The sequence below is a fragment of the Kitasatospora sp. NPDC059648 genome (assembly GCF_042734825.1).
In the GTDB taxonomy this organism is placed as follows: domain Bacteria; phylum Actinomycetota; class Actinomycetes; order Streptomycetales; family Streptomycetaceae; genus Kitasatospora.
Genome location: NZ_JBHWDU010000024.1, coordinates 1 through 57,671, shown reverse-complemented (window position 1 = coordinate 57,671; position 57,671 = coordinate 1). Strand labels below are relative to the sequence as shown.

Below are 57,671 nucleotides of genomic sequence, written 5' to 3'. Positions count from 1 at the left end.
GTGCGACGGGGCGGTACGCAGCACCTCAGGCACGGCACGTCTGGCAAGAGCCCGCAACCGTCGGGCGGTCACGATCGGGGGCCCCGCAGGGGCCGGGCGGGATGGGGACGTTCCCATGGCAGAGAAGCAACCCAACGAGAAGCTGACCACGTGGTTCGCCCGTAGCGGCTGGTCCAAGGGCGAGCTGGCCCGCCAGGTCAACCGCAGGGCCCGGCAGATCGGCGCCCACCACGTGTCCACCGACACCTCCCGGGTGCGCCGCTGGCTCGACGGCGAGCAGCCCCGGGAGCCGATCCCCAAGATCATGTCGGAGCTGTTCTCGGAGCGCTTCGGCTCGGTGGTCTCGATCGAGGACCTCGGCCTGCGCGCCGCGATCCCCGTCTCCACCGTCGGCGGCGGCGTGGACCTGCCGTGGAGCGGACCGCAGACCGTCCAGCTGATCAGCGACTACTCCCGCAGCGACCTGATGCTCAACCGCCGGGGCTTCCTCGGCACCTCGCTCGCGCTGACCGCCGGCGCCGCGCTGATCGAGCCGATGCAGCGCTGGCTCGCCCCCGGCCCGACCGGCGTGCCCACCCCGATCCTCACCGCGGCCAACGGAGGCGAGGCGTTCACCGGCCGGCTCTCCGAGCCCGAGCTGGAACTGCTGGAGCAGACCACGGTCATGTTCCGCCAGTGGGACGCCCAGAACGGCGGCGGGCTGCGCCGCAAGGCCGTGGTCGGCCAGCTCCACGAGGTCACCGACCTGCTCCAGGAGACGTACAGCGAGGACACCACCAAGCGGCTGTTCCGGCTCACCGCCGAACTCGCCCACCTGGCCGGCTGGATGTCCTACGACGTCGGGATGCACCCGAGCGCGCAGAAGTACTACGTGCTGGCGCTGCACGCGGCCAAGGAGGCCGGCGACCGCCCGTTCGGCGCGCTGATCCTCACCGACATGAGCCGCCAGATGATCCACCTCAACCGGGGCGAGGACGCCCTGGAGCTCATCCACCTGGCCCAGTACGGCAGCCGCGACACCGCCACCCCGCGCCAGCAGTCCCTGCTGTACGCGATGGAGGCGCGCGCCTACGCCACCATCGGTGAGGTCAACCGCTGCGCCCGGGCGATCCGGCTGGCCGAGGACACCTTCACCGACATCCGCGAGGGGGACGGCGAGCCGGACTGGCTGAAGTTCTTCTCGCCGGCCGAGCTGAACGCCGAGAACGCCCACTCGTACCGCGACCTGGCGTACCACTCGGACAACGCCCAGCTGTACGCCTCGCTGTCGGCGCCGGTGATGGAGCGCGCGGTCGACCTGTTCCGCCAGGACGAGGACCACGTCCGCTCGTATGCCTTCAACCTGATCGGCATGGCCAGCGTGCACCTGCTGCAGAAGGAGGCCGAGGAGGCCGTCCGGTACGCCGAGAAGGCGGTGGACATCGCGACCAAGGTGCGGTCGGAGCGACTGAACTCCCGGGTCCGCAAGACCACGGAGGCGGCTTCCGCCCGGTTCCGGGGCGTGGACGCGGTGAGCCGGCTCAAGGAGCGGGTGGTCCAGGACATTCCGGAGTTCGTCTCGGTGGTCTGAGCGATCCCCGGGCGGTGACGCCACCGACCGTGACGGCCGCCGCCGTCACGGTCGGTGGCGCTTTCGGCGACGGACCGTGCGGTGCGGCGGCACGGTAGCCCATCCGGCCCAGCGGCGGGGCCGTGGTTCACGCGCCCGTAACCCGCGCGTCGCACGCGTCACGGCCGTGAAACAACCGGTCGCACTGGCCGAAACCAGCCTTCGGCACTCTCCTGTTCATCGCCGACGCCCCGGGTGGCACGGGACAGGTACCCGGGGGTGGAGCGGCTTTCACGCAGAGGAGACGCCGATGCCGGACGGCTTCAGCGCGGGCGACACCGCCTTCGTGCTCATCAGTGCGGCCCTGGTCATGGTGATGACCCCGGGCCTGGCCTTCTTCTACGGGGGCATGGTCAGGGCCAAGAGCACCCTGAACATGCTGGCGATGAGCTTCCTCTCGCTCGGCATCGTCAGCGTGCTCTGGGTCCTGTACGGCTACTCGCTCAGCTTCGGGCCCGACGCGTTCGCCGGGCTCATCGGCAACCTGGACTTCCTCGGGATGCGCGGCATCGGGCTGAACGAGCTGACCGGTTCGATCCCGGTGACGGCGTTCGCGGTCTTCCAGCTGATGTTCGCGATCATCACCCCGGCGCTGATCAGCGGTGCCGTCGCGGACCGGGCCAAGTTCGCCGCCTGGGGCCTGTTCATCGCGCTCTGGGTGACGGTCGTCTACTTCCCGGTCGCGCACTGGGTCTTCTTCGTCGACAACGGCAACGGTGGCTGGCTGGGCGACAGAAACGGCGTGATCGACTTCGCCGGCGGCACGGCCGTGCACATCAACGCCGGTGTGGCGGGCCTCGCGCTCTGCCTGGTGCTGGGCAAGCGGGTCGGCTTCAAGAAGGACCCGATGCGCCCGCACAGCCTGCCGCTGGTGATGCTCGGCTCCGGACTGCTCTGGTTCGGCTGGTTCGGCTTCAACGCGGGCTCGGCGCTGGCCGCCAACGGCGTCGCCGCGATGGCGATGGTGAACACCCAGGTCGCCACCGGCGCGGCGCTGGTCGGCTGGCTGGTCTTCGAGAAGCTCAAGCACGGCGCGTTCACGACGCTGGGCGCTGCCTCCGGCGCGGTGGCCGGGCTGGTCGCGATCACCCCGGCCTGCGGTTCGGTCAGCCCGCTCGGCGCGGTGGCGATCGGCCTGATCGCGGGCGCGGTCTGCGCCGCCGCCGTCTCGCTCAAGTACCGCTGGGGCTTCGACGACTCGCTCGACGTGGTGGGCGTGCACGCGGTGGGCGGGGCGGTCGGCTCCCTGCTGATCGGCCTGTTCGCCACCGGTGGGGTCGGCCAGACCGCCAAGGGCCTGTTCTACGGCGGTGGGCCGGCCCAGCTCGGCAAGCAGGCGCTGGGCGTGGCGGTGGTCGCGGCGTACTCCTTCGTGCTGTCCTGGCTGCTGGCCAAGGCGGTCGACAAGCTGGTCGGCTTCCGGGTCCCCGAGGAGGTCGAGGTGGCCGGCATCGACCAGGCCGAACACGCCGAGTCCGCCTACGATTTCAGCGCTGTCGGCGCCGGCCTGGCCCGGGCGCTCCCGTCCTCGGGCCCCGGCACCGCGCCCGGCGGGAAGCCTGCGGCGAAGGCCGCGGGCAAGGCCGCCGGGAAGTCCGTTGAGAAGTCCGCCGAGAAGACTGCCGAGAAGACCGAGGTCGACGCCCGATGAAGCTCATCACCGCCGTGATCAAGCCGTACCGCCTGGACGAGGTGAAGGCCGCCCTGCAGGCCTTCGGGGTCCACGGCCTGACCGTCACCGAGGCCAGCGGCTACGGCCGCCAGCGCGGCCACACCGAGGTCTACCGGGGCGCCGAGTACACCGTGGACCTGGTGCCGAAGATCAGGATCGAGGTCCTGACCGAGGACGAGGACGCCGACGACCTGATCGACGTCCTGGTGAAGGCCGCGAGGACCGGGAAGATCGGCGACGGCAAGGTGTGGAGCATCCCGGTCGACACCGCCGTCCGGGTCCGCACCGGCGAACGCGGGCCCGACGCCCTGTGAGGCACTGAGCGGTCCGGCGGGCCCGCCCCTCCACGGGGCGCGGGTCCGCCGGTCGGCGTACCGGCGCCCGGGCCGCCGCCGCGGCCGTACGGGCGTCCAGGACCAACCGGCACCACGGACGGGACCCGCGCATGACCATCGAGACCAGCCCTTCCTCCGGCCCCCCGGACCCATCGGCCTACGCCTCGGCCCGGGCCGAGCTGCTGGAGCGGCCCGGGCTGACCGGCCGCCCGCGCCGCGCCGCGCTCGCCCGGCTCACCGACGACTGGCTGGCCGGACTGCTCGCCGAGGCCGGCGCCCCGTCGTCCGGCGTCGCGCTGGTCGCCGTCGGCGGCTACGGCCGGGGCGAGCTGTCCCCGCGCAGCGACCTCGACGTGCTGCTGCTGCACGACGGCCCGGTCGCCGCCGAACTGCCCGAGCGGATCTGGTACCCGGTCTGGGACACGGGCGCCAAGCTCGACCACTCGGTGCGTACCCCCGCCGAGGCCCGGGCGGTGGCCGCCGCCGACCTCAAGGCCCAGCTCGGCCTGCTGGACGCCCGCCACCTCGCCGGGGACGAGGCGCTCACCGCCGCGCTGCGCTCCGCGGTGCTCACCGACTGGCGCGCGAGCGCCCCCGCGCGCCTGCCCGAGCTGCGCGAGCTGGTCCGGGAGCGGGCCGAGCGGCACGGCGAGCTGTCCTTCCTGCTGGAGCCCGACCTGAAGGAGGCCCGCGGCGGCCTGCGCGACCTGGTCGCGCTCGACGCCGTCGCCGCGACCTGGCTCGCCGACGCGCCCCGGGACGGCCTGGAGGCCGCCGCACTGCGGCTCGCCGACGTCCGCGACGCGCTGCACCTGGCCACCGGCCGGGCCACCGAACGGCTCAGCCTCCAGGACCAGGACCAGGTCGCCGAGCGGCTCGGCGTGCTGGACGCCGACACCCTGCTGCGCCAGGTCTACGAGGCCGCCCGGACCATCGCCTACGCGAGCGACGTCACCTGGCGGGCGGTGGACCGGGTGCTCGCCGCCCGGTCCGGCCGGGGTCGCCGGGCGGGCCGGCCGGCCTTCCGGTTCGCCGGCGCCGGGCGCGGCACGGGCGCGGTGGCCCGGGGCGCCGTCGCCCGCCGTCCGCTCGCCGAGGGCGTGGTCGAGCAGGACGGCGAGGCGGTGCTCGCCCAGGGGGCCCGCCCGGCCGCCGACCCGGTACTGCCGCTGCGCGCCGCGGCCGCCGCCGCGCAGAACGGGCTGACCGTCTCGTACGCGACGGTGCGCCGGCTGGCCGCGGAGTGCCGGCCGCTGCCGGTGCCCTGGCCGGACGAGGCGCGCGATCTGCTGGTCACCCTGCTGGGGGCGGGGGAGGCGGCCGTCCCGGTGTGGGAAGCGCTGGAGGCGGAGGGGCTGGTCACCGGGCTGCTGCCGGACTGGGAGCGGGTGCGGTGCCGTCCGCAGCGCAACGCGGTGCACCGCTGGACGGTGGACCGGCACCTGGTGGAGACGGCCGTCCGGGCCGCCGCGATGACCCGCCGGGTGGCCCGGCCGGACCTGCTGCTGGTCGCCGCGCTGCTGCACGACATCGGCAAGGGCTGGCCCGGTGACCACAGCGAGGCCGGCGAGGTGATCGTCCGCGACCTGGCCACCCGGATGGGCTTCCCCGTCGAGGACACCGAGACCCTGGCGGTGCTGGTCCGCCACCACCTGACCCTGGTCGACACCGCGACCCGGCGCGACCCGGACGACCCGGCCACCGTGGAGGCGATCACCAAGGCGGTCGGCACCCTGCCGGAGCTGGAGCTGCTGCACGCGCTCACCGAGGCGGACGCGCTGGCCACCGGCCCGGCGGCGTGGAGCGGCTGGCGCGCCTCGCTGGTGGACGGCCTGGTGGCCCGGGCCGCCGCGCAGCTGGCCGGGGGCGGGGCCGCGCCGGGGGAGGCCGCGCCCTCGGCCCATCCGAACGCCGAGCAGGAACGGATCGCGGTCGAGGCCGCCCGCACCGGCGGCCCCGCGCTGTCCCTGCTGGCCCGGGCGGAGGGGGCGGAGCCGGGCAACGGGCCGATGGGCGTCGAACTGACCCTCGCCGTCCCGGACCGGCCCGGACTGCTCGGGACGGTGGCCGGCGTACTGGCGCTGCACCGGCTGACCGTCCGCTCGGCGGGCTTGCGCGAGCTGGACCCGGTCGGCTCCGGACCGGTGCTGCTGCTGACCTGGCGGGTGGCCGCGGAGTTCGGCGAGCTGCCGGAGGCGGCCCGGCTGCGCGCCGACCTGCGCCGGGCGCTGGACGGCTCGCTGGACGTCTCCCGCCGCCTCGCCGAGCGGGACGCCGCCGCCCCGCGCCGCAAGGGCATTCCCACCCCGCCGCCGCTGGTCGCGGTGGCGCCCGCGGTGGTCTCGGCGACCGCGACGGTGCTGGAGGTCCGCGCCCACGACGCCCCCGGGCTGCTGCACCGGATCGGCCGGGCGCTGGACGGGGCGGGCGTCCGGGTGCGTACCGCGCACGTCTCCACGCTGGGCGCGGAGGCCGTCGACTCCTTCTACCTGACCGATCCGGCGGGGTGTCCGCTCAGCCCCGGGCGGGCCGGGGAGGTCGCGGCGGCGGTCCGGGCGGCGCTGGCCTGAGGGGTGGGCCGGGGCTGCTCCCGGGCCGGTCCGGGGCGCTCCGGGGCCCGTCCGGAGCTGCTCCCCGGGCCGGCTCCCCGGTCCGGCCCTGAGGCTTCCGTCACGGGGGTGGAGACCGTACCCGGGGTGGCCGGATACCCTGGGGGACGACGACCGTACCGATACCGATGCCGCAGAGGACCCGCGCCGACGTGTTCGACACCCTTTCCGATCGCCTCGCAGCGACGTTCAAGAACCTCCGGGGCAAGGGCCGCCTGAGCGAGGCGGACATCGACGCCACCGCCCGCGAGATCCGCATCGCGCTGCTGGAGGCGGACGTCGCGCTGCCGGTCGTCCGGGCCTTCATCAAGCAGGTCAAGGAGCGGGCGCTCGGCGCCGAGGTCTCCGGCGCGCTGAACCCGGCGCAGCAGATCATCAAGATCGTCAACGAGGAGCTCATCGCGATCCTCGGCGGCGAGACCCGCCGGGTGCGGTTCGCCAAGAGCGGCCCGACGGTCATCATGCTCGCCGGTCTGCAGGGTGCCGGTAAGACCACCCTCGCGGGCAAGCTCGGCCACTGGCTGCAGAAGCAGAAGCACACCCCGCTGCTGGTCGCCTGCGACCTCCAGCGCCCCAACGCCGTCAACCAGCTCCAGGTGATGGCCGAGCGGGCGGGCGTGGCCTTCTACGGCCCGCAGCCGGGCAACGGCGTCGGCGACCCGGTGCAGGTGGCCAAGGACTCGATCGAGTACGCCAAGCAGAAGCAGTACGACGTCGTCATCGTCGACACCGCCGGCCGCCTGGGCATCGACGCCGAGCTGATGCAGCAGGCCGCGGACATCCGCGCCGCGGTGAACCCGGACGAGGTCCTGTTCGTCGTCGACGCGATGATCGGCCAGGACGCGGTGACCACCGCGCAGGCCTTCCTCGACGGCGTCGACTTCACCGGCGTGGTGCTCTCCAAGCTCGACGGCGACGCCCGCGGCGGTGCCGCCCTGTCGGTCGCGCACGTCACCGGCCGGCAGATCATGTTCGCCTCCAACGGCGAGAAGGTCGACGACTTCGACGCCTTCCACCCGGACCGGATGGCCTCGCGCATCCTGGGCATGGGTGACGTCCTCTCGCTGATCGAGAAGGCCGAGCAGACCTTCTCGCAGGCCGAGGCCGAGAAGATCGCCGCCAAGCTGCGCGGCGGCCCCAAGGCGTTCACCCTGGACGACTTCCTGTCGCAGCTGGAGCAGGTCCAGAAGATGGGCTCGATCTCCAAGCTGCTCGGCATGCTGCCCGGCATGGGCCAGATCCGCGAGCAGATCAACAACATCGACGACAAGGACGTCAACCGGGTCGGCGCGATCATCAAGTCGATGACCCCGGCCGAGCGCGCCGAGCCGGAGCTGATCAACGGCTCCCGCCGGGCCCGCATCGCCAAGGGTTCGGGCGTCCAGGTCGGCGAGGTCAAGAACCTGGTCGAGCGGTTCTTCGACGCCCGCAAGATGATGTCCGCGATGGCCTCCGGCAAGGGCATGCCCGGCATGCCGGGGATCCCGGGCATGGGCGGCGGCGCGAAGAAGTCCGCCAAGAAGGCCCCGCAGGCCAAGGGCAAGCGCAAGAGCGGCAACCCGCTGAAGCGCGCGCAGGAGGAGGCCGCGGCCGCCGAGCGCCGTGCGCTCGGCGCGGGCGGCGGCCAGGGCCCGGCCGACGGCGGCGCGTTCGGCCTCGGGGCGGGCAAGGGTCCGGCAGACTTCGAGCTGCCCAAGGAGTTCAAGGACATGCTGTAGCCCTCGGCGGTGCTCGGCAGCCGTCGGCCCGAGCGCCGGTGAGCGGCGCCGTCCGGTCCTGATCGGCCCGTCGTCCGGTGTTTCCGGGCGGCGGGCCGGTCGTGTGTCCGAGGCGGGTGCCGTGTCCGGGAACGCCGCAGTGTCCGATGATGTCGGCATGCGAGTGATGATCAGGGCCCCGAGGGCCGAGGACGAGGTTCTGTACGCGGAGGCGGTCCGTCGGTCCGCCGAGCACATCGGGCGGTGGAACCCGGTCGAGCCGGACGGGCTGCCGGAGCTCCTGAGCCGCCAGGGCGCGGGCCTGCGCACCTTCCTGATCTTCGACCGGGACACCGGCGGGCTGGTCGGCAAGGTGAACGTCGCCAACATCGTGATGGGCCGGTTCTGCAACGCCACGCTGGGCTACGACTCCTACCTGCCGTACGCCGGCACCGGGCGGATGTCCGAGGGACTGCGGCTGATCCTGGACCGCTGCTTCGCCCCGCAGTCGGCCGACGGGCTGGGCCTGCACCGGCTGGAGATCAACGTGCAGCCGGAGAACGAGCGCTCCATCGCGATGGCCAAGCGGCTGGGCTTCCGGCACGAGGGCTTCACGCCGCGGATGCTGTTCCTGCAGGGGGACTGGCGGGACCACGAGCGGTTCGCGCTGACGGCCGAGGAGTGGCCGGGCGCGGAGGGCTGACGGCCGAGGGGCGGCCGGGCGCGGAGGGCCTCCGGCCGAGGGGTGGCCGGGCGGCGCGGGCTGACGGCCGAGGGGTGGCCGGGCGGCGCGGGCTGACGGCCGAGGGGTGGCCGGGCGGCGCGGCCCGGCTGTTGTCGATGCGGCATATCCGCTGGTCGGAGGCCTCGGTGCGGCCGTACGGCCGGTCCGGCGCGGCGTTGCGGTTGGCCCGCCCGAGTGCCTGTCCGTATCGTCCGGTGGGTGACCGAACCCGTACCGCCGCGCCAGACCCCCGACCAGCCCTGGCGGTCCGAGGGCGCCCCGCCCCCGCCACCACCCCGCGGCCGGATGCCCGGCGGCTGGGCGGGCCTCGTCCTCACCGCACTCGTGGTGTTCGTGATCTCCGACCTGCTGCTGTCGTTCTTCGGCAACCAGGGTGCCACCACGATCTCCTACACCGAGTTCAACAACCAGCTGAACAAGGGCAACATCACCAAGATCTACGCCAAGGGCGACGCGATCGAGGGCACCCTCAAGAGCGCCCAGCCCAAACCCGACGGCGGCAAGGGCGACTACACGGAGTTCGACACCCAGCGCCCCTCCTTCGCGGGCGACAACCTGTGGACCACCCTGCAACAGCAGGGCGTCGAGGTCACCGCCACCTCGCCGGTCCAGCAGCGCAGCTTCCTCACCAACCTGCTGCTCTCGCTCGCTCCGATGCTGCTGCTGGTCTTCGTCTGGGTGCTGCTCGCCCGCCGGATGTCCGGCGGCCTCGGCGCCGGACCGCTCGGCCGCAAGGCCCCGCCCAAGCCGGTCACCGCCGAGCAGGGCAAGCGCACCACCTTCGCCGACGTGGCAGGCATCGACGAGGTCGAGGCCGAACTCACGGAGGTGGTCGACTACTTGAAGAACCCCGAGCGGTACCGCAGGCTCGGAGCCAAGATGCCGCGCGGGGTCCTGCTCAGCGGCCCGCCCGGGACGGGCAAGACCCTGCTGGCCCGGGCCGTGGCAGGCGAGGCGGACGTGCCGTTCTTCTCCGCCTCTGCCTCCGAGTTCATCGAGATGATCGTCGGCGTCGGCGCCAGCCGGGTCCGCGAACTGTTCGCCGAGGCCCGCAAGGTCGCCCCGGCGATCATCTTCATCGACGAGATCGACACCATCGGCCGCCAGCGCGGCGCCGGCGGCGGCATGGGCGGGCACGACGAGCGCGAGCAGACGCTCAACCAGATCCTCACCGAGATGGACGGCTTCACCGGCTCCGAGGGCGTCATCGTGATCGCCGCCACCAACCGGGCCGACGTGCTCGACCCGGCGCTGCTGCGCCCCGGCCGCTTCGACCGCCGGATCACCGTCAGCCCGCCCGACCGGGAGGGCCGCGCGGCCATCCTGCGCATCCACACCCGGGCCGTTCCGCTGGCCGGCGACACCGACCTCCACCAGCTGGCCAAGGTCACCCCCGGGATGACCGGCGCCGAACTCGCCAACCTGGTCAACGAGGCCGCCCTGCTGGCCGTCAAGCGGGATCAGGACGCGGTCAACGAGCGGGACCTCTCGGACGCCCTGGAGAAGGTCCAACTCGGTGCCGTTCGGCCGCTGGTGATGCCGCAGGAGGAGCGCGAGCGGACGGCGTACCACGAGAGCGGGCACGCGCTGCTGGGCATGCTCCAGTCGGGTGCGGACCCGGTCCGCAAGATCACCATCGTGCCGCGCGGCCGCGCCCTCGGCGTCACCCTCTCCACCCCGGAGAACGACCGCTACTCGTACACCGAGCCCTACCTGCGCGGCCGGATCATCGGCGCGCTGGGCGGGATGGCGGCCGAGCAGGTGGTCTACGGGGTGATCACCACCGGCGCGGAGAGCGACCTGGAGCAGGTCACCAACATCGCCCGCGGGATGGCCGGGCGCTGGGGGATGAGCGAGCGGGTCGGCCGGCTCACCGCGGTGCCCTCGGACGCGCAGGGCGCGTACGGGCTCTCGGCGGCGCCGACCACGCTCGACGCGGTGGACGAGGAGGCCCGGCGGATCGTCGCCGAGTGCTACGAGGACGCGGTGCGGATCCTGGCCGAGCAGCGGCACCGGCTGGACGCGCTGGCGGCGGCGCTGCTGGAGGCGGAGACGCTGGACGAGGAGGCGGCCTACCGGGCGGCGGGGGTGCCGCGCGGGGCGTCCGAGGAGGAGGTGTGACGCGCGGGGCGTGAAAGATGGGCCGGGGGCGCTCGCCTTGGTAGCGGGCGCCCCCGGTTTCGGGCGTCCGGCTCGTGTGCTCGGTTCGGTGTCTCCAGCTCGGTGTGTTCGGTCGGGTGTCCTCGGTTCGGTGTGCTCCGTCGGGTGTCCTCGGCTCCGTGCGTCGCCCTTCGTCGCTGCCTTCGTACGTCGCCGTCCTCAGCGCGGTCGCTCGGCGACCAGGTAGCGGAAGACGTTCTCCATCCGGACCGAGCCGTCCGGGCGCAGGTAGGGCTGCAGCGACTCCTCCAGCTCCTTGGCCACCAGCGCGGCGCCGGAGAACTCCTCGGCCGCCTCGAACAGCCCGGTGGAGAGCAGACCCCGCACCGCGCTGTCGAGGTCCGGGTAGGCGAACGGGCAGCTGACCCGCCCGCTCCCGGCCGGACGCAGGCCGACCGGGGCGAGCAGGTCCTCCAGCGCGCCCGGTGTGCTCAGCTCGAACGGGTCGCGCGCGGTGGTCCGTCCCGCCATCCGACGGGCCGCGTCCAGCACCGGCGCGCTCTCGCAGCGCTCCTGCGGGCCCCAGGCGGCGAGCACCACGTGGCCCCCCGGAAGGGTGAGTCGGGCGGCCTCGGCGACCACCCGGCCCGGATCGGCGGCGCCGGGCAGCTGGTCGAAAACCGTCACCAGCGAATGGGCCGAGCGGGGGACGGCGGCGGCCGGCCGGCCCCCCGCGCACACCCGCAGCCGACGGCCCCGGGCCAGCTCGCGCAGCTCCTCCCGCGGCTCCTGTCCGGATACCTGGGCGCCCCGCCCGGCGGCGAGCAGCAGGGCCAGTCCGGACCGGCAGCCCAGGCCCAGCACGCTGCTCGCCGGGCCGACCTCCAGGCGGTCGTACACCGCCTCGTAGAGCGGCACCAGCATGCGTTCCTGGATCTCCGCCCAGTCGCGCGCCCGCGCGGGCCCGGCGGCCCCCTGCTGCGGGTGGTGCGGTCGTGCGCCCGTCGGTCGTGCGTCCGCTGGTCGTGCGTCCGCCGGTCGTGCGTCCGCTGGTCGTGCGGTCGTGCCGGTCGTCCGAGCTGAAGCCATCGCGGCCTCCCATCCGGTCCTTCGGTGTGCTGCTACGGCTCCCCCAAAGTCCCGCCCCACTCCAGCGAACAGCGGGTCGGGCCCGGCGTCCAGAGGGGTGCAGGGTGGTGCGGGCGTGTCGCGGTCGTGCGCCCCCTGCGGGCGGCGTTCCGCGGCCGCGGACGTGTCTCCCTTCGTGCGGGTGTGATGGCGATTCGAAGTGAGGGCGTCGCTCCCCGTACCATTCCGCCCATGGCTAAGGCACCCGTTCTCACCCCTCAGGCGGAAGACTTCCCGCGCTGGTACCAGGACCTCATCAACAAGGCCGAGCTTGCCGACAACGGTCCGGTGCGCGGCACCATGGTCATCCGACCGTACGGCTACGGCCTGTGGGAGCGGATGCAGCAGGAGATGGACGCGCGCATCAAGAAGGCGGGCGCCCAGAACGCCTACTTCCCGATGTTCATCCCGCAGTCCTACCTGACCAAGGAGGCCGAGCACGTCGAGGGCTTCGCCCCCGAGCTCGCGGTGGTCACGCACGGTGGCGGCAAGCAGCTGGAGGAGCCGGTCGTCGTCCGGCCCACCTCCGAGACGATCATCAACGAGTACTTCTCGAAGTGGGTGCAGAGCCACCGCGACCTGCCCCTCCTGATCAACCAGTGGGCCAACGTGGTCCGTTGGGAGCTGCGCCCGCGCGTCTTCCTGCGCACCACCGAGTTCCTCTGGCAGGAGGGCCACACGGCCCACGCCACCTACGAGGACGCCCGCGACTACGCGTCGATGATCCACACCCAGGTCTACGGCGACTTCATGACCAACGTGCTCGGCATCGACGTCGTGCTCGGCCGCAAGACCGCCAAGGAGCGCTTCGCCGGCGCCATCAACACCCTCACCCTTGAGGGCATGATGGGCGACGGCAAGGCGCTGCAGATGGGCACCAGCCACGAGCTGGGCCAGAACTTCGCCAAGGCGTTCAACACCACCTACCAGCTGCAGGGCGCCGAGCGCGAGCACGTCTGGCAGACCTCCTGGGGCGTCTCGACCCGCATGGTCGGCGGCCTGATCATGTCCCACGGCGACGACAACGGCCTGCGGGTGCCCCCGCGCCTGGCCGCGGTCCAGGCCGTGGTGCTGGCCATCAAGGGCGACGACGCGGTCATCGCCAAGGTCCGCGAGATCGGTGCCCGGCTGGAGGCCGCCGGTGTCCGCGTGGTGGTCGACGACCGCACCGACACCCCCTTCGGCCGCCGCGCCGTCGACTGGGAGCTCAAGGGCGTTCCGCTGCGCATCGAGGTCGGCCCGCGCGACCTGGAGAACGGCACCGCGATGCTGGCCCGCCGCATCCCGGGCGGCAAGGAGCCGGTCTCCATCGACGCCCTGGCCGCGCTGCTGCCGGGCATCCTGGAGGAGGACCAGGCGCTGCTGCTGCGCCAGTCCCGCGAGCGCCGCGAGGCCCGCACCGTCGATGTCAAGACCCTGGACGAGGCCGTCGAGGCCGCCGCGACCGGCTGGGGCCGGATCTCCTGGGCCGACCTCGGCGCGGAGGGCGAGGCCAAGCTGGCCGAGCAGGGCGTCACGGTGCGCTGCATCGTGGCGGCCGACGGTTCGGTGCCGCAGGCGGACGACCAGGACGGCAATATCGCGATCGTCGCGCGTGCGTACTGATGTCGGCAGCCTTGTCGATCGTCGGCGGGTAATGACCGTTACCGGCGACATTTGCCCGGAATGCGGGTGGGTAAGAATCCGGTAACTCTGCCGGAGGAGTCCGGGAAGCGGACATCCCTACTGGCCGGTCAACTGCCGGTATTAACGGAATAGCGGTACGGTGTACGGCCCGTGGCCCTGTCAACTTCGGCAGGTCCACGGGCCGTGCGTCCAGGGGCGACAGCCCGCTCCCGGACGGAATTCCACGAGGCCCGCCGACGCTGCGACGGGCCGAAACCGGCAGGGGGTTGGTCTTGCGTCAGATCCGGAACGCGCAATTCGCGCACAGTCGGGCATTCCTGGGAGTTCCCTGGGAATTCCCGGAGAACGGGAACATGCGGAACATCGGCTCGCCCTGCATCGTTGGTCTAGCGTGAGCACGACACAGCCCCTCGTCCTCGCGGCCGAACTGGCCGCCGCCTGGAGTGACATCCAGGCCCACCACCAGGACCTCCCCGACCTCGCCTCACCCGAGGCGCTGATCGGCGAGTCCTCCTCGGCCTGTGGCACGCGGCTCGGTTTCGAGCGGCTCCTCCACGAGGCTGCCCATGGTCTGGCCGCGGCCCGGGACATCCGGGACACCTCGCGGGCCGGCCGCTACCACAACCGGCGCTTCCTGATGCTCGCCTCCGAGCTGGGTCTGGCGCACCCGGTCGAGCCGCACGCCAGCAGCGGCTTCTCCCAGGTGACCATGCTCAAGGAGACGCAGGAGCGCTACGCCGAGACCATCGAGCGCCTGGAGCGCGCCCTGGGTGCGCACCAGGAAGCGGTGACCGGCGACGGCACGAACCGTGCCTTCCGCGGGCCGGCCGCCAGGCACGGCTCCTCCGGAGGCGGCGTCCGGGTCAAGGCGGTTTGCGGCTGCGGACGCAACGTCCGGGTCGTGCCGTCGGTGCTCGCCCAGGCGTCCATCGTCTGCGGCGCGTGCCAGCAGCCGTTCAAGATCGCGTAATCCGGCGCCGGGACCGGTCGGCGACTGTGCGGGCAGTCGGTACGGCCGGGGTGATCGGCACCGGTGGCGTCGACGCCGGTGACCTGGACGGTGACATCGGTGACACGGTGGATCTGTGGGCTGACCGGGAGCGGGGGCTCCCGGTCGTGCCCTGAGCGGTCCGGGATCCGTTGGGGCCCGCCTCTCGGCTTCTCCGTGCCCTGTGCCGGGGCTTTCGTGCCCTGCGCCGGGGCTTTCCCCGTGACGGCCGGGTGAAGAGCGTCCACGCCGGTATGGCAGAATGGACAGCTGAGTACTCGGCAGCCGGGCAGGACCCCTCTCTCCTACGGCTGGCGTGTCCCTTGAACGGCCTGCCCCGCAACCCCACGCGGACGGCGAGGCCGCTCACCCACGTCAACACCAGGAGAATCCACTCCCGTGGCAGTCAAGATCAAGCTGAAGCGTCTCGGCAAGATTCGCTCCCCGCACTACCGCATCGTCGTCGCCGACGCCCGCACCAAGCGTGACGGTCGCGCGATCGAGGAGATCGGCATCTACCAGCCGACCTACAACCCCTCGAAGATCGAGGTCGACAGCGACCGCGCCCAGTACTGGCTGTCCGTCGGCGCCCAGCCGACCGAGCCGGTGCTCGCCATCCTCAAGCTGACCGGCGACTGGCAGAAGTTCAAGGGCCTGCCGGCTCCGGAGCCGCTGAAGGTCGCCGAGCCCAAGGTCGAGGACTTCTCGCACCTGTTCGCGAAGGCCGTCGCCGGCTTCGAGGACGCCACCACCGGTGTCGCCATCACCCCGAAGGCCAAGAAGTCGGACAAGGCCGAGGCTGAGGCCGACGCCGCCGCCGAGGCCTGATCGTGATCGAGGACGCCCTCGACCATCTGGTGAAGGGCATCGTCGAGCACCCCGACGAGGTGCAGGTGCGCTCGCGCAACCTGCGTCGGGGCAACACCATCGAGGTGCGGGTGCACCCCGATGACCTCGGCAAGGTGATCGGCCGGGGCGGCCGCACGGCGCGCGCACTGCGCACCGTGGTCGGCGCCCTCGGCGGTCGCAACGTCCGGGTCGACCTGGTCGACGTGGACAACATTCGCTGACGCAGCTGCTCGTTCAGCCGTCGGGCTTGAGGCCGACCGGGACGCATGTCGTCCCGGTCGGCCTTTTTTGCTGGCTGTCCCTGCTCGCCCGTGTCAGCGCACACCTGTCTCAGCCTTCTCGCTCAGCAACTCCAGGAGAACGATCACCGTGCAGCTCGTCGTCGGCAGGATCGGCCGCGCCCACGGCATCAGGGGGGACGTCAGTGTCGAGGTCCGCACCGACGAGCCGGAACTCCGGCTCGGCCCCGGTGCCGTCCTGCTCACCGATCCCGCCTCGGCCGGACCGCTGACCGTCGAGTCCGGCCGGGTCCACAGCGGCCGACTGCTGCTGCGCTTCGCCGGCGTCAAGGACCGCAACGCGGCGGAGGCGCTGCGGGGCACCCTGCTCATCTCAGAGGTCGACCCGGAGGAGCGTCCGGAGGACCCGGAGGAGTACTACGACCACCAGCTGATCGGCCTCGACGTGGTGCTGCTCGACGGCACCCCGGTCGGCGAGCTGACCGAGGTCGTCCACCTGCCGTACCAGGACCTGCTCACGGTGAGGAAGGCCGACGGGACGGAGGTGCTGGTGCCCTTCGTGACCCAGATCGTGCCGACCATCGACCTGGAGAACCAGCGGGCCGTGATCACCCCGCCGGCCGGGCTGATCGATCCCGACCAGGCCGAGGTCGTCGGCACCGCGTCGGAGGAGCCGGAGGAGTCGGAGTGACCGTCGAGCAGACCCCCGGGAGCACCGGTCGGGACGCGGACGCGGGGCAGGGCGCGGACGCCGGGCAGGGCGCCGGTGCTGGTGCTGGTGCTGGTGCTGGTGCCGATGCGGGTGTCGGCGCTGCCCCTGGCGTCCGGTCCGGGATGCGGATCGACGTCGTCTCGATCTTCCCCGAGTACCTGGAGCCGCTGAACATCTCGCTGGTCGGCAAGGCCCGGGCCCGCGGCCAGCTGGACGTGCACCTCCACGACCTGCGCCAATGGACCCACGACGTGCACCGCACGGTGGACGACAGCCCGTACGGCGGCGGCCCCGGCATGGTGATGAAGCCCGAGCCGTGGGGCGAGGCGCTGGACGCGGTCGTGGCCGGCGGCCCGGCGGGCGAGGTGCCCACCCTGGTCGTGCCCACCCCGAGCGGGCGCCCGTTCACCCAGGAGCTCGCCCAGGAGCTGGCCGGCCGACCCTGGCTGGCGTTCACCCCCGCGCGGTACGAGGGCATCGACCGCCGGGTGATCGAGGAGGCGGCCACCCGCATGCCGGTGGTCGAGGCCTCGATCGGCGACTACGTGCTGGCCGGCGGCGAGGTCGCGGTGCTGGTGATGGTCGAGGCGATCGCCCGGCTGCTTCCCGGCGTGCTCGGCAACGCCGAGTCCCACCGGGACGACTCCTTCGCTCCCGGCGCGATGGCCGACCTGCTGGAGGGCCCGGTCTACACCAAGCCCGCCGAATGGCGCGGCCGGACCGTGCCGGACGTGCTGCTCAGCGGCAACCACGGCAAGATCGCCCGCTGGCGGCGCGAGCAGGCCTTCGCTCGCACCCTGGCCAACCGGCCCGACCTGGTCGGGCGCTGGCAGTACGGCGCCTTCGACAAGAAGGACCGGGCGGCGCTCAGCGTCCTGGGCCTGGCCTGGGACGAGGAGCTCGGGCGATTTCGGTCCACGGCCGGTGGTGTGGAAGAATAGGCGGCTGCTGTCTGTCGCTGGTTCCCTTCCGTAGGGATCACGTGGACCGGCGCCCCCGCCACGGGGGGATCGCCGTCAGCCGATGCGGCCCGCAGCAGACCCCATTGTGACGAACTTCCGTGGGCGGCCCGTGGCGCCTGCGATGGAGAGCAACATGAGCAACAAGCTCGCTGCTGTCGACGCGGCCTCGCTGCGCACCGACATCCCGGCCTTCCGCGCCGGTGACACCCTGAAGGTCCACGTCCGGGTCATCGAGGGCAACCGCTCCCGTGTCCAGGTCTTCCAGGGCGTCGTCATCCGCCGCCACGGCGCCGGCGTCGGTGAGACCTTCACCGTTCGCAAGGTCAGCTTCAACGTCGGCGTGGAGCGCACCTTCCCGGTGCACACCCCGGTCGTCGAGAAGATCGAGGTCGTGACCCGCGGTGCGGTTCGCCGCGCCAAGCTGTACTACCTGCGTGACCTCCGCGGCAAGGCCGCGAAGATCAAGGAGAAGCGCGACCGCTGATCCACCGGCCCTCGGCCACGCCGGGGGATCGGAGCGCTCAGAAGGGCCGGGCCACCGCAAGGTAAGCTCAGCGCCCGATGAGCACGCAAGAACCACCCGCGGACCGCGACGGCAGTCCCGCACCCACCGGTGCGGACTCGCTGTCGCGGTCCGCGGTCGTTTCCGGGCTGGAGCCGCCCCCGGAACGGGAAGCGACGCCGGACGGCGGCGCGGTGCCGGGCGGCGGAGTGCCGGGCGACCGTCCAGGGCCGGGAGAGGGTTTGCCGCCAGGCGACGGCTCGGTGCCTGAGCAGGGTGAGGACCGCCCCGAGAAGCAGTCCGAGGACCGGCCCGAGGACCGGCCCGAGGCGGCGGAGGAGGGCGACGAGGGCGAGGAGGCCGAGCCCGGGCGTTCGCGGTCCAGGGACTTGCTGCTGTTGGCCGGGATCTGCCTGGTGGCCCTGCTCCTGGTGAACGCGTTCGTCGCCCGGCCGTTCACGGTGCCCTCCGGCTCGATGGAGGACACGCTGAAGCCCGGCGACCGGTTGATCGCCAACCAGCTCGCCTACGCCTTCGGCGGCCACCCCCGGCGGGGCGACATCGTGGTCTTCGACGGGACGGGCTCCTTCCTCCCCGAGTCGGCCGAGCAGCCGGGGTTCTGGGACAACGTGCGTTCGGTCGGCCGGGACCTCGGACTGGTTCCGGCCGGGAACACGGTCTACGTCAAGCGCGTGATCGGCGTCGGCGGCGACCGGGTGAGGAGCACCGGCCCGGGTGCGCCCCTCACCGTCAACGGCGTACCGGTGAACGAGACCGCTTACCTGGCCCCAGGGGACCCGCCGTCCGACGTGGCCTTCGACGTCGTGGTGCCGCGCGGTGAGCTGTTCGTGCTGGGCGACCACCGGAGCGCCTCCCGGGACTCGCGCGACCACCTCGGGGAGCCCGGGGGCGGCTTCGTGCCGGAGGACAGGGTGATCGGGCGGGCGGACTGGGTGGTGTACCCCTTCTCGCGCCTGACCGGGCTGGACCGGCCCTCGGCCTTCACCGCGGTCGCGGGGACGGGTGGTCATGGGGACCAGGGGTAGGGGGCGGGTCGCCGACCGCCCGGCCCGGGAACCGGGGAAGGGCGGGGCGGACCCGGCCGGCGCTGAGCCCGTCGGTTCCGCGGATCGCGCCGAGCCGGCCGGGTCGGTCGCGCCGGTCCGCGGCCGCGCGGAACGCCGTCGCAGTGCCCGGCGCGCGGCCCGTCGGCGCAAGCGCTCGCTGCTGCGCGAGTTCCCGCTGATCATCCTGGTGGCCCTGTTGGTGGCACTGGTGATGAAGACCTTCATGGTCCAGGTGTTCGTGATCCCCTCGGGCTCGATGGAGCAGACCATCCAGGTCGGGGACCGGGTGCTGGTGGACAAGTTGACCCCCTGGTTCGGCAGTGAGCCGCAGCGCGGCGACGTGGTGGTGTTCAAGGACCCGGGCGGCTGGCTGGAGAGCGATCGCAAGCCGTCCCACGACGGCCCGGTAGTGGGCGGGGCCAAGCAGGCCCTGACCTTCGTCGGACTGCTGCCGTCCGACAACGAGCAGGACCTGATCAAGCGCGTGATCGGTGTCGGCGGGGACACCGTCGAGTGCTGTGACCCGCAGGGACGGCTCACCGTCAACGGCCATCCGGTGGAGGAGCCGTACCTCGCGCCGGGCAACCCGCCCTCCCGGCAGCCGTTCAAGGTGACGGTGCCGAAGGGGCGCCTGTGGGTCATGGGTGACCACCGGGACGTCTCCGCCGACTCCCGCTTCCACATGGGGAATCCGGGGCAGGGCACCGTCCCGCTGGCCGACGTGGTCGGTCGCGCGTTCGTGATCGCCTGGCCGCTGGGCCGCTTCCATCAACTCGATGAACCGAGTTCACTCTCCTCTCTCGCGGCGTCGCCGCAGCCCGGCGGAACTGTGCCGGAATCGATGGGCGTTGGGCCGGTTCCAACCGAACCTCCGCTCGTTATGGGTGTGTTGGGCATCCTTCCGCTCGTCTTTCGTCGGCCGGGGCGGCCTCCGAAGTGAGCCGCTCCGGCCGTTGGACGGCCGGACAGCGCGTGTGGAACCGCGAGCCGGATGCCCTGGAGTGATAGAGAAGTGCAGGTGCGGCCGGGAGTGGTCCCGGCTGTGCGTCGAGGCCGGGTTGGTGTCAGGGGAGTCCGCCATGGGCAGCCCTGAGGCGTTCACGGTCCTGGCGAGCGTGGTGCCCGCTGTGCGGCACTTTGAGCGCGGGCGCGCGGGCGTCCGCACAGCAGGGAGGAGACGTTGTGGGGGATTTGGTGATCGGTGCCCGCTCAGGCGCCGGGGAACCCGAGGGCCCGGGCGGCCGGGTGAACCGGGCCGCCGAGTCCTCGGCACCCTCGGCAGCGGTCGAGGACGCGGCCGCCCAGAACGCCGACGAGCACGGCACCGGGGCGGACGGTCCTTCGGAGCCGCGGCGGCCGGAGAGCGAGCAGGTGGACGAGACGGACTCGGAGGCCAAGGCCAGGCCGCGCAAGCAGCGCTCCTTCCTGAAGGAGCTGCCGATCCTGATCGGCATCGCGTTGATCCTCGCGCTGGTGATCAAGACCTTCTTCGTCCAGGCGTTCTCCATTCCGTCCGAGTCGATGCAGAACACCCTGCAGGTCGGCGACCGCGTCCTGGTGGACAAGCTGACCCCCTGGTTCGGATCCGAGCCCGAGCGCGGGGACGTCGTGGTGTTCCACGACCCGGGTGGCTGGCTGAACGACGAGCCGACCCAGCAGAGCAGCAACTCCTTCGTCCGCGGGGTGCAGGACGTGCTCAGCTTCGTCGGGCTGATGCCCTCCGCGAATGAGAAGGACCTGATCAAGCGGGTCATCGCGGTCGGCGGTGACACCGTCGAGTGCAAGGACGACGGGCCGGTCAAGGTCAACGGCGTCGCCCTCGACGAGCCGTACATCTACTCGGGCAACACCCCCTGCGGGACCCAGCCCTTCGGCCCGGTGAAGGTGCCGAACGGCCGGATCTGGGTGATGGGCGACCACCGCGCCGACTCGCTTGACTCCCGCTTCCACATGGACCAGCCGGGCGGCGGAACGGTGCCGGTGGACAACGTGATCGGGCGGGCCTTCGTGGTCGCCTGGCCGGTGAGCCACTGGTCCACGCTCCCGGTGCCGGACACCTTCGACCAGAGTGGCCTGGCGGCGGCCTTGCCCGCCGCGCCTCCCGTGGCCGGTGCGGCGGGTGCCGTAGCCCTGCTTCCGCTGGTGCGTCGGGTGCGGAACCGGAAGGAGCGCCGGAAGGAGTCCTGAGCTCCACCTGGTCGTCCCCGACTCTTGCGCGGGCCGTGGTACCGACGAGTAATCTGCTCGGACGTGCCACGGCCCGTCGGCGTTCGAGCCCGAGCCACCGGCGTGCCAGTGGTGTTCTCCGGTCGGCCAGAGGTGGACGGTGTCGATGAGCAGTGTCGTGGAACAGTCGGCCGACCACCCGGAGGCGCCGGGCCGGCCCGGCCGCCGACCCGCCGCGGTGCTGCAGGGCGTCGCGCTCGCACTCGGGCTGATGATGATGATCGGCGGCTTCGCCCTCATCGCGGTCGACTACCGGCCGTACAAGATCCCCACTGCCTCGATGCACCCGACGCTCCAGGCCGGCGACACCGTGCTGGCCCGCAAGACCGACGGTGGTGCCGTCGGCCGGGGCGACGTGGTGGTCTTCCGCGACCAGGCCTGGGGCGGGGAACTCATGGTCAAGCGGGTGGTCGCGGTCGGCGGTGACACCGTCGCCACCACCGCGGACGACCACCGGCTGACGGTCAACGGAAAGCCGGTGGACGAGCCGTACCTCGCGAGCCAGGGCCGCCAGGGCGAGTCGTTCAGCGTGACGGTGCCGCAGGGGAGGCTGTTCCTGCTCGGCGACAACCGGGTCGGCTCGCTCGACTCCCGCACCCACCTGGAGGTCGACGGCGGGACCGTCCCGGCCAGCGAGGTCGAGGCCAGGGTCGAGGCCACCCTGTTGCCCTTCGGCCGGACCGGCCTGCTGGACCGGACCAGGGCCTTCGAGGGCTTCGCGGGCCCGAAGGCCGGCGAGCCCGGGCCGCTGGAGCCGGCCGCCTACGCGAGCGTTGCGGGCGCGGCGCTGATCGTCGTGACCTCGGCGGTGGGCGGGATGGCGGGCCTGGCGCGCCGGATCCGCCGGGGGCGCAGCGCCTGACCGCGGCCGTCGCCCGCCGGGCCGCTCTGCCGAACATCGCCCCGGACGGACACGCCGGGTGGCAGGATCGGTAGCGCCACCGATGCGAACGGAAGGAGCGTGGAGCGCTGCCATGACGGCACAGCGTCGCAGGGCCGCGCGGATCCTGCTGCTGGACGGGCTGGACCGCATCCTCCTCTTCCTGGGCGCCGACCCGGCGGTGCCCGGCGAGAGGTGGTGGTTCACGCCCGGGGGCGGCTTGGAGCCGGGGGAGGACGTGCGCGAGGCGGCCGAGCGGGAGCTCGCGGAGGAGACCGGCTTGCGGGGTGTGGACCTGGGGCCCCTGGTGGCGTACGGCACGGTGTCGTTCTCCTTTCAGGGACAGCGCTACGAACAGGAGCAGTGGTTCCACCTGGCCCGGACCACGGAGACGGGTGTGAACCACTCGGGCATGGGCGAGGACGAGCACGCCCAGCTGCTCGCAGCGCGCTGGTGGACGGTCGAGGAACTGCGCGGGACGGTCGAGACGGTCTATCCGGCCGGCCTGGCGGACTTCCTCGGCCGACTGCTGGCGGAGGGCCCGCCGGTCGATCCGGTACGGCTCTGAGCGTGGGTGTGGTGGTCCACAATGGGTGGACGTGACAAGTTGAGGGGACGCCTGGATGAGTGCCGAAGATCTCGAAAAGTACGAGACCGAGATGGAGCTCAAGCTCTACCGGGAGTACCGGGACGTCGTCGGCCTGTTCAAGTACGTGATCGAGACCGAGCGACGGTTCTACCTCACCAACGACTACGAGCTGCAGGTGCACTCGGTCCAGGGCGAGGTGTTCTTCGAGGTGTCGATGGCGGATGCGTGGGTCTGGGACATGTACCGGCCGGCCCGGTTCGTCCGCAAGGTCCGGGTGCTGACCTTCAAGGACGTGAACATCGAGGAACTCGCGAAGAGCGATCTGGAGCTGCCCTCGGACGAGTCCGGCTTCGGGAACTGACGTTGGACGACTCCGTCCCGCGTTGTCCAGCCGAATTTCGCCGGACCGGGCCTTCTCACCCCTGCGGGTGACAAGAGTTATCCACAGGGCGGGGTTATCCACAGGGAAACGGAATTTCCCGGCCCCGGTGCGCGCGGTGGTGCAGCCTCCTCGGCGGAGGTGGTCACCGTGCAGAACACCATCGTGCAGGACCAGGCCGTACGGAAAGCGGCCGCAACCGGGGCGGACGGCGGAGCCGAGCCGGACCGCAGCACCAGGAGCGGCCTCGGCCGCTACGGGGAGCGGGTCGCCGCCCGTCACCTCGCGGAGTCCGGGCTCCGCATCCTCGACCGCAACTGGCGCTGCGCCGAGGGCGAGCTGGACATCGTCGCCCTCGACGGCGACACCGTCGCGGTCTGCGAGGTGAAGACCCGCTCCGAACGGGGCTTCCAACAGCCCAGCGAGGCCATCGACCGGGCCAAGGCCGCCCGGCTGCAACGGCTCGCCGAGCGCTGGCTGGCCGAGCGCTGGCCCGGGCACTTCGCCCGGCTGGCCGGGCCCGGGTACGACCCCGGGCCGTCCGATCCGCAGTGGCCGCCCGCCCCACCGGGAGGGGTGCGGATCGATCTGGTCGCCGTGGTCAACCGGGCGCGGGGTGCGGCCCTGGTCGACCACCTGCGGGGGGTGGTCTGAGATGGCCTTCGCCCGCACTTGTTCCGTCGCGCTGGTCGGGGTCGACGGAGTGATCGTCGAGGTCCAGGCCGATCTGGAGCCCGGGGTGGCCGCGTTCACCCTGGTCGGCCTGCCCGACAAGGCACTCACCGAGGCCCGCGACCGTGTACGTGCCGCGGTCTGCAACAGCGGGGAGGCCTGGCCGCAGCGCAAGCTGACCGTCGGTCTCAGCCCCGCCTCGGTCCCCAAGAGCGGCAGCGGTTTCGACCTCGCGGTGGCCTGCGCCGTGCTGGCCGCCGCCGAGCGGCTCGACCCCTCCTCCATCGCCGACCTGCTGCTCATCGGCGAACTGGGGCTGGACGGCCGGGTGCGGCCGGTCCGCGGGGTGCTGCCATCGGTGCTGGCCGCCGCCGACGCCGGGTACGAACGGGTCGTGGTCGCCGAGCAGACGGCGCCCGAGGCCTCGCTCGTTCCGGGGCTGACGGTGATCGGGGTCCGCAGCCTGCGCCAGCTCGTCGCCGTGCTGACCGGGGCGGGGGAACCGGAGGAGCCGCTCGACCCGATCTGCGGCCGACCGGATCCGCTGATGGCGGGCCTGATGCTCCCCAGCGCGGGAGTCCGGGGTCTGCCCGACGAGCGGACGCTGCGTCTCGACATGGCCGACGTGGCGGGTCAGTACGAGGCCCGGCGAGCCCTGGAGATCGCCGCCGCCGGAGGGCACCACCTCTACCTCAAGGGCCCGCCGGGCGCGGGCAAGACGATGCTGGCGGAGCGACTGCCGTCGCTGCTCCCGCCGCTGACCCAGAAGGAGGCGCTGGAGGTCACCGCCGTCCACTCGGTGGCGGGCCTGCTCCCGGCCGGGCGCCCGCTGATCGACACCGCGCCCTACTGCGCCCCGCACCACTCCACCACGATGCCCGCGATCGTCGGCGGCGGCAGCGGCCTGCCGAGACCCGGGGCGGTGTCCCTCGCCCACCGGGGCGTGCTCTTCCTGGACGAGGCGCCCGAGTTCCCCGTTCGGGTGCTCGACGCGCTGCGCCAACCGCTGGAGTCGGGCGAGGTGGTGATCGCCCGTTCGGCCGGATCGCTCCGGCTCCCGGCCCGGTTCCTCCTGTGCCTGGCCGCGAACCCCTGTCCGTGCGGGCGGTACTCGCGGCGGGGCGAGGGCTGCGAGTGCACCCCGGCCATGGTGAGCCGGTATCAAGGGCGGCTCTCCGGGCCGCTGCTGGACCGGGTCGACCTTCAGGTCCAGGTCGCCCCGGTGACCAGGATCGAGCTCATGGAGCGGGACGCCACGGCGGAGAGCACCGAGACCGTCGCGGCCCGGGTGCTGGCCGCCAGGGAGCGCGCGGCGGCCAGGCTGAAGCACACCCCCTGGCGGACCAACGCGGAGGTGCCCGGCCACGAACTGCGGACCCGCTGGCAGCTCGGGGCCAGCGCGCTCAACGACGCCGCGCGCCAGCTGGAACGGGGACTGCTGACCGCCCGGGGCCTGGACCGAGTGCTGAGGGTCGCCTGGACGGTCGCCGATCTGGCCGGCCGCGACCGGCCGGACCAAAGGGACGTGCGCACCGCTCTGGTCCTGCGCACCGGCGTCGAGCAGGGAACCCCATTCTCCGGGCGCGTCCACGGCCGGCCCGGGAGCATCCCGGCCCAGCGCCGGAGCGGCCCTGACGACGACCGGCCCGAAGCACGGACGGAGCCCCCGGTGAACGACGAGGAGGCGGTATGAACCAGCTGTTGGGATACGCAGCTCAGACACCGTGGGCAGCAAGCGCGGGCGCCACCGGTCCGTCGGCCGGGCAGGAACCGGAGCGCCTCGCCCGGGTCCTGCTCAGCCGGCTCAGCGAACCGGGCGACGCGGTGGTCGGCCGCTGGCTCGGCCAGCTCCCGGCCGTGGAGGTGGTTCGGGCGATCCGGGACGGTGCCGTCCCCGACCACCCCGGGCTGGATCCCGCCCGGCTGGCCGCCTACCAGGCGCGGCTCCCGGGCCCGGCCCCGGCGGACGACCTGAAACGGGTACGGGACGCCGGTGGACGCTTCATCATTCCGGGGGACACCGAATGGCCCAGTCAACTGGACGACCTGGGCGACGGACGCCCGGTCGGGCTGTGGACCACCGGCACCGGTTCACTGCGGCTGCTCGCCCTCCGCTCGGTGGCGGTGGTGGGCTCGCGGGCCTGCACGGCCTACGGCGCCCACGTCGCGGGCGAGCTGTCGGCCCAACTGGCCGAGCGCGGCTGGGTCGTGGTGTCCGGGGCCGCGTACGGGATCGACGCGGCGGCCCACCGCGGGGCGCTGGCCGTAGGCGGGATGACCGTCGCCGTGCTCGCCTGCGGGGTCGACGTGGCCTACCCGAAGGGGAACGCCGCACTGATCCGGCGGATCGGGGTCCAGGGCCTGCTGGTCAGCGAACTCCCGCCCGGGGAGCACCCGAACCGCTTCCGCTTCGTGCTCCGCAACCGGGTCATCGCGGCGCTGACCCGGGGCACCGTGGTGGTCGAGGCCGCCCTGCGCAGCGGAGCCCTGAGCACGGCCAGACGGGCGCGCGACCTCAACCGCCACACCATGGGCGTGGCCGGCCCTGTCACATCGGAGCTCTCCGCCGGTGTGCACGCCCTGATCCGCAGCGGCGGCGCCACGCTGGTCACCGACGCGACCGAGATCACCGAGTTGGTCGGTGCGATCGGGGACGACCTGGCTCCGCAGCGCAGCGGCCCGGTGCTGCCGCGGGATCTGCTGGAGCCGGCGGTGGCCCGAGTGCTGGAGGCCGTCCCGGCCACGGCGGAGGGCGCTCCGGTCGAGCGACTGGCCCGCCAGTCCGGGCTCCCGCCGGACGAAGTCCTGCAGCGGCTCTATGAATTGGTCTCCCTCGGCTTCGTGGAGCGGCACGGTGCGCACTGGCGCTTGGTGCGGAGGAAGTGATCGTCGGAGAAGCGAACACGGGTGCGCCCGGGGGAAGCGGGCCGGGACGGTCCGGCTGACCTGCTGATCCGGTTCTTCCGCTCGTGTGGCCGGATCCGGTGGGCCAAGGCCACCGGATCGGGGGACGACCGAGCGGCGGTAGCGCTTTGCAGTGAGTCGGTCACGCTACGCTCCACATGCCTTCCCTATCAGCACATGACTCGGCAGAACGGCGCAGACCAACGTATGCCCACACACATTCCCGGACACAGAGCGACCGGTGGCGCCCGGTCCTCGGGAGGGCCGCGGACCGAGCGGCGCCCCGTGACCGAGTTCCCGCCGAAGTCGGCGGGAACGATGGGAGGCCTGTCGCGCCAGGGCGGCCGGCCGACGGTGGTGCCGGGACAGCCGGCCGACACGGCCAGGGACATCGACGCCGCGCCCGGCGCTGATGCCGCGTTTGGTGCGGACGCTGCCCATGGCGCCGGCGCCGTTCCCGCCGGCGCGGCACCGGAGGCCGAGCCGGCGCCCGGCGCCGGGGCGCCCCACGCTGCCGGGGCGGTCGCCGAGGCGGACGTGCCCGGCGGTGCGGCCGCCGAACGCGCCCCCGGGCTGCCGTCGAGCGCCCCCGTGCCGGACGCCACCTCCCCACCCGTCTCCCGGCCCCGCCGGGAACGGGCCGGCGAGGGCAGGGCCGAGGGGGCGGCCTCGGCCGCCCGGGACACCGGCGCCCCGGGGCGCAGCGCGCTAGAAGAGCTCTGGCGCTCGTACAAGGAGACCGGCGACCAGCGGCTGCGGGAGCAGCTGATCCTGCACTACTCACCACTCGTCAAGTACGTGGCGGGCCGGGTCGGAGTCGGTCTGCCCTCCAACGTGGAGCAGGCCGACTTCGTCTCCTCCGGAGTCTTCGGGCTGATCGACGCGATCGAGAAGTTCGACATCAACCGCGCCATCAAGTTCGAGACCTACGCGATCAGCCGCATCCGTGGCGCGATCATCGACGAACTGCGCGCCCTGGACTGGATCCCCCGCTCGGTGCGACAGAAGGCGAAGGCCGTCGAGCGGACGTACGCGACGCTGGAGGCCCGGCTGCGCCGGACGCCGCACGATCCCGAGGTCGCGGCCGAGATGGGCATCGCGATCGAGGACCTGCACGCGATCTTCAGTCAGCTGTCGCTCGCCAACGTGGTGGCCCTGGACGAGCTGCTTCACCCGGTGGGTGACGGCGGCGACCGGCTGAGCCTGATGGACACCCTGGAGGACCACGGGGCGGACGACCCGGTCGAGGTGGCCGAGGACCGCGAGCTGCGCAGACTGCTGGCCCAGGCGGTGAACACCCTCCCCGAGCGGGAGAAGACCGTGGTGACGCTCTACTACTACGAGGGCCTCACCCTCGCCGAGATCGGACAGGTGCTGGGGGTGACGGAGAGCCGGGTGAGTCAGATCCACACCAAGTCCGTCCTCCAGCTGCGCGCCAAGCTCTCGGACATCCGGTAGCGGGCGCCCGGGCCGCCCGGCGGGCCCGCCCTCGCCCTGATGCGCGGCGCCGTATCGGCCGCAGGTAGGGCTCCGTACAGTGGGAGCGTGCCGAAGATCCGAGCGGCCACGGTGGCCGAGCATCGCCAGCTGCAGCAGGCAGCCCTCCTCGACGCTGCCCGCACCCTGCTCGTCGAGGGCGGCATGGATGCCCTGACCTTCCCCTCCCTCGCGGCCCGCACCGGGCTCGCGCGCTCCTCGGTCTACGAGTACTTCCGTTCCCGCGCCGCCGTCGTCGAAGCGCTGTGCGAGGTCGACTTCCCCCTCTGGGCGGCCGAAATCGAGGCCGGGATGGCGAGCTGCGACACCGCCGCCGGGCGGATCGAGGCATACGTCCGGGGCCAACTTGCCCTGGCCGGGGACCCGAGGCACCGCGCGGTGATGGCCATCTCGGCGGTGGAACTCGACGAGGCCGCGCGCGAGCGCATCCGGGCGGCGCACGCGGGACTCGTCGGGCTGGTCGTCCGGGCCCTGGAGGATCTCGGCCACGAGCAGCCCCGGCTCGCCGCAGCCCTGTTGCAGGGAGTGGTGGAGGCGGCCGTCCGCCGGGCCGAGCAGTTCGCCGCGGGGGACCGCGGGGGCTGCCCGGTCGAGTCCGCCGAGGCGATCGCCGACGCCGCCGTCGCCCTGGCGCTGCACGGCCTCGACCGCGGCTGAACCGCGGCCGGGCCCCGGGCCTCGACCGGCCACCCCATTACGCCCCTCGGCCGCCCAGCGGCAGCAGGCGGGCCCGGCCGGCACCGAGCAGGGCCAGCGGATCGAGGTAGCGGCCGCCGCGCAACAGCCCCCAGTGCAGACAGTCGCGCGCTCCGCAGTGCCGCCCGTCCGGGGCGAGCCGCCCGACCACCTGCCCGGCGGCCACCGCGGTGCCGACCGGGAGGGTGCCGGTGACGGGCAGGTAGGTGGTCCGCAGTGGGGGAGTCCCGGAGCCCGGATGGGCGACGGTCACCACCGGCCGCCCCGCCACCAGCCCGGAGAACGCGATCACCCCGGCGGCCGCCGCCCGTACCTCCGCCCCGGGCTCGGCGGCGAGGTCCACGCCCCGGTGCCCGGCCGCCCAGGGCTTCGCCGGTGGTTCGAACCGCCCCAACAGCCCGTCGGGCCCGCCCACCGGCCAGGCCCGTGCCGCACCCCGGCCGGAAGCGCCACCCGGACCATCCCCGGCCGCCCACCCGGGCCCCGGCAACCCCACGACACCCACCAGGGCGAGCGCCACCCCCGCCACCACCCCGGTGCACGCCCGCCGAATCCCGCTTCGGATCCCACCTCGAACCCCACTGCGCCCAGTCATGCCCCGAGGCTGGTCGTACCCCGCCTCCCACACCACCCACTTCCGGATTCCTGTGGACAAACCGCCCCCACGCCCGTCCGTCATCCCCCGTACGGGTGTACGGACGCCGCCATCCGGTGTACAAACGGCATACGAGGACGGGTCCACGGGCAGACCGCCGACCAGTCGGCCACCGCTCTCCCCACTCCGCGGCCCCACCTCCGCGGCCCCGCCCGCCGCAGTCGTTCCGCCGGCTCCCCGCCGGCCTTCCACAGCACGGCGGCAGCCCCACAGCGGTCCCAGCAGCAGCCCGGTCGTAGCCCGGCCGCGGGCCTTCCGGCGCCCGTGAAGTCGCTCGCCGCTCGGTGCTTCCCGTACACTTCACACGCGACCCGGTCCACCGGGTCGACTTCGCACGCCCCGCCACCGGCGGTCGGACGCGGTTCGTCCGCAGCCCCGCCAGGTGCGAGTGCCGCTCGGTCCGCCGAGCCCGACCGGTCCCCGGACCGAGCGGGCTGAAGCGGCTCGGCACGTTCGGGGCGTCAGGCGTGGCTGTCACCTGGCCGCCACGGACAAACCGAGCCTGACCCGGCCGTAGGCGACCGCCCAACGGGAAACCCCCGCGGGACCGCCGCAGCCGGGCCGTAACACCTGAGGAGAACGGCCATGGCCGTCGTCACGATGCGGGAGCTGCTGGAGAGCGGCGTCCACTTCGGTCACCAGACCCGCCGCTGGAACCCGAAGATGAAGCGCTTCATCATCACCGAGCGCAACGGCATCTACATCATCGACCTGCTGCAGTCGCTGAACTACATCGACCGCGCCTTCGAGTTCATCAAGGAGACCGTTGCCCACGGCGGCAGCGTCCTCTTCGTCGGCACGAAGAAGCAGGCCCAGGAGGCCATCGCCGAGCAGGCCACCCGCGTGGGCATGCCCTACGTGAACCAGCGCTGGCTCGGCGGCATGCTGACCAACTTCTCGACCGTCTACAAGCGTCTGCAGCGCCTCAAGGAGCTCGGCGAGCTGGACTTCTCGGACGTGGCCGGCTCCGGCCTCACCAAGAAGGAGCTCCTGGTCCTCCAGCGCGAGCACGACAAGCTGGAGAAGACCCTCGGCGGTATCCGCGACATGCAGCGTGTCCCCAGCGCTGTCTGGATCGTGGACACCAAGAAGGAGCACATCGCGGTCGGCGAGGCCCGGAAGCTCAACATCCCGGTCGTCGCCATCCTCGACACCAACTGCGACCCGGACGAGGTCGACTACAAGATCCCGGGCAACGACGACGCGATCCGCTCCGTCACCCTGCTGACCCGCGTGATCGCCGACGCCGTGGCCGAGGGCCTGAAGGCCCGCGCCGGTGTCGCCAAGGGCGACACCAAGGCCGAGCCGGGTGCCGACCAGCCGCTGGCCGACTGGGAGAAGGACCTCATCGAGGGCGAGAAGAAGGCCGAGGAGGCCCCCGCCGCCGAGGCTCCCGCCGCCGAGGCGCCGGCCGAGCAGGCCTGACGTACCAAGGGTGAGGGGCACCCGCCGGTACGACACCGGCAGGTGCCCCTCTCTCCCGCGCCGGGGCCGAACCATCGGTCCCGGCGCATCCCCACGCAGACACGCGAGACGCGAGAAGAGATTCACACCATGGCGAACTTCACCGCCGCGGACGTCAAGAAGCTCCGTGAGCTCACCGGCGCCGGCATGATGGACTGCAAGAAGGCCCTGGACGAGGCCGAGGGCAACGTCGAGAAGGCCGTCGAGCTCCTGCGCATCAAGGGCCAGAAGGGCGTTGCCAAGCGCGAGGGCCGTGACGCCTCCAACGGCGCCGTCGCCGCCCTGATCGCCGAGGACAAGAAGTCCGGCGTCCTGGTCGAGCTGAACTGCGAGACCGACTTCGTCGCCAAGGGCGAGAAGTTCGTCGAGGTCGCCGACGCGATCGCCGCCCACGTCGCCAAGAGCGCCCCGGCCGACCTGGACGCCGCCCTGGCTTCCGAGATCGAGGCCGGCAAGACCGTCCAGCAGTTCGTGGACGAGGCCAACGCGACCCTGGGCGAGAAGATCGTCTTCCGTCGCTTCGCCCAGTTCGACGGTGACGGCTTCGTCGCGGTCTACCTGCACAAGACCAGCCCCGACCTGCCGCCGGCCGTCGGCGTCCTGGTCGAGCTGGACAAGGAGAACGCCGAGGTCGCCAAGGACGTCGCGCAGCACATCGCCGCCTTCGCGCCGAAGTACCTGTCCCGCGAGGACATCCCGGCCGAGGAGCTGGAGAACGAGCGCCGCGTCGCCGAGGCCACCGCTCGCGAGGAGGGCAAGCCGGAGGCCGCCCTGCCGAAGATCGTCGAGGGCCGCGTCACCGGCTTCGTGAAGGAGAACTCCGTCCTGGAGCAGGCCTTCGCGAAGGACAACAAGAAGACCGTCGCCAAGGTCCTCGACGAGGCCGGCGTCAGCCTCAAGCGCTTCGCCCGCTTCCGCGTCGGCGCCTGAGCCACGTTCCACCTGGTTCCCGGTCCCTCTAGGCTGGGAACCGCCCCCGCCCGCTGACCGGGGCGGGCGGAACGCCGAACGGGCTCACCCAGCGCCAACCGTCCATGGGCGGGCCGCTTCGGCACCATGAACGACGAGGAGGCCATTGCCGTGCAGGACACCGAACCGGTTCCCGCGGCAGTGGCCTCCTCGCGTGTACGCGCAGGCCGGGTATCCGCACACCCAGGCCTGTGAGCCAGCAGGTGCAAAAAGGAGAAGTCCATGCAGGAGACGCAGGAGACCGCGCAGGACCCGCAGGCGGGCTCGCGCCGCCGGGTGCTGCTCAAGCTGTCCGGTGAGGCCTTCGCCGGTGGTGGCGGGCTCGGCGTCGACCCGGACGTCGTGCACGCGATCGCCCGCGAGATCGCCACGGTCGTCCGCGCCGGTACCGAGGTCGCGGTGGTCATCGGCGGCGGCAACTTCTTCCGTGGCGCGGAGCTGCAGGTCCGCGGCATGGACCGGGCCCGCTCGGACTACATGGGCATGCTCGGCACCGTCATGAACTGCCTGGCGCTGCAGGACTTCCTGGTCAAGGAAGGCATCGAGACCCGGGTCCAGACCGCCATCACCATGGGCCAGGTCGCCGAGCCGTACCTGCCGCTGCGCGCCGTCCGGCACCTGGAGAAGGGCCGTGTGGTGATCTTCGGTGCCGGTATGGGCATGCCGTACTTCTCCACCGACACCACGGCCGTCCAGCGCGCCCTGGAGATCCACGCGGACGTCCTGCTGATGGGCAAGAACGGCGTGGACGGCGTCTACGACTCCGACCCCCGGACCAACCCGGACGCGGTGAAGTTCGACGCGCTGGAGTACTCCGAGGTCATCGCGCGCGACCTCAAGGTCGCCGACCTCACCGCGATCACGCTGTGCAAGGACAACAACCTCCCGATGCTGGTCTTCGAACTGCTGGCGGAGGGCAATATCGCGCGTGCGGTGAAGAGTGAGAAGATCGGCACACTCATCAGCCAGGATTCTGTCCGGGCCTGAGCAGCAGCCAGCCGTACGGGACGGCGTCCGCCGCGACCGGCCCCGATGCCGACACCGGTCGGGACAACAGCAGATGAACCGGACAGGGAGATCACAGTGATCGAAGAGACCCTCCTCGAAGCCGAGGAGAAGATGGAGAAGGCCGTCGTCGTCGCCAAGGACGACCTGGCGGCCATCCGCACCGGCCGTGCCCACCCGGCGATGTTCGCCAAGATCGTCGCCGAGTACTACGGCGCCGTGACGCCGATCAACCAGCTGGCCTCGTTCTCGGTGCCGGAGCCCCGGATGGCGGTCGTCTCGCCGTTCGACAAGACCGCCCTGAAGGCCATCGAGCAGGCGATCCGCGACTCGGACCTGGGCGTCAACCCGTCGAACGACGGCTCCATCATCCGGGTGGTGCTGCCCGAGCTGACCGAGGAGCGCCGCCGGGAGTTCATCAAGATCGCCCGGACCAAGGGCGAGGACGCCAAGGTCTCGATCCGTTCGGTGCGCCGCAAGGCCAAGGACGCCATCGACAAGCTGGTCAAGGACGGCGAGGTCGGCGAGGACGACGGCCGTCGCGCTGAGAAGGAGCTCGACGACACCACGGCCAAGTACGTGGCCCAGGTCGACGAGCTGCTGAAGCACAAGGAAGCCGAGCTGCTCGAGGTCTGATGAACGACGCCCCTGACGCCCCTGGCTACTGGGGCCCGTCCGACCAGCAGTTCCAGCCCTACCGCCCGGCGCCGCAGCCGCAGGCGCCCCGTACCCCGGCCCACCCGGCGCCGGGGTACGGCGAGCAGTCGGCGCCGGGCCAGGGCCGGCTCCTCCCGGGACACCCCGATCATCCGGACGGCCGCGCCGCCGCCCACCAGGGTGCGCCGGGCGGAGTCCCGGGGGACGAGGGCCTCCGTTCGGATCCCTCGCAGCAGCCTCCGGTGTACTGGGGCGGCGACGCGGAGGAGACTCAGGTCATTCCTCCCGTACCGGCCGATCCCGGCCCGCACCCCGGTGCGCCCGGCCGGTACCCGGACCGGGGACGGCCGCCGGCCCCCGGCCGGCACGCGGGGCCCGGACGGCCGTCGGCGCCCGACCGGTCGGCCGACCCGGCCGCGGACCGGCCCCGGGAGGCCGGCCGACCCGGTGGCCCGCTGTTCCGGGACGAGCAGCCCGAGCCGGCGCCGCCGGGCGTGACGGAGACGGTCGTGCTGCGCGCGATAGCCGACGACGTCCCCTCCACCCCCGGCCACGGTGTCCCGCCGCACCCGGGGGCTCCGGTGCATCCCGCGCCGCCGCAGAGCCACCGGGCGGCCGGGCAGCCCCCCTTCGTGCCGTCGTCCCATCCAGGGCAGGAGACACCAGTGGCCGCCCAGCCCGCCCCGCAGCCGGAGCCGCGCAAGCAGCGCGGCGGCCGTAACCTCCAGGCCGCCATAGGCGTGGGGGTGGGCCTCGGCGCGGTGATCGTCGCCTCGCTGTTCGTGGTGAAGGCGCTCTTCCTGTTCGTCGTGATGGCCGCGGTGGCGGTCGGCAGCTGGGAGCTGACCACCCGGCTCGCCGAGCGCAAGCAGATCAAGGCCCCGCTGGTCCCGCTGGTGGTGGGCGGCGTCGCGATGGTCGCCTGCGGCTACTGGGCCGGCGTCCAGTGGGCCGCGGCCTCGCTGGCGCTGACCGGGCTGGCGGTGATGGTCTGGCGGATGGCCCAGCCGCCGGAGAACTACCTCCGGGACATAACGGCGGGGGTGTTCACCGCCTTCTACGTGCCGTTCCTGGCGACCTTCGTGGCGATGATGCTGGCGGCCGACGACGGCCCCCAGCGGATCGTGCTCTTCCTGATCGTCACGATCTGCAGCGACACCGGCGCCTACGCGGTGGGCTACAAGTTCGGCAGGACCAAGCTGGCCCCGACGATCAGCCCCGGCAAGACCCGCGAGGGCCTGGCCGGCGGCATCGGCCTGTCGATGCTGGCGGGTGCCCTGCTGATGCAGCTGATCATCGACGGCGGAAGCTGGTGGCAGGGCCTGATCCTGGGCGGCTGCGCCGCGGTCACCGCGACCCTGGGAGACCTGGGCGAGTCGATGATCAAGCGCGACCTCGGGATCAAGGACATGGGCACCCTGCTGCCCGGTCACGGCGGCATCATGGACCGGCTGGACTCGCTGCTGCCCACCGCCCCGGTGGTCTGGCTGCTGCTGGCCGCCTTCGTCGGAAGCTGACCCGAGGATCCGAGCGCGGTGCCGTACGGGCCCCGGACGCCTGGCGTCCGGGGCCTCCGCGCGTCTGCGACACTGGAACAACCATGCCTAAGCCCGGAGAACTCACCTTTGTCGCGCCGCGCGGCGCCAAGCCCCCGCGACACCTCGCCGACCTGAGCCCCGCCGAGCGCAAGGAGGCCGTCGCCGAGCTGGGCGAGCAGCCGTTCCGCGCCAGGCAGCTCTCCAACCACTACTTCGGCCGGATGTCGAACGACCCGTCGAGCTGGACGGACATCCCCGCCGCCAGCCGGGAGAAGCTCACCGAGAGCCTGCTGCCCGAGCTGATGTCGGTGGTGCGGCACGTCTCCTGCGACGACGACGCCACCCGCAAGACGCTGTGGAAGCTGTTCGACGGCACGCTCGTCGAGTCGGTGCTGATGCGCTACCCCGACCGGGTCACCATGTGCATCAGCTCGCAGGCCGGCTGCGGCATGAACTGCCCGTTCTGCGCCACCGGCCAGGCCGGGCTGACCCGCAACCTGTCCACCGGTGAGATCGTCGAGCAGATCGCGGCCGGAATGCGCGCGCTCAAGGCCGGGGAGATCCAGGGCGGCGAGGCGCGGCTGTCCAACGTGGTCTTCATGGGCATGGGCGAGCCGCTGGCCAACTACAACCGGGTGCTGGCCGCGATCCGCCGGCTGACCGACCCGGCGCCGGACGGCTTCGGCCTGTCCCAGCGCGGCATCACCGTCTCCACCGTCGGCCTCGTCCCGGCGATGAACCGGCTGGCCGACGAGGGCCTCAGCTGCCGCCTGGCGCTGTCGCTGCACGCCCCGGACGACGAGCTGCGCGACGAGCTGGTCCCGGTCAACACCCGGTGGAAGGTCGCAGAGGTGCTGGACGCGGCCTGGAACTACGCGGAGAAGTCCGGCCGCCGGATCTCCATCGAGTACGCGCTGATCAAGGACATCAACGACCAGGCGTGGCGGGCGGACCTGCTCGGCCGACTGATCAAGAACCACCGGGTGCACGTCAACCTGATCCCGCTGAACCCGACCCCGGGTTCCAAGTGGACGGCCTCCCGCCCGGAGGACGAGCGGGAGTTCGTCCGCCGGCTCCAGGCGCACGGCGTGCCGACGACCGTCCGCGACACCCGCGGCCAGGAGATCGACGGCGCCTGCGGCCAGCTCGCCGCGGCGGGTTGAGCGGGCGGCCTGAGCCGGTGAGCTGACAGGCGCCCTACCGCAGTCCGGCGGCCGCCAGCGCGGCGGTCGCCCCGCCGGTCAGCAGCAGCGTGGTTCCCACCGCGAGGGTGCGCAGCGCGACCGCGCCGAACAGCAGTCGGGGCGAGGTGCCGAGGCGCAGCAGCGCTTCGGTCACCTCCCGACGGTCGGTGCGGACCTCGGCGAGCCGGGCGATCACCGCGGCGGCCGCGCAGCCGAGCACCAGGCAGGCCTCGACGGCGGGCAACGCGTCGGCGCTGTCGGGGGTGCCGATCCAGTAGCGGACGGTGGTCAGCACCATGGCGACGACCAGGGTGAGGACGGCCAGCGGCGGGCCGAGCCGACGGGCCTGGGCGGTGAGGCCGCGTCCGGCCAGCAGCCGCAGCGGGGTGGGCCGGCCGACGGCGAGCAGCCGACCGGTCCAGGCGAGCAGCGGACCGGTGAGCAGGGCGAGGCCGAGCGCGCCGGCGGCCCAGCCGCCGAGGGCGGCGGTGCTGGTGGTGCCGAGCCCGGCGGGCAGGTGGATCGGACGGCCGTCGGCGGGGGCGCCGGGTCGCAGCGCGATGAGTTCGAGCGCGGCGCCGATCACCACCAGCCCGATCGGTACGGCGATCCGCAGCGGGCCGAAGCCGGTGCGGCCGTGGGTGCGGCCGCCGGGCAGGGTCTCGGCGACGGGCACCGAGCAGCCGGCGGCGATGCCGGCGGTGACCGGGACCAGGGCGAGCAGGGTGACCGGCGCGGCGGCGGGCAGCGGTACGCCCATGCCGAGGTCGGGGGCGAGCGAGGGCCCGGCGATGTCGTTGCGCAGCACCAGGAAGAGCAGCAGGGTGAGCACGCTGCCGAGGGTGCAGGCGAGGGCGACCTCGCCCGCGATCAGGGCGCGGATCCGCCGGGAGCCGGCCCCTGCGGCGGTGAGGCCTGCGATCCGTTCGGGCCGCCGGGCGGGCACCGAGCGGGCGGCGACGGCCGCGAACCAGGCGACGGCGGCGAGCGGGGGCAGGCACCAGAGCAGTCGCACCAGCGCGTCGGCGCCGCTGGTCGGGTCGCTCAGCGCACGGCCGAGGGAGCGCAGCAGGAAGGCGGAGACGACGGCGGCCGTCAGTGCGGTGAGCAGCCAGCGGCCGAGGTCGGGCACCCGGTAGCTCCGGGCCAGACGGAGGTAGAACACGTCGACTCTTTCAGCGGCTCGGCGCCGTCACCGGCGCGTGGCCGTGACGGCGGATGCACCGGCCGTGCCCGGAACGGGGGTGCCGCGCGGGACGGGGGCGGCGGGGGCGGTGAGCCGTCCGTCGACGAGGGCGACGGCGCGGTCCGCGAACCGGACGAACTCGGGGTCGTGGGTGGCCAGGACGAGGGTGAGCTGGTGCGAGCGGGCCGCGCTGGTCAGTATCCGCAGGACCTGGTCGGCGGCCTCGCGGTGCAGCGGGGCGGTGGGGTCGTCGGCGAATACGACGGGCGGCAGCGGGGCGAGGGCGCGGGCCACGGCGATCCGCTGGCACTGGCTCCGGACCAGCCGGTCGGGGCGGTGCCGGGCGATGTCGCCGGCGTCGAGGCGTTCCAGCCACTCGTCGGCGGCGGTGTAGGCGGCCTTGTGGCCGGCGCCGGCGAGCAGCAGCGGAAGGGCGACGTTCTCACGGGCGGTCAGCTCGGGCACCAGGTGCGGTTCGGAGCCGACGAAGCCGAAGCGGTCGCGGCGCAGCCGTTCGCGGCCGGCCCGGCCGAGGGTGTGAACGGGGGAGCTGTTGAACCAGACCTCGCCCTCGTCGACCGCGAGCTGGGCGGAGAGGCAGCCGAGCAGGGTGCTCTTGCCGGAGCCGCGCGGGCCGGTGACGGCGAGCACCTCGCCCTCGCGGACGCCGATGGAGATGCCGCGCAGCGCGGGGGTGCCGTAGTGGGACTTGACGATCCCTCGGGCCCACAGCACGTCGTTGTCAGGCGGTGCCGCTGACATGAGGTTCCATCCTGGGTGGCCGCAGGGATATGACAGTCGTCAGATTAGAACGACCGGGACCGGTCGCGGTTGCGGCGCTCTGGGCCATCACGGGCAAATCACCCGCATTCAGGCATGTTTGGTCGTACGACTGTGATGTTCGGGGGCGGTGGCGCGGACGCCGAAGGGCGGCCCCGCGAGGTGCGGGACCGCCCTTCGGCGGAGGGTGGGAAGGAGGGCTCAGGGGATCAGAGCTTCGCCCACGCGTCGGTGAGGCTGGTCCGCAGGATCTGCTCGATCTCGTCGAAGGTCGACTGGTCGGAGATCAGCGGCGGGGCCAGCTGGACGACCGGGTCGCCACGGTCGTCGGCGCGGCAGTACAGGCCGTTGTCGAAGAGGGCCTTCGAGAGGAAGCCGTAGAGCACGCGCTCGGTCTCCTCGTCGTTGAAGGTCTCCTTGGTGACCTTGTCCTTCACGAGCTCGATGCCGTAGAAGTAGCCGTTGCCGCGGACGTCGCCGACGATCGGCAGGTCGCGCAGCTTGCTCAGGGTGCCCAGGAACGCCGACTCGTTGTCGAGCACGTGCTGGTTCAGGCCCTCGCGCTCGAAGATGTCGAGGTTGGCGAGCGCCACGGCCGAGGAGACCGGGTGGCCGGCGAAGGTGTAGCCGTGCAGGAAGGTGTTGTCACCCTTGTAGAACGGCTCGGCGATGCGGTCGGAGATGATCGTGGCGCCGATCGGGGAGTAGCCCGAGGTCATGCCCTTGGCGCAGGTGATCATGTCCGGCACGTAGCCGAACTTGTCGGCGCCGAACATGGTGCCGAGGCGGCCGAAGGCGCAGATGACCTCGTCGGAGACCAGCAGCACGTCGTGGCGGTCGCAGATCTCGCGCAGGCGCTGGAAGTACCCGGGCGGCGGCGGGAAGCAGCCACCGGCGTTCTGCACCGGCTCGACGAAGACGGCGGCGACGGTCTCGGGACCCTCGAAGAGGATGGCCTCCTCGACCTGGTCGGCGCACCAGCGGCCGTACGCCTCGGGGTCGACGGTGCCGTCGGGGCCCTCCAGGTAGTGCGGGGCGCGGTAGATGTTGGTGTTCGGGGCCTTGTGGGTGCCCGGCACCAGCGGCTCGAACGGGGCCTTCAGGCCCGGGAGACCGGTGATGGACAGCGCGCCCTGGGGGGTGCCGTGGTAGGCGATGGCGCGGGAGATGACCTTGTACTTGGTCGGCTTGCCGGTCAGCTTGAAGTACTGCTTGGCGAGCTTCCAGGCGGTCTCGACGGCCTCGCCGCCACCGGTGGAGAAGAAGACCTTGTTCAGGTCGCCCGGGGCGTAGTTGGCCAGGCGCTCGGCCAGCTCGACGGCCTTGGGGTGCGCGTAGCTCCAGATCGGGAAGAACGCGAGTTCCTTGGCCTGCTTGGCGGCGACCTCGGCGAGCTCGGTGCGGCCGTGACCGGCCTGCACGACGAACAGGCCGGCCAGGCCGTCGATGTACTTCCGGCCCTTGTCGTCCCAGATGTACGTGCCCTCGCCCTTGACGATGGTGGGCACGGGGGAGTTCTCGTACGACGACATGCGGGTGAAGTGCATCCACAGGTGGTCGTAGGCGGTCTTGGAAAGGTCCTTCTGCGCCGGGTCGGCTGTCATCGGGTGCCCCAGGTGTAGGTCTGTTTCCGGAGCTTCAGGTAAACGAAGCTCTCGGTGCTCCGCACGCCGGGAAGCGCGCGGATGCGCTTGTTGATCAGTTCGAGCAGGTGCTCGTCGTCCTCGCAGACCAGTTCGGCCAGGAGGTCGAACGAGCCTGCGGTGCAGACGACGTAGTCGACCTCGTCGAGGGCGGCCAGCGCGTCGGCGACGGGTTCGATGTCGCCCTCGACCCGGATGCCGACCATCGCCTGGCGGGTGAAGCCGACGGTGAGCGGGTCCGTCACGGCGACGATCTGCATCACGCCCTGGTCGAGCAGCTTCTGGACGCGCTGCCGTACTGCTGCCTCGGACAGGCCTACGGCCTTGCCGATGGCGGCGTACGGGCGGCGCCCGTCCTCCTGGAGCTGCTCGATGATCGCCTTGGAGGCGGCATCGAGGGGAACGCTCGCGTTCCGGTCGCGGTTGGCCACGCGGCCACTGTGCCTGATCGTTCCTCCGTTCGCAAGCGCGGAAACTGCTGATTTCGTCGTTGTCTTGGAAATAGCATGCGGATTTCATCGCTCACGAGCATTACGTCTGTCGATAACAGCAGTCGTGCGGCTACTCTGGCACGGTACGCGCGCGCCACCGCAGGGCGACGCGCATTCCGCCACCAGTGGACCGCGCCGCTACGGGCCCGGCCACTCGGCGCCCTTCGTAGGCCGGATCCGCCGACGTACCATGGCGCCGGAATCTGCAACGCCGCAGGCCCAGACCGAGGAGAGACCCGTGAGCGACCTTCGCACGCTGCGCAACTACATCAACGGTGAGTTCGTCGACGCGGCAGACGGCCGCACGCTCGACATCGTCGACCCGACCACCGGCGAGGTGTACGCGACGTCGCCGCTGTCCGGTGCCGCTGACGTGGACGCCGCCATGGCCTCGGCCGAGGCCGCGTTCCCGATCTGGCGCGACGCCACCCCGAGCACCCGGCAGAAGCTGCTGTTGAAGATCGCCGACGCGATCGAGGCCCGGGCCGACGAGATCGTCGACGCCGAGGTGCGCAACACCGGCAAGCCCCGCGCGCTGACCCTCTCCGAGGAGATCGGCCCGATGGTGGACCAGATCCGCTTCTTCGCCGGTGCCGCCCGCCTGCTGGAGGGCAAGGCCGCCGGTGAGTACATGGACGGGATGACCTCGATCATCCGCCGCGAGCCGGTCGGCGTCTGTGCCCAGGTCGCGCCGTGGAACTACCCGATGATGATGGCCGTGTGGAAGTTCGCCCCGGCCATCGCCGCGGGCAACACCGTGGTGCTGAAGCCCTCGGACACCACCCCGGCCTCCACCGTGCTGCTGGCCGAGATCATCGGCGGCATCCTGAAGGACCTGGAGCTGCCGGCCGGCGTCTTCAACGTCATCTGCGGCGACCGCGAGACCGGCCGGCTGATGGTCGAGCACAAGACCCCGGCGATGGCCTCCATCACCGGTTCCGTCCGGGCCGGCATCCAGGTCGCCGAGTCCGCCTCCAAGGACGTCAAGCGCGTCCACCTGGAGCTGGGCGGCAAGGCCCCGGTCGTGGTCTTCGAGGACGCCGACATCGCCGAGGCCGTCGAGGGCATCTCGGTGGCGGGTTACTTCAACGCCGGCCAGGACTGCACCGCCGCCACCCGCGTGCTGGTGCACGAGTCGATCCACGACGCCTTCGTCGAGGCGCTGGCCAAGGCCGCGGCCGAGACCAAGACCGGCGGCGTGGACGACGAGGACGTGCTGTACGGCCCGCTGAACAACGCCAACCAGCTGAAGCAGGTGGCCGGCTTCATCGAGCGGCTGCCCGCCCACGCCAAGGTCGAGGCCGGTGGCCACCGGGTCGGCGACAAGGGCTACTTCTACGCCCCGACCGTCGTCTCCGGCCTGCAGCAGGACGACGAGATCATCCAGAACGAGGTCTTCGGCCCGGTCATCACCGTGCAGAAGTTCACCGACGAGGACCAGGCCGTCGAGTACGCCAACGGCGTCGAGTACGCGCTGGCCTCCTCGGTGTGGACCAAGGACCACGCCCGCGCCATGCGGATGTCGCGCCGCCTGGACTTCGGCTGCGTCTGGATCAACACCCACATCCCGCTGGTCGCCGAGATGCCGCACGGCGGCTTCAAGAAGTCGGGCTACGGCAAGGACCTGTCGTCCTACGGCTTCGAGGACTACACCCGCGTCAAGCACGTCATGACCGCGATCTAGCGGGTCGTGGCCGTCGGGCGCAGGATGACCGCGATCTAGCGGGTCGTGGCCGTCGGGCGCAGGATGACGGCGATCTGATCGAAGTAGAAGCGTCCGAACTGACGAAGGGCCCGGGGTGTTTCACCCCGGGCCCTGTCGCTTTGCACCCTGTCGGCGGCTCGGGCGAGCGGCTGACAGGATGAAACTGCCCTTCGAGCGCGGGCGCCCCTAGCCTTACCGGCATGAGCATCCCCACCGCTGACTCAGCCGCCGGCCAGGCCGTCAAGGCCGCCGACCGCGCGCACGTCTTCCACTCGTGGTCCGCCCAGGCGCTGATCGACCCCCTCGCGGTGGCCGGCGCCGAGGGCTCGTACTTCTGGGACTACGACGGCAACCGCTACCTCGACTTCTCCTCGCAGCTGGTCAACACCAACATCGGCCACCAGCACCCGAAGGTGGTCGCCGCGATCCAGGAGCAGGCGGCGAAGCTCTGCACCATCGCCCCCGGCTTCGCGGTCGAGTCGCGCAGCGAGGCGGCCCGGCTGATCGCCGAGCGCACCCCCGGCGACCTGGACAAGATCTTCTTCACCAACGGCGGCGCCGAGGCCGTGGAGAACGCCATCCGGCTGGCCCGGCTGCACACCGGCCGGCAGAAGGTGCTGTCCACCTACCGCTCGTACCACGGCGCCACCGCCAACGCGATCGCCCTCACCGGCGACCCGCGGCGCTGGGCCAACGAGACCGGCGTCTCCGGGGTGGTGCACTTCTGGGGCCCGTACGCCTACCGCTCCAACTTCCACGCCGAGAACGAGGCGCAGGAGTGCGCGCGGGCGCTGGAGCACCTGGAGCAGGTGATCGCGTTCGAAGGGCCGGGCACCGTCGCGGCGGTCATCCTGGAGACGGTGGTCGGTACCGCGGGCATCCTCGTCCCGCCGCCGGGGTACCTGGCCGGGGTGCGGGAGATCTGCGACCGCTACGGGATCGTGTTCATCCTCGACGAGGTGATGGCCGGCTTCGGCCGCACCGGCGAGTGGTTCGCCGCCGACCACTGGGGCGTCGTGCCGGACCTGATGACCTTCGCCAAGGGCGTCAACTCGGGCTACGTCCCGCTGGGCGGCGTGGCGATCAACGCGGAGATCGCGGCCACCTTCGCCGAGCGGCCGTTCCCCGGCGGGCTGACCTACTCCGGGCACCCGCTCGCCTGCGCCTCTGCGGTGGCCACCATCAACACCATGGCGGAGGAGGGCATCGTCGAGAACGCCAAGCACATCGGCGAGACGGTGCTCGGCCCCGGGCTGCGCGAGCTGGCCGAGCGGCACCCCTCGATCGGCGAGGTCCGCGGCCTCGGCGTGTTCTGGGCGCTCGACCTGGTGAAGGACCGCTCGACCCGCGAGCCGCTCGTCCCCTACAACGCCGCGGGCGGCGACAACGCGCCGATGGCCGAGCTGGCCGCCGCCTGCAAGCAGCGCGGGCTCTGGCCGTTCGTCAACATGAACCGCTTCCACGTCGTCCCGCCGTGCACCGTCACCGAGGAGGAGGCCAAGGCCGGCCTCGCGGTGCTGGACGAGGTGCTGTCGCTCACCGACGCGCACACTGTCTGACGTACCTCCCAGGACGGCCCCGGGCACGGCGTGTGTCCGGGGCCGTCCCACGTTCCGGAAGGCCCCCATGTCCAGCAGCACCACCCTGACCCGACGCTTCCCCAACCCCCGTGTCGTGCGCCGACGTTCGCTGCTCGGCGGGGCCGCGCTGCTCGGCGCGGGCGCCCTGGCCGGCTGCGGCATCCCGTCCGCGTACGTCGCCGAGGACCGCCGCTCGGCGCCGGACCGCTCGGAGCGCGACAAGCGGCTCGACTTCTCCAACTGGACCCAGTACATCGACACCGACGACCAGGGCCGGCGCCCGACCCTGGACGCCTTCACGGAGAAGACCGGGGTCGAGGTCACCTACACCGAGGACATCAACGACAACGACGAGTTCTTCGGCAAGATCAGCCCGGTGCTCACCCAGGGAGCCGACCCGGGCCGGGACCTGATGGTGATCAGCGACTGGATGGCCGGCCGGTACGTCTCGCTCGGCTGGGTGCAGGCGATGGACCGGGCCAACCTGCCCAACGTCACCGCCAACCTGGACCCGCAGCTGGCGAACCCGGTGTTCGACCCGGGGCGCAGGCGCAGCGTGCCCTGGCAGTCCGGGATCACGGGCATCGCGTACAACCGCAAGGCGCTCGGCCGGGAGCTCAAGTCGACCGCCGACCTGTGGGCGCCCGACCTCAAGGGCCGGATCACCCTGTTCGCCGGGCTGGACGAGGCGCTCGGGCTGCTGATGCTCTCCCAGGGCGCGGACATCGCGCGGTTCGGCGACGACGACGCCCACAGGGCGATGGACCTGGTGCAGAGGATGGTCGACACCGGCCACGTCCGCCGCTTCACCGGCAACGACTACACCAGCGACCTCGCCTCCGGCGCGGCCATCGCCTGCCAGGCCTACTCGGGCGACGCCGTCCAGCTCACCGCCGAGAACCCGGACATCGCCTTCGTGGTGCCGGAGGAGGGCGGGGAGCTGTGGGCGGAGAGCCTGATGATCCCCAACCGGGCCGTCCACAAGCGCAACGCCGAGCTGCTGATCGACTACTACTACCAGCCCGAGGTGGCCGCCGAACTCGCCGCGGCCGTCCAGTACATCTGCCCGGTGCCGGCCGCCCGCGAGGTGCTGGCGGGCAGCGGGGACAAGGACAGGGCCGAACTCGCCGAGAACCCGCTGGTGTTCCCGACCGAGGAGATGCGCGCCCGGCTGCACGGCATGCGTGACGTCACCTCGGCCGAGCGGCCGGAGCTGCACAAGGTCTGGGGGCGCATCACCGGGGTGTGAGCCCAGGACGCGGCCTATCGCCGGACGGCGTCCAGGGCGAGCAGCGCCACGTGCAGGGACAGGCAGGACTCCACCTGGTCGAGGTCGACGCCCAGGATCCGCTCGACCTTGTGCAGCCGGTCGTAGAAGGACGGCCGGGACAGGTGGGCGGCGTCGGCCGCCGCCGACTTGTTCCGGCCCTGGTCCAGGTAGATCCGCAGCATCTGCACCAACTGGCCGTTGTGCTCGGCGTCGTGGGCCAGCAGCGGCCCCAGCTCCCGCTCCACGTACGTCTGCAGTCGGGCGTCGTCGCGCAGCAGGTGGAGCAGGCCGCGCAGCCGTACGTCCGGCAGCCGGTAGTAGGAGGCGGTGCGGCCGCCGCCGGGCGCGTCGTGCAGGGCCGCGTCGGCGACCTGGGCGGCCTCCAGCAGGGTGCGCCGGGCGTCGCGGACCGAGCCGACCGAGGAGCCGACCGCGACCACCGGGCCCGGGGCGTCGGCGCCCTCCCGGCCGGCCTCGGCGGACATCCGGCGCAGGGTGGCGGAGAAGGCGTCCAGCGCGGCGTGCTCGTCCTGCTGGGCGCCGAGCGCGATCAGCAGGCCGACACCCTCGTCGTCCAGCGCGCCGACCAGCGCGGAGAGCCGGCAGGCCCGCACCGCGCCGGCCGCGAGCTCGGTGAAGTCGCGCAGCCGGGCCTGCGCCTCCAGCGCGGCCGGGATCGGCCCGCGGCGCTGGCGCAGCACCACGCCGACCAGCCGCCGGCCGTCCAGCGGGACGCCGAGCGCCTGGGCGCGCAGGGCCACCTCGGAGACGGTCAGCGCGTGGGTCAGGATGCCGGAGAGCAGGGTGCGGTGGGTCTGCCGCTCCAGGCTCTCCCGGTCGCGCACCACCAGCCGGTTGAGTGCCAGCGCGGAGGCGCCGCGCTCCAGCAGCATGGCGTGGGGGTGCGGCTCGCCCTCCGGCAGCGGTCCCGGCTCGTGGACCAGCACCAGTCGGCCCCAGTCCTGGCCGCGGGCTCCGACGGTGGTGACCAGCCAGCCGCTGCGCGGGTCGTGGCCGGTGCGGCCGGGCGGGCGGACCCCGCGCGAACGGCGTTCCCAGTCCTCCAGCAGCTCGGCCTCCGGGCGCCCGGCGGTGTCGTGGGCGAGCACCTGGTGGGCCAGGTTCTCCAGGACCACCGGCGCGCCGGCCATCCGGGCCACCTGGCGGATCACCTCGGGCGGCTCGGCGCCCTCCACCACCAGCTCGTTGAACACCTGGTGGACCGACTCGGAGATCCTCAGCTGCTCCAGCTGGGCGTTCACCACCAGGGCGTGCACGGCCTCGGTGACGGCGACGAAGCGCACCTCCCGGCGGAGCGCGACCAGCGGCAGCCCGCGCTGCTCGGCGGCGTGCACCAGGGCGCGCGGCAGCGAGTCGAAGTAGCGCCGGCCGAACTCGACCACCAGCCCGGCCACGCCGACCTCGTCCAGGTCGCGGACGTAGCGGGCCAGGCCCTCGCGGTCCTCGGGCAGCGCGATGCCGGTGGTCAGCACCAGCTCGCCGCCCTGGAGCATTCCGGCGACGTCGGGCAATTCGCTCACGTGGACCCAGCGGACCGGCCGTTCCAGGCGGTCGGCTCCCGCCACCACCTGGGGCAGGCCGCGCCGCATCACCTCCAGGTCGAGCACTCGGGCGACGGTGGGGAGCATCGCAGGCCTCCAGAGTCGGGAGGAGGGAACGGTACACAGGGTGTCAGGTGAATCTTCCATCGTCCCGACGACCTGTCGCCCTGAGAGGAGCCTTGCAGTCTGTAAGGCCCTTCGTGGCGAGACTGGCGAAGTGACCCTTGTCACGTCAACCCCGCAATTGGCAAGGTCAGCGGGACCGCAGGCCCCCACTGCGGAAGCGTTTCGCCGCAGCGCGCGGTCGAACCGCCGGCACTTGGAGGAACCCAGATGGACCTGACCGACTTCGGCGCGGGCGCGCAGTACATCGCGGGCCGTCAGACCCGGGGGAGCGGCGAACCCTTCCAGGTCGTCAACCCCGCCGACGGCAGTGTGGTCGAGCAGGTCGCGCTGGCCACCGCCGCCGACGTGGACGCCGCCGTCGCCGCCGCGAGGGCCGCCCTGCCCGGCTGGTCCTCCGCCACCCCGGGCGCCCGGTCCGAGGCGCTCACCCGGCTGGCCGCCGTACTGGCCGACGCGGCGGACGACCTCGCCCGGGTGGAGACCGCCCAGACCGGCAAGCCGGTCAAGCTGGCGACCGAGTTCGACGTCCCCGGCACCGTCGACAACGCCGCGTTCTTCGCCGGCGCCGCCCGCAACCTGGAGGGCAAGGCGGCCGGCGAGTACTCCGGCGACCACACCTCCTACGTGCGGCGCGAGGCGATCGGCGTGGTCGGCTCGATCTCGCCGTGGAACTACCCGCTGCAGATGGCCGCCTGGAAGATCCTCCCGGCGATCGCGGCGGGCAACACCATCGTGCTCAAGCCGGCCGAGCTGACCCCGCTGACCTCGCTGATGTTCGCCCGGGCCTGCACCGAGGCGGGCATCCCGGACGGGGTGGTCAACGTGATCACCGGCGCCGGGCGCACGGCCGGCGAGCACCTGGTCTCGCATCCCGACGTCGCGATGGTCTCCTTCACCGGCTCCACCGCCGTCGGGAAGCGGGTCGCCGAACTCGCCACCGCGAGCGTCAAGCGCACCCACCTGGAGCTCGGCGGCAAGGCCCCGTTCGTGGTCTTCGACGACGCCGACCTGGACGCCGCGGTGCACGGCGCCGTCGCCGCCTCGCTGATCAACGGCGGCCAGGACTGCACCGCCGCCACCCGCGCCTACGTCCAGCGCCCGCTCTACGACGCCTTCGTGGCCGGCGTCGCCGAGCTGTACGCGGCGATCCGGATCGGCGACCCGCGCGACCCCCGCACCGACCTCGGCCCGCTGGTCTCGTACGCCCACCGGGACCGGGTGGCGGGCTTCGTGGAGCGGGCCCGCTCCTACGCCACCGTCGTCACCGGCGGCCCCGCCCCCGCGAAGGGACACGACAGGAGCGACCTCACCCGCGGCGCCTACTTCGCTCCCACCCTGATCACCGGCGCTCCCCAGGACAGCGAGGTGGTCCAGGGCGAGGTGTTCGGCCCGGTGCTGGTGGTGCTGCCCTTCGACGGCGACGACGAGGGCCTGCGGCTGGCCAACGACACCCCGTACGGCCTGGCCGCCTCCGCCTGGACGAGCAACGTGCACCGCTCGCTGCGCGCCACCCGGGAGATCGCCGCCGGGTGCGTCTGGGTCAACGACCACATCCCGGTCATCAGCGAGATGCCGCACGGCGGTTACAAGGCGTCCGGCTACGGCAAGGACATGTCCCAGTACTCGCTCGACGAGTACACCCAGGTCAAGCACGTCATGTTCGACACCACCGCGGTCGCCCGCAAGGACTGGCACCGCACCGTCTTCGGAGACCGATAAACCCTCGGCAGGGTGCCCCCCCACGCACCCTTCTTCCCCCAGGAGGCCCGTTCCATGGCGTTCAAGGCGTTCAACGAGCTCACCGACGGTCTGCCCGAACCCGTCCGCAAGGCCTGGGAACGCAGTCTGACCAGCGGTCGGGCCGCGGTCGGCCGCCGCACCCTGCTGCGCGCCGCCGCGCTGACCGCCGGAGCGGGCACCCTGGCCGCCTGCGGCATCCCCGCGGCGCCCCGGGCGACCGGCGACTCGACCGCCAACGCCGCCGCCGACCTCTCGGACAGCGAGAAGGAGGTCGACTTCTCCAACTGGCCGCTGTACGTGGACACCGACGAGAAGGACAAGGAGAAGCACGGCACCCTGGACGCCTTCACCGCGGCCACCGGCATCGAGGTCAAGTACAACGAGGACGTCAACGACAACGTCGAGTTCTTCGGCAAGGTCAAGCCGCAGCTGGCGGCCGGCCAGGACACCGGCCGTGACCTGGTGGTGCTCACCGACTGGATGGCCGCCCGGCTGATCCGGCTCGGCTGGGCGCAGAAGCTGAACCCGGCGAACGTCACCACCGCGATCACCAACGTCGACGCCCGCTTCCGCGCCCCCGACTGGGACCCGGGCCGGCTCTACACCTACCCCTGGGCCGGCATCCAGACCGTGGTCGCCTACAACCGGAAGGCCACCAGGGGCAAGGAGGTCACCAGCGTCTCCCAGCTGCTGGACGACCCCGAGCTCAAGGGCCGGGTCACCTTCCTCTCCGAGATGCGCGACAGCATCGGGATGGTCCTGCTGGACATGGGCAAGGATCCGGCGACGTTCACCGCCGACGACTACGACGCCGCGATCGCCCGGCTGCAGAAGGCCGTCGACGGCAAGCAGATCCGCCGGTTCACCGGCAACGACTACGGCCAGGAGCTGTCCTCCGGGGACATCGCGGCCTGCGTCGCCTGGGGCGGCGACCTGATCCAACTGCGCGCCGACAACCCGGACATCGAGTTCGCCATCCCCGACAAGGGCTACCTCGCCTCGACCGACAACATGCTGGTCCCGGCCAAGGCGCGGCACAAGACGAACGCGGAAAAGCTGATCGACTTCTACTATCAGCCGAAGATCGCGGCGCGGCTGGTCGCGGGCATCGGCTTCGTCTCCGCCGTCACCGGGATGAAGGACGAGCTCGCCACCCTCGCCCCGGACAGCGCGGCCAACCCGCTGGTCGTACCCACCCCCGAGATGGCGGCCAAGGCGCACGTGTTCCGAACCCTCACCGAGGGCGAGGAGAGCGACTTCGAGCAGAAGTTCTCCAAGCTCATCGGCGCCTGACCCCCGCCCCCGGCAGAAAGACCCAGGAAGACACCCCATGACAGACCAGCTGCGCGACGCGACCGGCGGCGACGTACGCCTCACCGGCATCGGCAAGACCTACGGCTCGTTCACCGCCGTCCACCCGCTCGACCTGACCGTCCCCCAGGGCTCCTTCTTCGCCCTGCTCGGCGCCTCCGGCTGCGGCAAGACCACCACCCTGCGCATGATCGCCGGCCTGGAGGAGCCCACCAGCGGCACCGTCCTGATCGGCGGCCAGGACGTCACCGCCCTCCCCCCGTACAAGCGGCCGGTGAACACCGTCTTCCAGAGCTACGCCCTCTTCCCGCACCTGGACATCTTCGAGAACGTCGCCTTCGGCCTGCGCCGGCGCGGGAAGAAGGACGTCAAGAAGCAGGTCGACGAGATGCTGGAGCTGGTCGAACTCGGCCAGTACGCCCGGCGCAAGCCGCACCAGCTGTCCGGCGGCCAGCAGCAGCGCGTCGCGGTCGCCCGCGCGCTGATCAACCACCCCCAGGTGCTGCTCCTGGACGAGCCCCTCGGCGCCCTCGACCTCAAGCTGCGCCGCCAGATGCAGCTGGAGCTCAAGCGGATCCAGACCGAGGTCGGCATCACCTTCGTGCACGTCACCCACGACCAGGAGGAGGCCATGACCATGGCCGACACCATCGCGGTGATGAACGGCGGCCGGGTCGAGCAGCTGGGCGCGCCCGCCGAGCTCTACGAGAACCCCGCCACCACCTTCGTGGCCAACTTCCTCGGCCAGTCCAACCTGCTGCCCGCCGAGGTCACCGGCGGTGCGGGCGAGGACCTGCTGGTCAGCGTGGCCGGCACCCGCCTCGCGGTGCCGAAGGCGCGTTGCTCCGCCGGGGCCGAGCGGGTCCACCTGGGCGTGCGCCCGGAGAAGATCACCATCACCCACGCCACCGAGCAGGTCGCCGAGGGCCGCAACAAGCTGGCCGGCACCGTCCTCGACTCCAGCTTCATCGGCGTCTCCACCCAGTACGTGGTGCGCACCGACGGCGGCCAGGAGGTCACCGTCTTCGAGCAGAACATGGAGCGCGACGCCCGGATCGTCCCCGGCGCCGCCGTGCAGCTGCACTGGAACCCGGCGCACTCCTTCGCCCTGGACGCCGCCCAGGCGATCGACGCGGGCACCGCGGAGGAGGCCGCGTGACCACCACCACCCCGGCCGCGCCGCCGCAGGCCAAACCCCCGTCCGGCAGCTCGCCGTCCGGCGCGTCGTCGAAGCCGAGGCGCAAGCTCACCCCGTACTGGCTGCTGCTGCCCGGCACAGCCTGGCTGGTCGTCTTCTTCGCCGTGCCGATGCTGTACCAGGCGTCCACCTCGCTGCAGACCGGATCGCTCGAAGAGGGTTTCAAGGTCACCTGGCACTTCTCGACCTACTGGGACGCCCTGGTCGAGTACAAGTGGCACTTCGTCCGCTCGTTCTCCTACGCGGCCATCGCCACCGCGCTCTGCCTGGTCATCGGCTACCCGCTGGCCTACACCATCGCCTTCAAGGCGAACCGGCGCTGGCGCAACGTCGTCCTGATCCTGGTCATCGCGCCGTTCTTCACCAGCTTCCTGATCCGCACCCTGGCCTGGAAGACCATCCTGGCCGACGGCGGCCCGGTGGTCGGCGCGCTCAACGCCCTGCACGTCCTGGACGTCACCAACGCGCTCGGGCTCACCTCCGGCGACCGGGTGCTCGCCACCCCGCTCGCCGTGGTCTGCGGCCTGACCTACAACTTCCTGCCGTTCATGATCCTGCCGCTGTACACCTCGCTGGAACGGATCGACCCCCGGCTGCACGAGGCGGCCGGAGACCTCTACGCCCGGCCGTTCACCACCTTCCGCAAGGTCACCTTCCCGATCTCGCTGCCGGGCGTGGTCGCGGGCACCCTGCTCACCTTCATCCCGGCCTCCGGCGACTACATCAACGCCCAGCTGCTGGGCTCGCCGAGCGAGCAGATGGTCGGCAACGGCATCCAGAAGCAGTTCCTGAACGTGCTCGACTACCCCACGGCGGCCGCGCTGAGCTTCATCCTGATGGCCCTGACCCTGGGCATGGTGACGGTCTACATGCGCAAGGCCGGGACGGAGGAACTGGTCTGATGTCCCGCATCCTGAAGTGGGTCCGCGCCCATCTGGTCGTCCTGGCCGGCCTGCTGGCCCTCGCCTACCTGGTGCTGCCCAACCTGGTCGTGCTGGCCTTCTCGTTCAACAAGCCGGTCGGCAAGTTCAACTACGAGTGGAACGAGTTCTCCACCGACGCCTGGACCAACCCCTGCGGCGTGGCCGACATGTGCCAGTCGCTCTCGCTCAGCCTGCAGATCGCGGTGCTCGCCACCATCGGCGCCACCGTGCTCGGCACCATGGTCGCCTTCGCACTGGCCCGCTACCGCTTCCGCGGCCGCTCGGCCACCACCGCGATGATCTTCCTGCCGATGGCCATGCCCGAGGTGGTCATGGCCGCCTCACTGGGGACGCTGTTCCTCAACATGCGCATCCCCTTCGGCTTCACCACCATCCTCATCGCGCACATCATGTTCTGCCTCAGCTTCGTGGTGACGGCGGTCAAGGCGCGCGTGATGAGCATGGACCCGAGGCTCGAACAGGCCGCGCAGGACCTCTACGCGACCCCCACCCAGACCTTCCTGAGGGTCACCCTGCCGCTGGCCGCCCCCGGCATCGCCGCCGGCGCGCTGCTCAGCTTCGCGCTCTCCTTCGACGACTTCATCATCACCCAGTTCAACTCGGGCCCGACCACGGTCACCTTCCCGATGTTCGTCTGGGGCGCCTCGCAGCGCGGCATCCCGGTGCAGGTGAACGTCATCGGTACCGCGATGTTCGTCGCCGCGGTCGCGCTGACCGTCGCGGGCCAGTGGCTCGGCAACCGCCGGAAGGCCACCGCCTGACCCACGGTCGGTCATCGACGGCCCGTACTTCCGTCTATCCGCAGAAAGTGGCTGATAATGCATGGACTCCGCCCGCGCACTCAGTGACGCCAGGCCCACCCCCTTCTGGCTGGAGGACCCCGGCCGGCCGCAGGCGCTGCCCGCCCTGGTCGGCGACACCACCTGCGACCTGCTGGTCGTGGGCGGCGGCTACTCCGGTCTGTGGACCGCCCTCATCGCCAAGGAGCGCGACCCGTCCCTGGACGTCGTCCTGGTCGAGGGCAACGAGGTCGGGTGGGCCGCGTCCGGGCGCAACGGCGGATTCTGCGCGGCCAGCCTCACCCACGGCTTCGGCAACGGCCTGGAGCGCTGGCCCGCCGAACTCGCGCAGCTGGAACGCCTCGGCGCCGCCAACCTGGACGCCATCGAGGCCACCCTCAAGCGCTACGGCATCGACGCCGAATGGGAGCGCACCGGCGAGATCGACGTTGCCACCCAGCCCCACCAGGTCGAGGAGCTGCACGAGGTCGCCGAGGCCGTCACCCGCTACGGCTTCGACATCACCGTCCTGGACGCCGACCAGCTGCGGGCCGAGGTGAACTCGCCCACCTTCCTCGGCGGCCTCTGGGACAAGGAGGGCGTGGCGATGGTCCACCCCGCCAAGCTCGCCTGGGGCCTCAAGGAGGCCTGCCTCGGCCAGGGCGTACGGGTCTTCGAGCACACCCGGGCCACCGAGCTGCGCGAGCACGGCAGCGGCATGGCCGCCCGCACCCCGTACGGCCGGGTCTTCGCCCGCCGGGTCGCGCTCGGCACCAACGTGTTCCCGTCCCTGCTCAAGCGAGTCCGCCCGTACGTCGTGCCGGTGTACGACTACGCGCTGATGACCGAGCCGCTCAGCGACGAGCAGCTCGCCGCGATCGGCTGGCGCGGCCGGCAGGGGCTCGGCGACAGCGCCAACAAGTTCCACTACTTCCGGCTCTCCGCCGACAACCGGATCCTCTGGGGCGGCTACGACGCGGTCTACCACTACGGCGGCCACGTCCGGCACGAGTACGACCAGCGGCCGGAGACCTTCCGCACCCTGGCCAACCACTTCTTCCGCTGCTTCCCGCAGCTGGAGGGGCTGCGCTTCACCAACGCCTGGGGCGGTGCCATCGACACCTGCAGCCGGTTCTCGGCGTTCTTCGACACCGCCTACCGCGGCAAGGTCGCGTACGCCGTCGGCTACACGGGGCTCGGCGTGGGTGCCACCCGCTTCGGTGCCGAGGTGATGCTCGACCTGCTCGCCGGCGAGCGCACCGAGCGCACCTCGCTGGACATGGTGCGCTCCAAGCCGCTGCCGTTCCCGCCCGAACCGGTGCGCTGGGCCGGGATCGAGATCACCACCCGCTCGCTGGAGTGCGCCGACCGCAACGGCGGCCACCGCAACCTCTGGCTGCGCACCCTCGACCGGCTGGGGCTCGGCTTCGACAGCTGATCCCGCCGGACGGGTCACGCGGCCCGTGTAAGAGGGACCCGCCGTCCGCCTCTCCTTTGGTGACGGCGGGTCCGGTACGTCCCGCCGCGCCCGAACGGCGAGAAGCGGGGACACGACATGGAGAGCACCGGACTGAACTGGCTCATCCAGGTGGCACCGGACCCGGAGGCCTTCCGGGCGCGGTGGGCAAACACCGGACTGGGCCTGACACTGCTACCGGCCGGGCGCCGCTGGGACGTCCTCTCCGTCCCCGGGCGGCTCGGGCGCCCGGCCCTGGACGTCCTGGTCACCGGTTCCTGCGGCCCGGTCCTGACCGACTCAGGGGAGGAGCACCTCGGCTTCCTGGTGCCGGTCGGCACCGCGGCGCGCTGGATCGGCACCGGCGTGCGCTGCGCGGGGGAGGGCACCTGGATCGTCGTCCCCCACCCCGGACGCAGCAGCCTGGGCGTGTGCTGGCTGGTGCCGCCCGACGGCTCCGGGCGGCTCAACGACCCCGTGCTGCTGGAACTCGCCCTGCACGAGGCGGCGGCCGGGCTCGGCGGCTGGTAGCAGGCGGCCGACGGGGCCGGGGCAGCCTCTCGGCGACGGCGCGCGGGGCGGGCGCCCGGGTCAGACTGGAACCATGACCAGCGCCCCGCACGCCGTCGACGCGTCCCTCCGACCGGGCGCCGCCCAGCTGCGCCTGGCAGCCCTGGCCGGGCCGGTCTGCACTCGCTACGGGCTGGCGCTGGCCGGTGGGCACGCGCTGCGCGCCCACGGCGTCCCGGCCTGCCCGCAGGACGGACTCACCCTGGCCACCGGCGGTGCCGACCTGCCGGAGGTGGCCGCCGCGCTGGCGGAGGCGTACCGCGCGGCGGGCGGCGGGGTCGCCGCGCGGCCCGGCACGCCGCGCCTGGAGCAGCTGACCGTACGGCTGGCGCTGGGCGGCCGGTCGCACTCGGTGGAGCTGTGGAAGGAACCGCTCGGCCACCGCCCGGTCCGGCTGGACTTCGGCGCGCCCGAGCCCGGCGAGCCGCCGGTGCTCCTGCCGGTGGTCGCCCTGGAGGACGCGGCGGCGCTCGCCACCGCGCTGCTGGTCGACCGCGGCATGCCGCGCGACCTGATCGACGTGCACGCCCTCACCCGCGACTACCGGGAGGGCGAACTGCTCGCCCTGGCGACGGAGTTGGACCCGGATTTCCAGCCCGGCGGGCTCGCCGACCGGCTGGAGACGCTGGCCGAGGCGGCGGACGGCCGGTTCCGTGCCCGCGGTGTCGAGGCCGGGGCGGTGGACGGGCTCAAGCGGTGGGCACTTGCCTGGGCGCAGGACCTGCGCCTGGACCTGCTGGAGACCCAGGAAGCGGCGGACGGGTTGCACGACCCGTACCTGGAGGACGAAGAGTTCTGAGGCGCCCCGGGGCCCCGGGGCGGACGGCGACACACGTTCGGACCAGTGACCGGACGACCTGTAAGGCTGAATCCGGGATCCCCGTCAGCCTGTTCGTTGAGCCGCGCCCCGGTGGCCACCAGACTGGGAGACGAGCGCGGTAGCCCCGTGAATTCCCGTCGCCCGGCCTCTCTCGCGGGCGGCGCCAGACCGGACCGGTGGCAGGACGCCGCCCGGGACTTCGGAGGCAGACGGACTTGAGCAAGCACATCATTCACTGGATCGGCGGCAAGCCGGTCGCCACCGCCGGTGCGGCGCCCCGTCGCGGCGACGTCTTCGACCCGGCCACCGGCCAGGTCGCCGGACAGGTGGACTTCGCCGGGATCGCCGAGGTCGACCAGGCAGTGGCTGCCGCGGCCTCGGCCTTCACCGAGTGGCGCACCGCCTCGGTGGCCAGGCGGACCACGGTGCTCTTCGCCTTCCGCGAGCTGCTGAACGCCCGCCGGGACGAGCTGGCCTCGATCATCGTGTCCGAGCACGGCAAGGTGCACTCGGACGCGCTGGGCGAGATCGCCCGCGGCCTGGAGGTCGTCGAGTACGCCTGCGGCATCCCGCAGCTGATCAAGGGCGGCTTCACCGAGCAGGCCTCCACCGGCATCGACGTCTACTCGATCCGCCAGCCGCTCGGCCCGGTCGCGGTCATCTCGCCGTTCAACTTCCCGGCCATGGTGCCGATGTGGTTCTTCCCGATCGCCATCGCGGCCGGCAACACCGTCGTGCTGAAGCCCTCGGAGAAGGACCCGTCGGCGGCCAACTTCCTGGCCGAGCTGTGGAAGGAGGCCGGGCTGCCGGACGGTGTCTTCAACGTGGTGCACGGCGACAAGGTCTCCGTCGACCGCCTGCTGGAGCACCCGGACATCAAGTCCGTCAGCTTCGTCGGCTCCACCCCGATCGCCCGCTACGTCTACGAGACCGGTACCCGCTACGGCAAGCGCGTGCAGGCCCTGGGCGGCGCCAAGAACCACATGCTGGTGCTGCCCGACGCCGACCTCGACCTGGCCGCCGACGCCGCGGTCAACGCCGGCTTCGGCGCGGCCGGCGAGCGCTGCATGGCCGTCTCCGTCCTGGTGGCCGTCGACCCGATCGGCGACGAGCTGGTCGACAAGATCAAGCAGCGGATCGCCACCCTGAAGGTCGGCCCCGGCTGCAACGGCGACTCCGAGATGGGCCCGCTGGTCACAGGCCAGCACCGCGACAAGGTCACCTCCTACGTCGAGTCCGGCGTCGCCGACGGTGCGGAGCTCGCCGTCGACGGCCGCAAGCACCCGATCGCCCCCGAGGACCGGAACGGCAGCCCGACCAGCGACGGCTTCTGGCTCGGCCCCACGCTGTTCGACCACGTGAAGCCCGGCATGTCCGTCTACAACGACGAGATCTTCGGCCCGGTCCTCTCCGTCGTGCGCGTCGCCTCCTACGAGGAGGGCGTGGCCCTGATCAACGCCAACCCCTACGGCAACGGCACCGCCCTCTTCACCAACGACGGCGGCGCGGCCCGGCGCTTCCAGTTCGAGGTGGAGGTCGGCATGGTCGGCATCAACGTGCCGATCCCGGTGCCGGTCGCCTACTACTCCTTCGGCGGCTGGAAGGCCTCCCTGTTCGGCGACGCCCACGCGTACGGCCCGGACGGCGTGCAGTTCTTCACCCGCGGCAAGGCCGTGACCCAGCGTTGGCTGGACCCGTCGCACGGCGGCATCAACCTGGGCTTCCCCACCAACAGCTGAGCCCCCGGCACGGCCAGCCGGACCCCTCGCGGGGCTCCGGCCGGCCCCTTTTGCACGCCGTTTGCATCCGGGGCAGGAAGCGCGTACAGTTCTTCGAGCTGCCTGGCAGGGAGCACCGGACACGCATCGGCGCGGACGGTCCCGGGGCGGCCAATCCCCTGAAACACCACTTCTCGGTTCGTGCCGGCTGTTTCGCTTTTCGCGTCTCGGCTCGGTGCTTATTCGGCGTGTGCGTTTTATCGGATTGCAGTCGGGCTCGGCTGGATTCGCTTTTCGGAGCGGTGGTCGGCTAGAGTTTGGAACGTCAGACGGTGCGTCAAGCGCCGGAAGACACCGGCGAGTTGGATGACGAAGCCCCGGAAAACGGAGCGGAAGACATCTGATAAGCTGGAAACACGAAAGAACGAAGCGCCCGGAGGGCCCGCTGGAAGGCGGTCCGAAGGAAGTGTCCGTTCCTTGAGAACTCAACAGCGTGCCAAAAGTCAACGCCAGATATGTTGACATCCCCGGCCTCGGTCTTGTGATCGGGGTTGGAGATTCCTTTTGAAATAACACTAGCGAGGACGCAGTGCGCGGGGCCGCCCTATTCCGGTGGTTGCCGTGCCGCTCAACGCGG

50 protein-coding genes are annotated in these 57,671 nt (G+C 72.1%); 43 read left to right on the top strand and 7 right to left on the bottom strand.

Going from position 1 to position 57,671, the window contains the following annotated elements; translation table 11 throughout:
- Nucleotides 1-115: 115 nt before the first annotated feature.
- From ACFV1W_RS17050 to ftsH, 7 genes are all read left to right on the top strand, one after another.
- On the top strand, nt 116-1,570 hold the full coding sequence (locus tag ACFV1W_RS17050; RefSeq protein ID WP_380417294.1) for a hypothetical protein: 1,455 nt from the start codon (nt 116-118) through the stop codon (nt 1,568-1,570).
- 289 nt (nt 1,571-1,859) lie between these two features.
- On the top strand, nt 1,860-3,260 hold the full coding sequence (locus ACFV1W_RS17045; protein ID WP_380417292.1) for an ammonium transporter: 1,401 nt from the start codon (nt 1,860-1,862) through the stop codon (nt 3,258-3,260).
- Entirely contained in the window at nt 3,257-3,595 is a 339-nt protein-coding gene (locus ACFV1W_RS17040; RefSeq protein ID WP_380417290.1) for a P-II family nitrogen regulator, read from the top strand. The genes ACFV1W_RS17045 and ACFV1W_RS17040 overlap by 4 nt, the downstream gene beginning before the upstream one ends.
- Before the next feature lie 131 nt (nt 3,596-3,726).
- Nucleotides 3,727-6,186 carry a [protein-PII] uridylyltransferase gene (locus tag ACFV1W_RS17035; protein ID WP_380417288.1) on the top strand — a complete coding sequence of 820 codons (2,460 nt, stop codon included), beginning with the start codon at nt 3,727-3,729 and terminating at the stop codon, nt 6,184-6,186.
- Nucleotides 6,187-6,377: 191 nt separating this feature from the next.
- Entirely contained in the window at nt 6,378-7,943 is a 1,566-nt protein-coding gene (gene ffh / locus ACFV1W_RS17030; RefSeq protein ID WP_380417359.1) for a signal recognition particle protein, read from the top strand.
- A 157-nt stretch (nt 7,944-8,100) separates the two neighbouring features.
- Complete coding sequence (locus tag ACFV1W_RS17025; protein ID WP_380417286.1) at nt 8,101-8,625, top strand: GNAT family N-acetyltransferase; 525 nt, start codon at nt 8,101-8,103, stop codon at nt 8,623-8,625.
- A gap of 240 nt (nt 8,626-8,865) precedes the next feature.
- Complete coding sequence (gene ftsH, locus ACFV1W_RS17020; RefSeq protein WP_380417284.1) at nt 8,866-10,788, top strand: ATP-dependent zinc metalloprotease FtsH; 1,923 nt, start codon at nt 8,866-8,868, stop codon at nt 10,786-10,788.
- A 198-nt stretch (nt 10,789-10,986) separates the two neighbouring features.
- Here ftsH and ACFV1W_RS17015 read toward each other — a convergent pair whose 3' ends face one another.
- Nucleotides 10,987-11,691, bottom strand: coding sequence for a class I SAM-dependent methyltransferase (locus tag ACFV1W_RS17015; protein ID WP_380417282.1), 705 nt, complete (start codon nt 11,689-11,691; stop codon nt 10,987-10,989).
- A gap of 396 nt (nt 11,692-12,087) precedes the next feature.
- On the opposite strand from ACFV1W_RS17015, the gene proS reads away from it, so the two are divergent.
- The 18 genes from proS to ACFV1W_RS16925 all read left to right on the top strand — a co-directional run bounded on the left by proS (nt 12,088) and on the right by ACFV1W_RS16925 (nt 28,644).
- Nucleotides 12,088-13,500 (top strand): proline--tRNA ligase, encoded by a 1,413-nt coding sequence (gene proS, locus ACFV1W_RS17010; protein WP_380417280.1) that lies wholly within the window; start codon nt 12,088-12,090, stop codon nt 13,498-13,500.
- A 412-nt stretch (nt 13,501-13,912) separates the two neighbouring features.
- Nucleotides 13,913-14,491, top strand: coding sequence for a hypothetical protein (locus ACFV1W_RS17005; RefSeq protein WP_380417278.1), 579 nt, complete (start codon nt 13,913-13,915; stop codon nt 14,489-14,491).
- Nucleotides 14,492-14,908: 417 nt separating this feature from the next.
- Nucleotides 14,909-15,337, top strand: a complete 429-nt coding sequence (gene rpsP / locus ACFV1W_RS17000) for a 30S ribosomal protein S16 (protein WP_196946892.1) — start codon at nt 14,909-14,911, stop codon at nt 15,335-15,337.
- 2 nt (nt 15,338-15,339) lie between these two features.
- Nucleotides 15,340-15,579, top strand: a complete 240-nt coding sequence (locus ACFV1W_RS16995) for an RNA-binding protein (protein ID WP_030056773.1) — start codon at nt 15,340-15,342, stop codon at nt 15,577-15,579.
- Nucleotides 15,580-15,727: 148 nt separating this feature from the next.
- Nucleotides 15,728-16,288 (top strand): ribosome maturation factor RimM, encoded by a 561-nt coding sequence (rimM, locus tag ACFV1W_RS16990; protein ID WP_030287979.1) that lies wholly within the window; start codon nt 15,728-15,730, stop codon nt 16,286-16,288.
- 143 nt (nt 16,289-16,431) lie between these two features.
- On the top strand, nt 16,432-17,250 hold the full coding sequence (gene trmD / locus ACFV1W_RS16985) for a tRNA (guanosine(37)-N1)-methyltransferase TrmD (protein ID WP_380417357.1): 819 nt from the start codon (nt 16,432-16,434) through the stop codon (nt 17,248-17,250).
- A gap of 154 nt (nt 17,251-17,404) precedes the next feature.
- Nucleotides 17,405-17,755: a 50S ribosomal protein L19 gene (gene rplS / locus ACFV1W_RS16980; RefSeq protein WP_030243502.1), complete on the top strand. Its 351-nt coding sequence runs from the start codon at nt 17,405-17,407 to the stop codon at nt 17,753-17,755.
- 281 nt (nt 17,756-18,036) lie between these two features.
- Nucleotides 18,037-18,819, top strand: coding sequence for a signal peptidase I (lepB, locus tag ACFV1W_RS16975; RefSeq protein WP_380417276.1), 783 nt, complete (start codon nt 18,037-18,039; stop codon nt 18,817-18,819).
- Nucleotides 18,820-19,039: 220 nt separating this feature from the next.
- On the top strand, nt 19,040-19,780 hold the full coding sequence (lepB, locus tag ACFV1W_RS16970; RefSeq protein ID WP_380417274.1) for a signal peptidase I: 741 nt from the start codon (nt 19,040-19,042) through the stop codon (nt 19,778-19,780).
- Nucleotides 19,781-20,022: 242 nt separating this feature from the next.
- The gene (lepB, locus tag ACFV1W_RS16965) at nt 20,023-21,027 is read left to right on the top strand and encodes a signal peptidase I (RefSeq protein ID WP_380417273.1); all 1,005 of its coding nucleotides are present in this window, start codon (nt 20,023-20,025) and stop codon (nt 21,025-21,027) included.
- Between the two features lie 145 nt (nt 21,028-21,172).
- Complete coding sequence (gene lepB, locus ACFV1W_RS16960) at nt 21,173-21,928, top strand: signal peptidase I (RefSeq protein WP_380417271.1); 756 nt, start codon at nt 21,173-21,175, stop codon at nt 21,926-21,928.
- Nucleotides 21,929-22,040: 112 nt separating this feature from the next.
- Nucleotides 22,041-22,514 (top strand): NUDIX hydrolase, encoded by a 474-nt coding sequence (locus ACFV1W_RS16955; protein WP_380417269.1) that lies wholly within the window; start codon nt 22,041-22,043, stop codon nt 22,512-22,514.
- Nucleotides 22,515-22,569: 55 nt separating this feature from the next.
- Complete coding sequence (locus ACFV1W_RS16950) at nt 22,570-22,896, top strand: DUF2469 domain-containing protein (RefSeq protein WP_030056781.1); 327 nt, start codon at nt 22,570-22,572, stop codon at nt 22,894-22,896.
- 168 nt (nt 22,897-23,064) lie between these two features.
- A complete protein-coding gene (locus ACFV1W_RS16945) occupies nt 23,065-23,568 on the top strand; it encodes a YraN family protein (RefSeq protein WP_380417268.1) in 504 nt (167 codons plus the stop codon).
- A 1-nt stretch (nt 23,569) separates the two neighbouring features.
- Entirely contained in the window at nt 23,570-25,279 is a 1,710-nt protein-coding gene (locus tag ACFV1W_RS16940) for a YifB family Mg chelatase-like AAA ATPase (RefSeq protein WP_380417266.1), read from the top strand.
- On the top strand, nt 25,276-26,472 hold the full coding sequence (dprA, locus tag ACFV1W_RS16935; RefSeq protein ID WP_380417264.1) for a DNA-processing protein DprA: 1,197 nt from the start codon (nt 25,276-25,278) through the stop codon (nt 26,470-26,472). The genes ACFV1W_RS16940 and dprA overlap by 4 nt, the downstream gene beginning before the upstream one ends.
- A gap of 609 nt (nt 26,473-27,081) precedes the next feature.
- A complete protein-coding gene (gene whiG, locus ACFV1W_RS16930; protein ID WP_380417355.1) occupies nt 27,082-27,948 on the top strand; it encodes an RNA polymerase sigma factor WhiG in 867 nt (288 codons plus the stop codon).
- Nucleotides 27,949-28,059: 111 nt separating this feature from the next.
- Nucleotides 28,060-28,644, top strand: coding sequence for a TetR/AcrR family transcriptional regulator (locus ACFV1W_RS16925; RefSeq protein ID WP_380417353.1), 585 nt, complete (start codon nt 28,060-28,062; stop codon nt 28,642-28,644).
- Nucleotides 28,645-28,681: 37 nt separating this feature from the next.
- On the opposite strand, the gene ACFV1W_RS16920 is transcribed toward ACFV1W_RS16925, so the two are convergent.
- The gene (locus ACFV1W_RS16920) at nt 28,682-29,098 is read right to left on the bottom strand and encodes a peptidoglycan DD-metalloendopeptidase family protein (RefSeq protein WP_380417262.1); all 417 of its coding nucleotides are present in this window, start codon (nt 29,096-29,098) and stop codon (nt 28,682-28,684) included.
- 825 nt (nt 29,099-29,923) lie between these two features.
- Here ACFV1W_RS16920 and rpsB point away from each other — a divergent pair.
- From rpsB to rlmN, 6 genes are all read left to right on the top strand, one after another.
- Nucleotides 29,924-30,763, top strand: coding sequence for a 30S ribosomal protein S2 (gene rpsB, locus ACFV1W_RS16915; RefSeq protein WP_270143734.1), 840 nt, complete (start codon nt 29,924-29,926; stop codon nt 30,761-30,763).
- A gap of 129 nt (nt 30,764-30,892) precedes the next feature.
- Nucleotides 30,893-31,732: a translation elongation factor Ts gene (gene tsf / locus ACFV1W_RS16910; protein WP_380417260.1), complete on the top strand. Its 840-nt coding sequence runs from the start codon at nt 30,893-30,895 to the stop codon at nt 31,730-31,732.
- A 261-nt stretch (nt 31,733-31,993) separates the two neighbouring features.
- Nucleotides 31,994-32,758 (top strand): UMP kinase, encoded by a 765-nt coding sequence (pyrH, locus tag ACFV1W_RS16905; protein ID WP_148642763.1) that lies wholly within the window; start codon nt 31,994-31,996, stop codon nt 32,756-32,758.
- A 96-nt stretch (nt 32,759-32,854) separates the two neighbouring features.
- On the top strand, nt 32,855-33,412 hold the full coding sequence (gene frr / locus ACFV1W_RS16900) for a ribosome recycling factor (protein ID WP_380417258.1): 558 nt from the start codon (nt 32,855-32,857) through the stop codon (nt 33,410-33,412).
- Between the two features lie 263 nt (nt 33,413-33,675).
- The gene (locus ACFV1W_RS16895; RefSeq protein ID WP_380417351.1) at nt 33,676-34,950 is read left to right on the top strand and encodes a phosphatidate cytidylyltransferase; all 1,275 of its coding nucleotides are present in this window, start codon (nt 33,676-33,678) and stop codon (nt 34,948-34,950) included.
- Between the two features lie 83 nt (nt 34,951-35,033).
- Complete coding sequence (gene rlmN, locus ACFV1W_RS16890; protein WP_380417256.1) at nt 35,034-36,134, top strand: 23S rRNA (adenine(2503)-C(2))-methyltransferase RlmN; 1,101 nt, start codon at nt 35,034-35,036, stop codon at nt 36,132-36,134.
- Between the two features lie 34 nt (nt 36,135-36,168).
- Here the strand turns inward: rlmN and ACFV1W_RS16885 are convergent, their stop codons facing one another.
- The 4 genes from ACFV1W_RS16885 to ACFV1W_RS16870 all read right to left on the bottom strand — a co-directional run bounded on the left by ACFV1W_RS16885 (nt 36,169) and on the right by ACFV1W_RS16870 (nt 40,195).
- Complete coding sequence (locus tag ACFV1W_RS16885; protein ID WP_380417254.1) at nt 36,169-37,320, bottom strand: hypothetical protein; 1,152 nt, start codon at nt 37,318-37,320, stop codon at nt 36,169-36,171.
- Between the two features lie 27 nt (nt 37,321-37,347).
- Nucleotides 37,348-38,103 carry an ABC transporter ATP-binding protein gene (locus ACFV1W_RS16880; protein WP_380417252.1) on the bottom strand — a complete coding sequence of 252 codons (756 nt, stop codon included), beginning with the start codon at nt 38,101-38,103 and terminating at the stop codon, nt 37,348-37,350.
- A gap of 227 nt (nt 38,104-38,330) precedes the next feature.
- Nucleotides 38,331-39,725, bottom strand: coding sequence for an aspartate aminotransferase family protein (locus ACFV1W_RS16875; protein WP_380417250.1), 1,395 nt, complete (start codon nt 39,723-39,725; stop codon nt 38,331-38,333).
- The gene (locus tag ACFV1W_RS16870; RefSeq protein WP_030243538.1) at nt 39,722-40,195 is read right to left on the bottom strand and encodes an Lrp/AsnC family transcriptional regulator; all 474 of its coding nucleotides are present in this window, start codon (nt 40,193-40,195) and stop codon (nt 39,722-39,724) included. The genes ACFV1W_RS16875 and ACFV1W_RS16870 overlap by 4 nt, the downstream gene beginning before the upstream one ends.
- 250 nt (nt 40,196-40,445) lie before the next feature.
- Here ACFV1W_RS16870 and ACFV1W_RS16865 point away from each other — a divergent pair, with 250 nt between their 5' ends.
- The 3 genes from ACFV1W_RS16865 to ACFV1W_RS16855 all read left to right on the top strand — a co-directional run bounded on the left by ACFV1W_RS16865 (nt 40,446) and on the right by ACFV1W_RS16855 (nt 44,789).
- Nucleotides 40,446-41,939 (top strand): gamma-aminobutyraldehyde dehydrogenase, encoded by a 1,494-nt coding sequence (locus tag ACFV1W_RS16865; RefSeq protein WP_380417248.1) that lies wholly within the window; start codon nt 40,446-40,448, stop codon nt 41,937-41,939.
- A gap of 221 nt (nt 41,940-42,160) precedes the next feature.
- The gene (locus tag ACFV1W_RS16860) at nt 42,161-43,519 is read left to right on the top strand and encodes an aspartate aminotransferase family protein (RefSeq protein ID WP_380417246.1); all 1,359 of its coding nucleotides are present in this window, start codon (nt 42,161-42,163) and stop codon (nt 43,517-43,519) included.
- Nucleotides 43,520-43,586: 67 nt separating this feature from the next.
- Complete coding sequence (locus tag ACFV1W_RS16855) at nt 43,587-44,789, top strand: spermidine/putrescine ABC transporter substrate-binding protein (RefSeq protein WP_380417245.1); 1,203 nt, start codon at nt 43,587-43,589, stop codon at nt 44,787-44,789.
- Between the two features lie 14 nt (nt 44,790-44,803).
- Here ACFV1W_RS16855 and ACFV1W_RS16850 read toward each other — a convergent pair whose 3' ends face one another.
- Complete coding sequence (locus tag ACFV1W_RS16850) at nt 44,804-46,459, bottom strand: PucR family transcriptional regulator (protein WP_380417243.1); 1,656 nt, start codon at nt 46,457-46,459, stop codon at nt 44,804-44,806.
- 246 nt (nt 46,460-46,705) lie between these two features.
- On the opposite strand from ACFV1W_RS16850, the gene ACFV1W_RS16845 reads away from it, so the two are divergent.
- The 9 genes from ACFV1W_RS16845 to ACFV1W_RS16805 all read left to right on the top strand — a co-directional run bounded on the left by ACFV1W_RS16845 (nt 46,706) and on the right by ACFV1W_RS16805 (nt 57,055).
- Entirely contained in the window at nt 46,706-48,217 is a 1,512-nt protein-coding gene (locus tag ACFV1W_RS16845; RefSeq protein WP_380417241.1) for a gamma-aminobutyraldehyde dehydrogenase, read from the top strand.
- A 54-nt stretch (nt 48,218-48,271) separates the two neighbouring features.
- Complete coding sequence (locus ACFV1W_RS16840) at nt 48,272-49,531, top strand: spermidine/putrescine ABC transporter substrate-binding protein (RefSeq protein WP_380417240.1); 1,260 nt, start codon at nt 48,272-48,274, stop codon at nt 49,529-49,531.
- 37 nt (nt 49,532-49,568) lie between these two features.
- The gene (locus ACFV1W_RS16835; protein WP_380417238.1) at nt 49,569-50,708 is read left to right on the top strand and encodes an ABC transporter ATP-binding protein; all 1,140 of its coding nucleotides are present in this window, start codon (nt 49,569-49,571) and stop codon (nt 50,706-50,708) included.
- Nucleotides 50,705-51,649 carry an ABC transporter permease gene (locus tag ACFV1W_RS16830; protein ID WP_380417236.1) on the top strand — a complete coding sequence of 315 codons (945 nt, stop codon included), beginning with the start codon at nt 50,705-50,707 and terminating at the stop codon, nt 51,647-51,649. The genes ACFV1W_RS16835 and ACFV1W_RS16830 overlap by 4 nt, the downstream gene beginning before the upstream one ends.
- The gene (locus ACFV1W_RS16825; protein WP_360233257.1) at nt 51,649-52,452 is read left to right on the top strand and encodes an ABC transporter permease; all 804 of its coding nucleotides are present in this window, start codon (nt 51,649-51,651) and stop codon (nt 52,450-52,452) included. Before ACFV1W_RS16830 ends, ACFV1W_RS16825 begins: the two co-directional genes overlap by 1 nt.
- 61 nt (nt 52,453-52,513) lie before the next feature.
- Entirely contained in the window at nt 52,514-53,908 is a 1,395-nt protein-coding gene (locus ACFV1W_RS16820; protein ID WP_380417234.1) for an NAD(P)/FAD-dependent oxidoreductase, read from the top strand.
- Between the two features lie 117 nt (nt 53,909-54,025).
- Entirely contained in the window at nt 54,026-54,457 is a 432-nt protein-coding gene (locus tag ACFV1W_RS16815) for a hypothetical protein (protein WP_380417232.1), read from the top strand.
- Nucleotides 54,458-54,530: 73 nt separating this feature from the next.
- A complete protein-coding gene (locus ACFV1W_RS16810) occupies nt 54,531-55,295 on the top strand; it encodes a hypothetical protein (protein WP_380417230.1) in 765 nt (254 codons plus the stop codon).
- Between the two features lie 236 nt (nt 55,296-55,531).
- Nucleotides 55,532-57,055, top strand: coding sequence for a CoA-acylating methylmalonate-semialdehyde dehydrogenase (locus ACFV1W_RS16805; RefSeq protein WP_380417228.1), 1,524 nt, complete (start codon nt 55,532-55,534; stop codon nt 57,053-57,055).
- Nucleotides 57,056-57,671: the final 616 nt, after the last annotated feature.

What these genes read in the sequence shown, in the direction of transcription:
- ACFV1W_RS16840 (WP_380417240.1), top strand. Translation starts at nt 48,272, where the DNA reads ATGGCGTTCAAGGCGTTCAACGAGCTCACCGACGGTCTGCCCGAACCC.
- ACFV1W_RS17025 (WP_380417286.1), top strand. Translation starts at nt 8,101, where the DNA reads ATGCGAGTGATGATCAGGGCCCCGAGGGCCGAGGACGAGGTTCTGTAC.
- ACFV1W_RS16855 (WP_380417245.1), top strand. Translation starts at nt 43,587, where the DNA reads ATGTCCAGCAGCACCACCCTGACCCGACGCTTCCCCAACCCCCGTGTC.
- trmD (WP_380417357.1), top strand. Translation starts at nt 16,432, where the DNA reads ATGCGGATCGACGTCGTCTCGATCTTCCCCGAGTACCTGGAGCCGCTG.
- ACFV1W_RS16955 (WP_380417269.1), top strand. Translation starts at nt 22,041, where the DNA reads ATGACGGCACAGCGTCGCAGGGCCGCGCGGATCCTGCTGCTGGACGGG.
- proS (WP_380417280.1), top strand. Translation starts at nt 12,088, where the DNA reads ATGGCTAAGGCACCCGTTCTCACCCCTCAGGCGGAAGACTTCCCGCGC.
- rlmN (WP_380417256.1), top strand. Translation starts at nt 35,034, where the DNA reads ATGCCTAAGCCCGGAGAACTCACCTTTGTCGCGCCGCGCGGCGCCAAG.
- ACFV1W_RS16810 (WP_380417230.1), top strand. Translation starts at nt 54,531, where the DNA reads ATGACCAGCGCCCCGCACGCCGTCGACGCGTCCCTCCGACCGGGCGCC.
- ACFV1W_RS17050 (WP_380417294.1), top strand. Translation starts at nt 116, where the DNA reads ATGGCAGAGAAGCAACCCAACGAGAAGCTGACCACGTGGTTCGCCCGT.
- ACFV1W_RS16845 (WP_380417241.1), top strand. Translation starts at nt 46,706, where the DNA reads ATGGACCTGACCGACTTCGGCGCGGGCGCGCAGTACATCGCGGGCCGT.
- ACFV1W_RS16835 (WP_380417238.1), top strand. Translation starts at nt 49,569, where the DNA reads ATGACAGACCAGCTGCGCGACGCGACCGGCGGCGACGTACGCCTCACC.
- ACFV1W_RS16865 (WP_380417248.1), top strand. Translation starts at nt 40,446, where the DNA reads ATGGCGCCGGAATCTGCAACGCCGCAGGCCCAGACCGAGGAGAGACCC.
- ACFV1W_RS17035 (WP_380417288.1), top strand. Translation starts at nt 3,727, where the DNA reads ATGACCATCGAGACCAGCCCTTCCTCCGGCCCCCCGGACCCATCGGCC.
- rplS (WP_030243502.1), top strand. Translation starts at nt 17,405, where the DNA reads ATGAGCAACAAGCTCGCTGCTGTCGACGCGGCCTCGCTGCGCACCGAC.
- ACFV1W_RS17015 (WP_380417282.1), bottom strand. Translation starts at nt 11,691, where the DNA reads ATGCTGGTGCCGCTCTACGAGGCGGTGTACGACCGCCTGGAGGTCGGC.
- pyrH (WP_148642763.1), top strand. Translation starts at nt 31,994, where the DNA reads ATGCAGGAGACGCAGGAGACCGCGCAGGACCCGCAGGCGGGCTCGCGC.
- ACFV1W_RS16950 (WP_030056781.1), top strand. Translation starts at nt 22,570, where the DNA reads ATGAGTGCCGAAGATCTCGAAAAGTACGAGACCGAGATGGAGCTCAAG.
- ACFV1W_RS16875 (WP_380417250.1), bottom strand. Translation starts at nt 39,725, where the DNA reads ATGACAGCCGACCCGGCGCAGAAGGACCTTTCCAAGACCGCCTACGAC.
- ACFV1W_RS16850 (WP_380417243.1), bottom strand. Translation starts at nt 46,459, where the DNA reads ATGCTCCCCACCGTCGCCCGAGTGCTCGACCTGGAGGTGATGCGGCGC.
- dprA (WP_380417264.1), top strand. Translation starts at nt 25,276, where the DNA reads ATGAACCAGCTGTTGGGATACGCAGCTCAGACACCGTGGGCAGCAAGC.
- tsf (WP_380417260.1), top strand. Translation starts at nt 30,893, where the DNA reads ATGGCGAACTTCACCGCCGCGGACGTCAAGAAGCTCCGTGAGCTCACC.
- ACFV1W_RS16815 (WP_380417232.1), top strand. Translation starts at nt 54,026, where the DNA reads ATGGAGAGCACCGGACTGAACTGGCTCATCCAGGTGGCACCGGACCCG.
- ACFV1W_RS16860 (WP_380417246.1), top strand. Translation starts at nt 42,161, where the DNA reads ATGAGCATCCCCACCGCTGACTCAGCCGCCGGCCAGGCCGTCAAGGCC.
- ACFV1W_RS16820 (WP_380417234.1), top strand. Translation starts at nt 52,514, where the DNA reads ATGGACTCCGCCCGCGCACTCAGTGACGCCAGGCCCACCCCCTTCTGG.
- ACFV1W_RS17045 (WP_380417292.1), top strand. Translation starts at nt 1,860, where the DNA reads ATGCCGGACGGCTTCAGCGCGGGCGACACCGCCTTCGTGCTCATCAGT.
- ACFV1W_RS16825 (WP_360233257.1), top strand. Translation starts at nt 51,649, where the DNA reads ATGTCCCGCATCCTGAAGTGGGTCCGCGCCCATCTGGTCGTCCTGGCC.
- ACFV1W_RS16880 (WP_380417252.1), bottom strand. Translation starts at nt 38,103, where the DNA reads ATGTCAGCGGCACCGCCTGACAACGACGTGCTGTGGGCCCGAGGGATC.
- ACFV1W_RS16940 (WP_380417266.1), top strand. Translation starts at nt 23,570, where the DNA reads ATGGCCTTCGCCCGCACTTGTTCCGTCGCGCTGGTCGGGGTCGACGGA.
- rpsB (WP_270143734.1), top strand. Translation starts at nt 29,924, where the DNA reads ATGGCCGTCGTCACGATGCGGGAGCTGCTGGAGAGCGGCGTCCACTTC.
- lepB (WP_380417271.1), top strand. Translation starts at nt 21,173, where the DNA reads ATGAGCAGTGTCGTGGAACAGTCGGCCGACCACCCGGAGGCGCCGGGC.
- ACFV1W_RS17040 (WP_380417290.1), top strand. Translation starts at nt 3,257, where the DNA reads ATGAAGCTCATCACCGCCGTGATCAAGCCGTACCGCCTGGACGAGGTG.